Here is a 57,671-nt window from a genome sequence, read left to right as displayed (position 1 = left end):
CCTTGGTTGAGCGGGCGATTTATGACACCTGTGGTCAATACCCTAAACTGACCACTGCCGGAGGTACATCGGATGGCCGCTTTTTTGCAAATAGCCATACTCAAGTCATAGAGTGCGGGGTAGCTAATGCAACCATCCATCAAGTCAATGAGCGTATCGAAATAGCTGATTTAATTCAGGTGAAGCAAATCTATTATGCTATTTTAAAAGATTATTTTAACTGCAAATAGTCGTTGTGCTCTGTTGCATTTGTTTACAACTCTTTTTGGTTATGTGCTGTTCATGATTTGGGAAAGTGAGTAATATTGTAAGTACATCATTTTCATATTGTTGGACACCATAAGCTTACGTTATCATGCAAGGAAGAATGACAATAAATACAGCTTTAATAAAAACAATGAAAAAAATAACAACTCTGTTGCTATGTTGTTTTTGCTTCTTTTCTAATTTAAGCCACGCAGATGAACATCTTGAAAAAGACGAATTGCTATGGCAATTCAGCTTAGGCACGTTTTGGGTCGATTCAACCATGACGCAACTCGTGGGGGCCAACTCCCACTTTAGTGCACCTGGCTTATTGATTGATGCAAAAATCGAATATAAAAACTTTTACTTGAACACCCACTCAGGCGATTTCTACGGAGGCTCAGATCTGGGGTACCAATTAGTCATTGAAGATGGTTGGGGCATTGATGCCATTTTAGGCAGCTACCAGCAACCGTTTAATGAAAGTGGCTATTATGAAAATGAAGACCAAGTGCCTGAGCTTGCTGGTATCAAAGAAAGAGAGCATGATCTGTCTCTTGGTTTTGCTTATTACTTTAATCACGGAGAATTTCAAACCGTCACAGAGCTTGTATTTGATGTGTTTGGAGACAGTGATGGCTGGCTATTTCATTTTGATACAACTCGTAACTTCGAGCTACGTAACTGGGATGTTTGGTTAAATATAGGCGCAAACTATTATTCATCTGCTTTTATTGATTATTATTATGGCATTGATGCAGATGAAGCGACTGCATTCAGACCTGAATATGTAGTAAGTAATACTTCATCACTTTATTTACAGTTACAGGCAGATTATCCAATAGCTCAAAATTGGGTATTCAGTGCTGGTGCGTCAGGTTTTATTTATTCATCGCACATTGTAGAAAGCCCAATTGTTCACTCCAGACACGCTCGTGTCTTTTTTGCAGGAGTGAAGTATGTATTTTAAAATGATCTCATTTTGTTCGTTGCTTGTGACTTCGATGAGTTATGCACAAACAAAAGATGAAGGACCAACCGAGATCTTAAACGTCATGCCTAGCAAGTGCGTGGCGTTGAATGAAGGGCGAACCTGCTATACCGATGTGAAGTTTGCTGTCACAGCGCCTGATATTGGTGACTACTGTTTAAGAGTAAGTGGAACGAAGAAGATCCTTCAGTGTTGGGCAAATACTAAAACATTTATTTATACGCTGAATTTTGGCTCAACTGAAAGTATTAGCTATGAGCTTATCTCTAAGCAAAAGAGGGATACCTTGGCTGTCACCACCATCGAAGTGAACTGGGTACATAAGATTAAGTCTAAAAAACGTCGTTGGAGAATATTTTAAGGAAGACAAACAGTCTTCCTTTAAATTTGGATGCCCAATAGAGGAGGGCTAAAGCATTGAAAAAGCTTTAACGTAGGAACTATTGACACTGCTCAATCAGTTCACGTAAATGCTGACCGACATCCTGAGTTTTATTTTGGCCCTGTTCAAGTAAGTTTGTTAATTGAGTTTGTAATTCTGATAGCTCGTATTCACCGAGTAAAGTTTTGAGGTAATCAACGGTTTCAGCTCCATGCTGAAGAAGTTGACCGATTGTTTCTAAGCTGAGCTCTTGTTCGGTTAAGTTATTGATTGTATCAACTAACCCAGCCAAGTCAGCACTATCTTGAAGCGCGCCCTCAACTTCTACCAAAGCGCCCATAGGATCTGCATCTAAGCTAGTAGCAACACAGGCTGCGACACTGCCTTTTTCAGCTGATGCTGCAACAGCTTGTAAGCCTTGCTCACGAATAGCTTCGATTGCAGCCTTTAATTCTTGATTTTCAGATAAGTATTGCTGTTCAATCTGTGCTTTCGAACTTTCGAAAACATCACAGCCAGTCAAAGACACGGTAAAAATACCTGCAAAAAATAATGCTTTTTTCATTTATGTTCCTAATAAGCGAATTTCTTACAGTTTACGGATCTGAACGCAATTTTCCATTCAATTGAGTCGTCATACTTCGCTTATTTCGATAATACTGCATAGATACTACATTACTAACTCCATGAACTTGCGTTTGTACCATATTAGTGAAGACAAACAGTATACTTTGCCAAGCTTTGCGCACTGCGAGTGTAAACTTAGATTTTAATGTGGTACTTAATGCCATAAGGAAAACTTCTCGAAAGACATTTACTTGGTGCTTATCTTGAAAAAGCCGGCTTAAATAAGCTCGATTTTTCTCTATATATAGCCAAATGCTCTGTTGAGAAGTTAAGTGTTCAGTAAGAGAGCAAATGTATTGTTTTTGATCAAAAAGATTAGAGCAAGAAATATAAGTGGGCAGTTTCTTTTTAACTAATAAATTAAAGTAAGTGAAGAAATGCTCAAAATCATTGCAAATATCTTTACTCGAAGTGGTTAACAACTGAAATTGGTAAGGTGATAAACTCATAGTGAGTGCCTCATAATATTAGGCACGTCCATTTGCATTAATCTTTATACCATCTAACTTGATGATATAGGCCTTTATAAGCGCTTAATAAAAAGTATAGAGGGCTTTAAAGTTTTTGAACTAAAAATTCAGGAGTTTCTGCTTTTTACTCATAAATAAATAAATCAAGGCGTATTTATTTGCTTTATGGTTGCTTATTTATGGAACACTCCCTATAATACAGCCTGTTTTTGCAGTAGTAGTGCTGCACGTTGGCGCGGGATGGAGCAGCCTGGTAGCTCGTCGGGCTCATAACCCGAAGGTCGTCGGTTCAAATCCGGCTCCCGCAACCAATTTTAGAAAACATTGTTTATGTTTTCTTACTCTGGTAGCGCGCATTCATTGTAATGCGCGTTTTGCGTTTATAGCGTTCGTATTTAGCGCTGGCGTGACCAAGCTAGGCCTCAGGCCGCACAGTTTTGTATATAGTGTGACGCCCCGCTTGGTCCGGGGCGTTGTTGTATCTAAAGCTTGCTAAAGGTACATGATTACTCTGGGCATTTTGCCCTTTTTTTGTTTGTATGGAGGATATTTGTGTCAAAAATCGAGCTAGAATTAACAGCTATGCTAGAGCCTGCTGTTGAAGCATTGGGATTCGAACTTTTGGGTCTAGAGTTTGTGCAAGCCGGTAGACACTCAACTCTACGTGTTTATATCGAACATGAAAATGGCATCACGGTTGATAACTGTGCTGATGTGAGTCGCCAAGTAAGCGCGATTTTAGACGTTGAAGATCCGATTACAAATGAATACGACCTTGAAGTGTCTTCACCAGGTGTTGATAGACCGCTTTTCAAGCCTGCTCATTATGAGCAAGCACAAGGTGAAGAATTAAGAGTTCGTACCAAGCTTCCTCAAGATGGAAGAAGAAATTTTAAAGGTGATTTAGTTGCTGTATCTGGTGACATGATCACTCTCCAAATCGATGGGCAAGATCATATGATCATGCTTAGCAATATTGAACGTGCCAACATCATCGCAAAATTTTAATAATTAGAGCGAAGGACAAGGGCAAGCGAGGCATTATTATGGCAAAAGAAATACTTTTAGTAGCAGAAGCCGTTTCAAATGAAAAAGCGGTTCCTAGAGAAAAAATCTTTGAGGCGTTAGAATTTGCATTAGCAACGGCAACAAAGAAAAAGCATGAAGGTGAAATTGAAGTACGCGTTTCAATTGACCGTAAAACGGGTGAATACGATACTTTCCGACGTTGGATGGTAGTAAACCCACAAGAAGATGGTTCATTAGAAAATCCATTTTCTGAAATCACTTTAGAAGCTGCACGTTATGATGATGATAGCGTTGAGCTAGGTGATTTTGTTGAAGAGCAAATTGAGTCAATTAAATTTGACCGTATTACTACGCAAATGGCGAAGCAAGTAATCGTACAAAAAGTCCGTGAAGCAGAGCGTGCACTGGTAGTTGAAGCTTATAAAGACCAGCAAGGTGAGCTAGTAACCGGTGTGGTTAAGAAAGCAACGCGCGATGCAATTGTCATTGATTTAGGTAACAATGCTGAAGCCGTGATTTATCGTGAAGATATGTTACCACGCGAAAGCTTCCGCCCAGGTGACCGTGTTCGTGGTTTATTATATGAAGTTAAACCAGAAGCACGTGGCGCGCAATTATTTGTAACGCGTTCTAAGCCTGAGATGCTAATGGAATTATTCCGTATTGAAGTGCCTGAAATTGGTGAGGAAATGATTGAGCTTCGCGGCGCTGCTCGTGATCCTGGTTCACGTGCTAAAATTGCAGTGAAGTCAAATGATAAGCGCATTGACCCTGTGGGTGCATGCGTGGGTATGCGTGGTGCGCGTGTACAAGCGGTTTCGACAGAACTTGGTGGCGAGCGTGTTGACATTGTGCTTTATGATGATAACCCAGCTCAGTTTGTTATCAACGCAATGGCGCCAGCAGAAGTTGCATCAATTGTAATGGATGAAGATTCTCGTTCAATGGATATCGCTGTAGAAGCTGATAACCTTGCACAAGCAATTGGTCGTAATGGTCAAAACATCCGCTTAGCTAGTCAGTTAACGGGCTGGGAACTAAATGTGATGACAGTAGAAGATATGGAAGCGAAGAACGCGGCTGAATCTGATAAACTGATCAACTTATTTACTGAAAACCTAGACATCGATGATGACTTTGCAACTTTGCTTATTAATGAAGGTTTCTCTTCACTTGAAGAAGTTGCTTACGTGCCTGCGGCTGAGTTCTTAGAAATCGATGGTCTTGATGAAGATACAGTTGAAGAGCTACGCAATCGTGCAAAAGATGCACTAACAACAAGTGCTCTGAAAACTGAAGAAAGTCTTGAAGGCGCAGAGCCTGCTGAAGATTTACTTGCTTTAGAAGGGTTAGAGCGTCATCTTGCATTTGTAATGGCAAGTAAAGGCGTTGTAACACTTGAAGATTTAGCAGAGCAAGGTATTGACGAATTAGTAGAGATTACTGAACTTTCAGAAGAACAAGCGGGTGAGCTTATCATGGCTGCTCGTAATATCTGTTGGTTTGGTGAAGACGCATAAATTTATTAACGGAGGTAACACACACTATGGCAGAAGTAAGTATTGAAAAACTGGCCGAAACTATTGATACATCTGTTGATAAACTGTTGCAGCAATTAAGTGATGCTGGGATCAGCAAAAGCAATGGTGATATGGTCACTGAAGCTGAAAAAGCACAATTACTTGATCATTTGAGCAAGCAGCACGGTGGTAAAGGTGCTGAAGGCCCAGAGCGTATGACATTGCAGCGTAAAAGCAAAAGCACTTTAAGCGTGAAAGGTTCGACAGGTAAAGAGAAATCTGTACAAGTTGAAGTTCGTAAAAAGCGCACTTATGTCAAGAAGAGCGCCGTTGAACAGCAAAAAGAGCAAGAGCGTTTAGCGCAAGAGGAAGCTGCTCGTAAAGAAGCTGAGTTGAAAGCTCAGCAAGAAGCTGAACAAAAGGCGAAAGAAGAAGCAGAGCGTAAAGCAAAAGAGGATGCTGAACGTAAAGCTAAAGAAGAGGCAAAGCGTAAAGCTGATGCTGAACGTAAAGCCAAAGAACAGCAGAGCAAGCAAGTGGATACAGAACAGCAAGAGAAAGATCGTTTAGAGGCTGAAAGATTGCAGAAAGAAGCAGAAGAAGCAGCATTGAAAAAAGCTGAAGAAGAAGCAAAACGTCAAGCAGAAGAAGCACGTCGTTTAGCTGAAGAAAACGAAGCACGCTGGAAAAAGGAAGAAGAAGAGCGCAAGAAGCGCGAAGAAACAGCAGATCACCATATGACTACATCAACATATGCTCGTGAAGCCGAAGATGAGTCAGATGCGCGTGAAGAAAAGAGTGCACGTCGTAAGAAGAAGAAGAAAGGTCCAGCTAAAGCTGAAGCACCAGCGAGAGGCCGTAAAGGTAAGCTGAAAGCACCTACTTCTTTACAACATGGTTTCCAAAAGCCAGTTGCTGACGTAAAACAAGAAGTTCGCATCAGTGAAACAATCACAGTTGCTGAGCTTGCATCTCGCATGGCGGTTAAGGGCGTTGAAGTCGTTAAAACCATGATGAAGATGGGTGAAATGGTTACTATTAACCAAGTACTTGACCAAGAAACAGCACAGGTTGTTGCTGAAGAAATGGGCCACAAGGTTGTTCTTGTTAAAGAGAACGAGCTAGAAGAAAAAGTACTAAATGACCGTTGTGAAGGTTCAGCTGAGCTGAAATCTCGTGCACCAGTTGTAACGGTTATGGGTCACGTTGACCACGGTAAAACGTCAACACTTGATTACATTCGTTCTAAGAACGTGGTATCAGGTGAAGCGGGTGGTATTACCCAGCACATCGGTGCTTACCACGTTGAAACTGAAAACGGCATGGTTACTTTCCTGGATACTCCGGGTCACGCAGCGTTTACTTCAATGCGTGCTCGTGGTGCGAAAGCAACTGATATCGTAATCCTAGTTGTTGCTGCAGATGATGGCGTAATGCCACAAACAATCGAAGCGGTACAGCACGCTAAAGCGGCTGAAGTACCACTGATTGTTGCTGTAAATAAAATTGATAAAGAAACAGCTGATCCAGATCGTGTTAAGAATGAACTTTCTCAGCATGATGTAATTCCTGAAGATTGGGGCGGTGACGTACAGTTTGTTCACATCTCAGCGAAAACAGGTCAAGGTGTTGACGACCTTCTTGAAGCGGTGTTAATGCAAGCAGAGTTACTTGAACTTACGGCAGTGCATGACGGTATGGCATCAGGTGTAGTCATTGAATCTCGTCTTGATAAAGGTCGAGGTCCTGTTGCTTCTGTACTCGTTCAGTCAGGTACGCTTAAGCAAGGTGATATTGTACTTTGTGGTCTTGAGTACGGCCGTGTTCGTGCAATGAAAGACGAAGATGGTAAAGACATCAAAGAAGCAGGCCCTTCAATTCCAGTAGAGATTCTAGGTCTTTCTGGTGTGCCAGCTGCAGGCGATGAAGCGACTGTTGTTAAAGATGAGCGTAAAGCCCGTGAAGTAGCACTTTATCGTCAAGGTAAATTCCGTGATGTTAAACTTGCTCGTCAGCAGAAAGCGAAGCTTGAGAATATGTTCACTAACATGACTGAGGGCGATGTGTCTGAAGTTAATGTGGTACTTAAAGCGGACGTTCAAGGTTCAGTTGAAGCGATTTCAGATGCACTAGTGAAGCTATCAACAGATGAAGTTAAAGTGAAGATTGTTGGTACTGGTGTTGGTGGTATCACCGAAACTGATGCAACACTTGCTGCAGCATCTAACGCGATTGTTGTAGGCTTTAACGTTCGTGCTGATGCTTCTGCTCGTAAAGTAATTGAAGCTGAAAGCCTAGACTTACGTTATTACAGTGTAATCTACCACTTAATCGACGAAGTTAAGCAAGCGATGTCTGGTATGCTTGCACCTGAATTCAAGCAAGAAATCATTGGTCTTGCTGAAGTGCGCGATGTGTTTAAGTCTCCTAAAATTGGCGCAATTGCCGGTTGTATGGTTACTGAAGGTGTTGTTAAACGTAACAATCCAATCCGTGTACTTCGTGATAACGTTGTTATCTACGAAGGTGAGCTTGAATCACTACGTCGCTTCAAAGATGACGTAAATGACGTTCGTAACGGCATGGAATGTGGTATCGGTGTTAAGAATTACAACGATGTACGCGTAGGCGACCAAATCGAAGTATTTGAGATTGTAGAGATCCAGCGTAGCCTGTAATCAACTGCTATACTGATTTACAAAAATGGGGGCATTTATATGCCCCCATTCGTCTATTAGATATATGAATAAAACTATTACTAAAATCAATGGTTTAAATTACAAGTAGGTGATAATGAGAGAATTTTCTCGTACTGACAGAGTTGCACAGCAAATTCAAAAAGAAATCGCTGTGATCTTACAAAGAGAAATTAAAGATCCACGTTTAGGTTTTGTGACGGTTTCTGCCGTTGAAGTTTCAAGAGACCTTTCATACGCGAAAATCTTCGTGACTGTGTTAAATACCAGTGATGAAGATAAAACCAAACAGAGCGTTCAAATACTGAATGATGCAACGGGTTATATTCGTTCTATTTTAGGTAAACGTATTCGCGCTCGAATTATGCCTGAGCTGAAATTTGTGGTTGATACATCTCTTCTGGAAGGTATGCGTATTTCTAACTTAGTTGACTCTGTGATCCGTGAAGACAATGCGAAGCGCGGCCCAGAGGAAGAAAGCGAAGAGTAATTAGCATGGCGAGACGCTCTAAAGGTCGCCCGGTTGATGGCATTTTACTTCTTCATAAACCAGAAGGCATTTCTTCAAATAAAGCACTTCAACGCGCGAAAGGTATTTATTTCGCGCAAAAAGCAGGTCACACAGGGGCACTAGACCCACTTGCAACAGGTATGCTACCAATTTGTTTTGGTGAAGCGACTAAGTTCAGCCAGTTTTTACTTGATACTGATAAAACGTACGTTGTTAGAGCGAAGCTAGGCGAACGTACCACCACCTCAGACTCTGACGGTGAAGTAGTCGAAACACGTCCAGTTGCAGTGACGCGAGAAATGCTTGAAGAGCAAGTTGCTAGCTTTTTAGGTGAATCAGATCAGTACCCTTCGATGTACTCGGCGTTGAAATACGAAGGCAAGCCTTTGTATTTTTATGCAAGGCAAGGTATCGAAGTGCCACGCAAATGTCGCAAGATCAATGTGTTCAGTTTAACACTTGACGAATATGACGCAGAAAATGAAGAAATTCAAATGACGGCGCATGTGTCTAAAGGCACTTATATTCGCACGATTGTTGACGACTTAGGCGAAAAACTTGGTTGTGGCGCTCATGTGATTATGCTTCATCGCTCGAAAGTGGGCCATTATCCAAGTGATAAAATGCTGACACTCGAGCAACTTGAAGAAAAACTTAATCAGGCGAAAGCAGAAGATTTACCTGCAAGTACGTATCTTGACGAATTTCTATTACCAATGGATACCGCACTCGTTGATTTACCTTGTATTGAAATTGATAAAGCACAAGGCATTGCATTTGGCCACGGTCAAACGGTAAGTTGTGGTGAGTTGCCAGAAGGTCCGATTAAAGTTGTTGCCAATGGGCAATTTGCCGGTGTGGGTGAACGTAATGATCAAGGCCTACTAAAAGCAAAACGCGCACTTTCAAGTCAACAAGATTAAATACTAGAGTTTAGGTGTGAATGTTGATAAACTACGCGCCGCTTCCCGCTTTGGCTGAATTAGTGATCGGCTAAAGCACAATTTAAATTTATTTTGGAGTTATTATGTCACTAAGCAACCAAGAAAAAGCAGAAATCGTAGCAAAATTCGCACGTGCAGAAGGCGACACTGGTTCACCAGAAGTACAAGTTGCACTTCTAACTGCTGACATCAACAAGCTACAAGGTCACTTCGCTAACCACAAGCATGATTTCCACTCACGTCGTGGTCTTCTTCGTAAAGTTAGCCAACGTCGTAACCTTCTAGACTACCTAAAAGGTAAAAGTGTTGAGCGTTATTCTGCACTAATCAAAGAGCTTGGCCTACGTCGCTAATCTTTTTGTTTATGTTGGCTTTTTAGTCAATGATAAAAAAGGGGCCTAATCGCCCCTTTTTTTGTGGGTATTCTACAAGTATACTTACTCGCACTTGGCAATTTTGCCGAGTGAACGCCGACGCGTTAGCCAATTGTAGTACTTAAGCAGATTTATTGAGTCTGCTTAAGACTGTAATTGGTGATTGTTGGCGTTTTATTTTGTTTTAAATAAGGAAAATATTGTGCAAGCAATTATTAAAGAATTTCAACTAGGTCAACATACAGTGACCCTAGAAACAGGTGCAATTGCACGTCAAGCAGACGGTGCGGTTCTAGCTAGTATCGGTGACACTTCAGTATTAGTGTCTGTTGTTGGTAAGCGTGAAGCAGCACCAGGTCAAGACTTCTTCCCACTAACAGTAAACTACCAAGAGCGTATGTACGCTGCTGGTCGTATTCCTGGTGGTTTCTTAAAGCGTGAAGGTCGTCCAAACGACGGTGAAACATTAATCGCACGTCTTATCGACCGTCCAATTCGTCCACTTTTTCCAGACGGTTTCGTAAACGAAGTACAAGTAATTGCAACAGTTGTATCTGTAAACCCTGACATCCAGCCTGATATGGTTGCGATGATTGGTACGTCAGCAGCACTTGCTATTTCTGGTATCCCATTCAACGGTCCACTAGGTGCGGTTCGTGTAGGTTACACTGATGGTCAATACGTACTTAACCCAACACTGACTGAGCTTGAATCAAGCAAGCTAGACCTAGTTGTTGCAGGTACTGAAAACGCAGTATTAATGGTTGAGTCAGAAGCTGAAGTACTGACAGAAGAAGAAATGCTAGGTGCAGTTGTTTATGGTCATGAACAAGCACAAGCTATCATAAAAGCTGTTGAAGAATTCAAGGCAGAAGCTGGCAAACCAGTTTGGGATTGGGCTGCGCCTGAAAAGAACGTAACACTTTCTGATAAAATCGCTGCAATCGCAGAAGAGAAAATTGGCGCTGCTTACCTGATCACTGACAAAGTGGCTCGTAAAGAAGCGCTTTCTGCTGCTAAAGCAGAAGTTGTTGAAAAGCTCACTGCAGAGCTTGCTGAAGATGAGTCTTTAGATGAGCAAGAAGTTGGTAAGCTATTTGGTTCTTTAGAGAAGAAGACAGTACGTGGTCGTATCATCGCGGGTGAAAAGCGTATCGATGGTCGTGAACCAGACATGGTTCGTGCACTAGACGTAATGACAGGTGTTCTACCTCGTACGCACGGCTCTGCTATCTTCACACGTGGTGAAACTCAGGCGTTGGTTACTGCAACATTAGGTACTGAGCGTGATTCACAGCTAATTGACGACTTAACTGGTACTCAAAAGAACCACTTCATGTTGCACTACAACTTCCCTCCATTCTGTGTAGGTGAAACTGGTTTTGTAGGTTCTCCTAAGCGTCGTGAAATCGGTCACGGTAACCTAGCTAAGCGTGGTGTAGCTGCAGTGCTTCCTACACTTGAAGAATTCCCATACTCAATCCGTGTAGTATCAGAAATCACTGAATCAAATGGTTCATCTTCAATGGCTTCTGTATGTGGTACGTCACTAGCGCTTATGAACGCGGGTGTACCAGTTAAAGCTTCTGTTGCGGGTATTGCAATGGGTCTAGTTAAAGAAGGCGAAGATTTTGTTGTTCTTTCTGACATCTTAGGTGATGAAGATCACTTAGGTGACATGGACTTTAAAGTAGCTGGTACTAACGCGGGTGTAACTGCACTTCAGATGGATATCAAGATTGAAGGTATCACTAAAGAAATCATGCAGATCGCACTTAAGCAAGCAAAAGCGGCGCGTTTACACATCCTAGGTGTAATGGACCAAGCGATTGCGGCACCTTCAGAAGAGCTTTCTGAATTTGCACCGCGTATCTACACAATGAACATTCCACCGAAGAAGATTGCAGATGTGATCGGTAAAGGTGGCGCAACAATTCGTCAGCTTACTGAAGAGACAGGTACAACAATCGAAATCGAAGATGACGGTACAGTTAAAATTGCTGCAACAGATGGTTTAAGTGCAAAAGATGCTATCGCACGTATCGAAGCGCTTACTGCAGAACTTGAAGTTGGTACGCTTTACAATGGTAAAGTTGTACGTATCGTTGACTTTGGTGCATTCGTTAACGTACTTCCTGGTAAAGATGGTCTTGTACACATTTCTCAGATCAGTGAAGAGCGTGTAAACAACGTGTCTGATCACCTATCTGTAGGTCAAGAAGTTAAAGTTAAAGTACTTGAAGTTGACCGTCAGGGCCGTGTTCGTCTGAGCATAAAAGAAGCGGTAGAGAAAAAAGCAGACGCTGAACAAGAAAAGCCAGCTGAATAATCTGTTTTCTCTCAAGTAACAATGAAAAGGGGCTGTTAGGCCCCTTTTTTTATGTTTTAATGGCACTTATCGCTATTTCGAGTGTCAGCATATAAAGACGGTTCAGTTTGCTGATATCATATAAAGGAAGCCAATGAAGTTAAAATCATTTCTACTCGCATCAGTGGTTGCGATGACCTTAGCGGGTTGTCAAACAACCTCAGATAAACAAACGGCTAAGTCGGTGGCTAATGTACCTTTAGGAGTCCCATTAGCGCCAAATTATAGAAATGAAATTGAAATTGCTCGTTATTCGGAGCTGTTGCTCTCTCCTGAAATTAATAATGACCAAAAAGCAGAGTTGTTTCTGAGACGAGGTCGACTCTATGACAGCGTTGGTTTATCAACCTTGGCGCGTATTGACTTTAATCGTTCAGTCCAGCTAAAGCCTGATCTAGCTTCTGTGTATAATTTTTTAGGCATCCACCATACACTTGCGCAGGATTTCGGTAAGGCTTATGAAATGTTTGATGCGGTGTTAGAGTTAGACGAAGACCATCAATATGCGTATCTTAATCGTGGTATAGCCCTTTACTATGGTGGTAGACCAGAGCTTTCTAGCCAAGATTTAGAGGCATTTTTAGCACGCTCTCCAGCTGATGCTTATCGTGTTATGTGGGTATATTTAGCGCAAGCAAAAGTAGATGCCAGTGCCGCTTATGAACAACTGAAAGCAAATAGCCAAGCACTTAACCCAGATGAGTGGTCTACTCAGCTTGTACAGCTATACTTAGGTCAACTAACCGAAACTCAGTTTTTAGCACAGATCACAGAGGGTGTAGCAGGGCAGCAGCAATATGCAGAGCGACTCTGTGAAGCATATTTTTACTTAGCAAAGCTTTATCAAGCAAGAGGCAAAGAGGCTGTTGCGGTTGACTTCTTTAAACTTGCGCTGGCTACAAATGTATTCGAATTTGTCGAGCATAAATATGCTCGATTAGAACTAGAGCTTTTTGCCGGTGTTAAAGCTGGCTAAGTATTTTTGGTCTTGCATCTTTCTTGTGGTGGTTAACAGCAGTGTTGATCACCCGAGACTTGTGGATAAACTTTCACAATCTGATTTTTTAGAGCGCTTTCCTCAAGCGTATTATTTTGTTGATCTAAACCCATTCGACTTACCCACCACTACTCTAGAAAAACTTCGTTTCTTAGATGAGCCTGAAGTGAATTTAGCTTGGTTATTCCATTTGGTTCGAGAGGGTGAGTTTCATAGGGCAAGGTTTCTTTGGCAGGCTTTACCTGCCAACATTCCCGAAACAAGATTGAATGAATTGGTTGATCTACTCGTTTTAAATCAGCGAAGGGAAGAATTAACGACGTTGTCAAAGCACCTCAAGCCAACAGAGCGCTTAGAAACAGTATTGGGTGTTCAGCAAGGCATCGCACCTGATAAATTGAACGGGACGCAATTAGACAAGCTATCTATCGCATTGTTACCTGAACAAATCACTTTTAATGCTGAGTGTAAAAATAATGTATTGTTATTAGCCGATCGCTTTTCTGCATATCAACATTTAAATGCTCTGCGAGAACAGTATTTGCTAAAGCCAGAGCCAGAGCAAAATAGCTTTTGTTTGAGTGAAGTTTATTATGTCGGCAATGCAATTGTGTGCGAAGAGGGCTTTATGGGCTTTGCAATTTGTAACATGATGCGAGATTTGCCTAAATCTGACTTCTTAATCATCATGACAACAAATGGGCTAGCAAATGTTAGAGGGACACAGATGACGCTCACACTTAGAAGTGATTACGACGTTCTGGTTCATGAATTAATGCACTTCAGTGGCTTTGAGGATGAATACGCCATCTATGGGCAAAAAGCACATTGGTTGTGTAATTCGAAAGGATTAAAAGCGCCAAACTTGTTTGTTGGTTTAGCTGAAAATGCACCTCAGGGATGGGTAGCATCAGAGACCTGTCAAAATGGTAAACTTGACGCCTTTAAACCTGCTCTCAAATGGAGCAAGATGCAATTTCAAGAACTGCCACTTTCGGAACAATATAGACAGCTTTGGCAAAAAAAAGTACAACAAGATTGGTTGATTGAGCAGCAAAAGCTGGCAAACAATGCTCAAACTATTATTAATTAAGCTGTCTGCTTATATCTAATTTTATAATTTAATCTGAATTGTTTGTTAATTTCGTCTAGTATTTAACCAGCTAGAACCTAAAACTATAGACAACTCAAACACTAATAAAGTATAAATTGTAACAGTTTTGCATGGAGAAAATGCGCAATTAGATGCATAACTATCCATGACTATCAGTGTTTAGTTGCACTGTTTATCTCTGTGACAGCACAATAAAAAAGGTTAATTATATGACTTTGCTTTGGATACCTTTGCTATCCTTCTTTGGCAGTATTATTTCATCTTTAACAGGCAAGTTAACGCGTAACCAAACTACCGCTTTAACACTCGTAATGCCTGCTATTGCCTTAATACTGGTCATTAACTCTGCTGCAGATGTCTTTGCGGGTGAAGTACTGCGTGAAAGCATCAATTGGGTGCCTGCACTTGGCCTAGAGTTATCATTCCGACTTGACGGGCTCTCACTGTTATTTATTTTTATGATCTTAGGTATTGGCATGTTGGTTATCTTCTATGCCCGTTATTACCTAAGTGAAAAAGATTCTATGCCGAAATTATTTGCTTACCTGATGCTGTTCATGACGGCGATGTTAGGTATTGTAACGGCGAATAATGTGCTTCAACTATGGCTATTCTGGGAGCTTACCAGTATTAGCTCATTCTTATTAATTAGCTATTGGTGGGATAAGTCAGAAGCACGTAAAGGTGCACGCATGGCTTTAACTATCACCGGCGGTGGTGGTCTTGCCTTACTTGCCGGTTTGTTAATGTTAGGTCATATTGTTGGTAGTTATGATATCGATGTCATCTTAGCAAGCCGTGAGCTTATTCAAGCCCACGACTTATATGAAGCAACGCTAGTATTGGTATTATTAGGCGCATTTACCAAGTCTGCACAGTTTCCATTCCACTTCTGGTTGCCACATGCGATGGCAGCACCAACGCCTGTAAGTGCTTACTTACACAGTGCAACTATGGTAAAAGCGGGTATTTTCTTACTAGCACGTTTTTACCCAGCGCTAGCGGGTACTGAGCTTTGGTTTATTTTAGTTGGTCTAACAGGCCTAGCTACTTTGCTATTTGCTGCTTATGTTGCGCTGTTCAAACATGATCTAAAAGGCCTGTTAGCTTACTCTACAATCAGCCACCTAGGTTTGATTACCTTATTGTTTGGTTTAGATACTGAGCTTGCAACCGTGGCGGCAATTTTCCACATCATTAACCATGCGACTTTTAAAGCGTCATTATTCATGGCCGCAGGTATTATCGATCATGAATCGGGTACGCGAGATATGCGTAAACTCAATGGTATGTGGCGATTTATGCCTTACACCGCAACACTAGCTATGGTTGCTGCCGCTTCTATGGCAGGTGTACCGTTACTGAATGGTTTCCTATCAAAAGAAATGTTCTTTGCAGAAACCCTTCATCAACAATTATTAGGTTCAATGTCTTGGTTAGTCCCTGTTCTTGCAACCATCGCTGCTGCTTTCTCAGTGGCTTATTCAGCGCGATTTATTCATGATGTTTTCTTCAACGGCGATCCAATTGATTTACCTAAAGAGCCACATGAAGCACCAAGATACATGCGTATTCCAATCGAAATACTAGTTGCCTTGTGTTTAATTGTGGGTATGTTCCCGAACTTTATCGTTCATGACATCATTTATACGGCTGCAGATGCGGTACTTGCAGGGCAGGTACCAGAGTATAAGATTTCTTTATGGCATGGTTTTAATTTACCATTGCTTATGAGTGCGCTGGCCGTTGCCGGTGGTATTTTAATTTATACTCAGCGCAAGTATTTATTCCAATTCCAAGCATCACTACCACCAATGACAGGTAAGAAGATGTTTGATGGCTCAGTGTCTAAATTAGTCAAATGGAGCCAAAATAAAATTGCCGCCGTTGAAAATGGCTCTTTGCAACGTTATTTAATGCTGATGTTTGTGATTGTTTTACTAGCAGCAGGTTGGCCGTTATTTGAAATGGCGCAATTGGCGGGCGACAATCCTCTGACACCGGTAGATGTGCACAATGGTATTGGTGCAGGCTTATTAATGATAGCAGCGATAGCGACAGTAATTTGGCATCGTCAGCGCATGATCTCTCTACTTATGCTATCAGTTGTAGGCTTAATGGTATCTATTGCCTTTACACGCTTCTCAGCCCCTGATTTAGCATTAACCCAACTAACGGTAGAAGTAGTGACCATTATATTACTTATGTTGGCGCTATTTTTCTTACCGCAAAAGTCTCCTAAAGCTTCAAGCTCCGTGCGTGTTTTACGTGATTTGGGCATTGCCTCTACAATTGGTATTGTCGTAGGTAGTATTTGCTATGCGTTAATTACTCGTCCACTGACCAGTATTTCTGATTTCTTCTTAGCGAACGCGAAAACAGGTGGTGGCGGTACTAACGTGGTTAACGTGATATTGGTTGATTTCCGTGGTTTTGACACGCTAGGTGAGATTTGTGTACTGGGTATTGCTGCTTTGGGTATCTACAAGCTATTGGTAAACTTACCGCTGTTTATGCCAGGCTCTGATAGTGAAGGACGTCCTTGGGCGAAAGAGCGCTATCCGCTGTTGCTTGCAAGTATCTCACAGAGTCTACTGCCTCTGGCGTTGTTAGTGTCTTTCTATATTTTCCTTCGCGGTCATAACTTACCGGGTGGCGGCTTCATTGCAGGTCTTATTACTGCGATTGCCTTTATTTTGCAGTACATCGCGCATGGTTCGAACTGGATAGCAGAGCGTTTAACCATCAACTACCGTAAAATTATTGCATCGGGTATCGCAATTGCCCTAGCAACCGGTGTAGGCAGTTGGCTATTTGGCCGTCCGTTCTTGAAAACATGGTTTGATTACTTTGACCTCCCAGTGATTGGTCAGATTGAGCTTGCCAGTGCCCTCATATTCGATTTAGGGGTATATATCACTGTTGTTGGTGCAACGCTGATGATTTTAGCAAGTCTAGGCAAATTAACTGCCAATGCGCCGAAAGAAGAGGTAAACATCTAATGGAAATATTATATGCATCTTGCGTGGGCCTGTTGGTCGCGTGTGGCGTGTTCTTGATTTTGCGCTCAAGAACTTTTCCTGTGGTATTAGGCCTAACTATGTTGTCTTACGCGGTGAATTTATTTTTATTCGCATCAGGTCGTTTAACGTTAAATAAAGCTGCTGTACTTGGATATAGTTCAGATTACGCAGATCCTTTACCACAAGCTTTAGTGTTAACTGCGATTGTAATTGGCTTCGCGATGACCGCATTTGTGGTGATTTTAGCAATCCGAGGCCGTGCAGATTTAGGTAATGACCATGTTAATGGTCAAGTTCCGACTAATAATAACAAGGGCAAAGCATGATCCAACATTTAACTTCTCTGCCTGTATTACTTCCTATGTTGGCAGGGGTTATTTTATTAATGCCACCTTGTGGTAAGAATAAGCAGATCCGTCGCTTTTCTTCAGTGGCACTCAGTTTTATCACCTTGCTAGCATCGGTGCTGCTGCTGTTACAAGTAAAAGAAATGGGTAGCACAACTTATGCGATAGGTGATTGGCAGGCTCCGTTCGGTATTGTGTTGTTTGCTGATCCGCTTTCGACTTTACTGGTTTCTCTCACTTCTTTGCTTGGACTAACTTGTGCATTGTATGCGTGTGCAGGCGATGACGAGAAGGGCAGCTTTTATCATCCTTTATTGCATTTCTTAGTGTTGGGTGTAAATGGCGCATTCTTAACGGGCGATGCGTTTAACCTTTTTGTTTTCTTTGAAGTACTACTGATTGCATCTTATTCATTGTTAATGCATGGCGGCGATAAGCATAATACTCGAGCAGCGTTACAATACGTGATCATGAATTTGGTGGGCTCTGCCATTTTCTTAATTGCGCTAGGCATTTTATATGGTGTACTTGGCACATTAAACATGGCTGATATGGCAAACAAGATCACAGACTTACAGGGTGATGATGTTTACCTTGCTAAAATTGGTGGCTTGTTACTACTTGTTGTATTTGCTCTAAAAGGCGCGCTTTTACCGCTTCATTTATGGTTGCCTAACACATATGCGACGGCCATGCCGGTCGTTGCAGCGCTGTTTGCAATTATGACTAAGGTGGGTGTTTATTCAATGATGCGAGTATACACACTGATTTTTGGTGATGAAGCTGGTGAGTTAAGCCATATGGCCCAGAGTTGGCTGTGGTGGTTAGCCTTGGCAACTATTGTGATGGGCGCCATTGGAGTTTTGGCGAGTAAAGACATGCGCAAGCTTGTTGCTAACTTAGTGATAGTATCTGTGGGTACGCTGGTTGCGCTTGTTGCTGTGCAAACAGAAGAGGCCAGTGCTGCAGCTATTTTTTATCTAGTTCATTCAACACTGGTTACGGCGGCATTATTCTTACTTGCCGATATGATAGGGATTCAACGTGGTAAAGTCGCTGATCGTATCACTATTGGTCGACCTGTCACCCAACCTATATTACTTGGCGGGGCGTTTGCTATCGCTGCTATTACGGTTATTGGTATGCCGCCGCTCTCAGGTTTTATTGGCAAAGTTTGGCTACTAAGAGCGACATTCGAGAGTGAATATGGTGCTATATTCTGGGGACTTTATTTATTGGCTAGCTTGGCTTTATTAGTCGGTATTTCAAAGGCGGGCAGTACAGTGTTTTGGCATCACCAAAACAAAGGACAAGACAATGCAGAGCCAGTTAAGGCACATAAGTATCAGATATCTGCGCTGTTAATTGTATTACTTGGCTCACCATTAATGGTTATCTTTGCTGGTAATATGTCTGAGTATGCCATTGAAGCCGCAAAACAACTGCATGACTTCTCAGCGAATATCTCTGTGGTACTTGGGGAGGCGAAATAATGCGTACAGAAGCAAGATTTAAGTGGCTACCAACGCCATTTAGAAGTTTATTATTATTTAGTGTTTGGCTGTTACTCAATAACAGTGTTTCGCCTGGTCATCTGATCTTAGGTGCAATTCTAGCGATAGTGATCCCATTGGCGACTAATCCATTTAGGACGAAACAGCCACTGATCTTACATCCTGGGCTGGCATTAAAACACCTATTGTTAGTGTTGTACGATATCATTACCGCAAATATTCAAGTTGCGCTTTTGATATTAGGGCCGACGAAGAAGCTTAACCCTGGTTTTGTTAAGGTGCCTCTTGATCTTGACCAAGCCATGCCGATTACGATTCTAGCCAGCACAGTATCACTGACGCCTGGTACGGTTAGTGCTGAGGTTTACCCTTGGAAAGAGATATTAAAAGAAGGTGAAGAGCCTGAGCAGCGTTATTTACTCATTCATGTGCTCAACCTAAAAGATGAGCAAGAGTTGATTAATACGATAAAACAACGTTACGAAGCACCGTTAAAGGAGATCTTTGAATGTTAGAGACAGTTATCCTGATTGTATTTGCGATGATTGGCGTTTCGTTACTGTTGAATCTGTGGCGATTAGTGAAAGGCCCGTCTGTGCCAGATAGGATCTTGGCTTTAGATACCATGTACATTAATAGTATTGCTCTGATTATTTTATATGGTTTGAGCATGGGCACTGAGCTTTACTTTGAAGCAGCGCTGTTAATTGCAATGTTAGGTTTTGTAAGTACTGTTGCTGTATGTAAGTATTTACTACGTGGCGATATAATAGAGTAGGTGAACGATGGCTGAGTGGATTATTTCTATATTACTTTTGATTGGCGGCTCATTCGTATTGGTGGGGTCAATTGGCCTTGTGAAAATGCCAGACTTCTTCATGCGTCTACATGGTCCGACAAAAGCAACAACACTGGGTATGGCTTGTTTGCTAACTGCGGCAATGGTGTTTTTTAGTCAATCTGAAGCGGGGATCAGCGTTAAAGAGATCTTGATTTCGATTTTCTTACTATTAACAGCACCAATTAGTGGTTATATGCTCATTAAGTCGGCAATACACCACAAGCTTGATAGTATCGAGCGAACAAAAGGTAAAGATAACATTGAGGACGATGTTTGATTTATCTGACTGTCTAACCTTTTGAACGAGTCATTTTAAATGGCTCTTTCAGTTGGATAAAGCTTAAAAAATGAGACAAGCGCGCTAAGAAAAGACTTAGCGGCTTGCTCATTGGGCTAGTAAACGTTTCTATAATGCAGGTTGGATCTCTACTTCTTGACCTTGAGCAAGGGTTTCAGCACCCCTTATCGCAATTCTGTCACCTACTTTTAAGGCGCCTTTGTCTTTTGCTTTAATTGCAACTTGCTCGCCTTGGCCTTTACCAACAATCACTGCTACATGCTCTGCGGTATTATCCTCTTTAATTTTTACGATATGCACACCTTGTTGCCTAAGTATTAGAGCGTCTCTATTAACGATTAGTTCCTCAGTATTTGAGCTTAAAGGTACCACGACATCGACTAATTGCCCGGAAGCCCAGCTTTGTGCGTCATTTGCTAAAAGGTCTGCACGGACTTCAAAGGATTGCGCTCTTGGATCAGTTGCTGGGATCACAGAGGTTACAGTTGCAAGTGCCTGTTGTGGGTCATCTAGTTGACCCGCGCTTAACTGTAATTCATTGCCTAAACTTAAGTATTTTAAATATTTAACTGGTACATACAAACGCACTTCAAGGTTGTTTATGTCAATTAAACTGACAAGCGGCTGAGCACGGTTTATTTCGCTACCAGCACGTTCATATCTTTCACTCACTACACCGCTAAATGGCGCTTTTAGTACCGCTCGGTTTAATTGGTCTTCAATGACTTTGAGTTCAATGTCAGCCAATTTAATATCAGTGAGCGTTAAGTCATGTTGATTCTGTGCTTGGTCGACTTGTGTTGCTGCGGCGCTGTTACTTTTCGCCAATCGTTTTAAGCGAGCAAGTTCCTGCTTTTGAAAAGTAAGATTAATTTTAGCTCTCTCTAACATGACCTCTTGTTTTGCCTTAGCGAGTTGTAGTGGCAACAAGTCAATCTTAGCGAGCATTTCATTTTTGTTGACCAACTGTCCTGGTGTGGCTACAAAGGTTAATCTGCCAGCTACACCAGACGTTAGTGTGACATCTTGTTTTCCATAAAGAGTGCCGTGTACTGACAAATTACTGTGTAGTTTTGCCTGCTCTATGGTTTCAACTGCAACAGGCGAAACCGCAAAACTCGATGCAGAAAATAAGCCGATACAAGACATTATTCCTATGGCTAAACTGCTTGAAAGTATGTTCGTGCGAATCTTAGAGGGGTTAAAAATCATCATCGGTTTCCTTTATTGATTCGCAACTAAATTGAGTTGCGGTTTTTCTTTGTTCATGGGCTTCGGCGTTTTATATTTGCTTTTACCTAACAGTAATAAGCTAGGCATCAATACCAGTGTAAAAATAGCGCTGATAGCCATCCCCCCAACAATTACGGTTGCTAAACCGCGGTATATCTCTGAGCCGACACCTGGTACTAGCATCAGTGGCAGCATTCCGAATAAACTGGTTAGCGTACTTAAGTAAACTGGGCGAGCACGTAATAATACGGCTTGTTTTACTGCTTCTTCTCTTTGCATCCCGTCTCGTTCAGAGCTACGAGTTTGGTCAACTAATAAGATGGCATTATTAACGACTAATCCAAGCAAAATAATAAAGCCTATCATGGTTAAGAGGTCGAGTGATTGAAAGGTAAATAGGTTTAGTACATACAGAGCAATAACCCCACCTGCTAACGCCAATGGCATGATCAAAAGAACAAGAAAGCTATCTTTTGCTGATTTAAATAATGCAGTCATTAATAAAAATAAGATAAATAAGGCTAAGGCAAAATTGATGGTCATTTCTTCAATCGCTGAATTCATCTTCTGCGCATTACCAGCCAAGATTACACTCGTTGAAGCAGAAACCGCAGCTTGTACTTTTGGCAGCACTTGTGAATTAAGGCGTGCTTGTGCTTCTTGTAAACTCATCTGAGGCGGTGGGGTAACCATGACGGTGACTGTGCGCTTGCCATTTACACGTCTTAATTGTGTTGGCCCCACAGTTCGCTCAACACGGGCAAGTTCACCGAGTGTTTGTGTACCAGCCAGAGGTGTAATGATAGGCATCTCTTTAAGTTCTTCAGGAGATTGCCAAGGTTTTGCACGCAAGATGACGTTCATGCGCTCATTGCCATCAAAGTATTCGTTAATAAATAATCCCCCTGTGAATGCTTGCACAGCTTGTGCGACATCACTGCGTGTTAGACCCGCTTGAGTGATCCGCCTATCATCAGGGTGAAGCCTTAATTCCGGTTCGGCCATATCTAAACGCGGCATAGGCTGCGCTGAAGCGTTAGGTATAGCTTCTCGTGATGCTTGCAAAGCGACTCTTGCACCTGCGATCAAATCATCAATGTTTGGGCCAGATAAATCGATATTTATTGCGCGACCATCTCCACCATTGTTAACTCGGATCATCGAGCCTCGTGTTAGAAAAACACGAGTATCGGGCAAATCGTGGAATATCTCTTCACGTGCGACTTTCATCAGCTCTTCTACTCGGGTTGGATCGTCCGAGTAAATAAACCCACCTGCATTCGAACCGAAGACATAGAAGTTAAAGTCTTTAATTTTCGGCGACTTTTCTCCTTCGTAATATGGCATTACACGCTTTTTAACTCGTGAAGCAATTTCGGCTTCCATAAATTGGATATTTCCACCCGGAGGTGTCAGCAAAGTATAAAAGAAACCGTCGGTAGGGGCACGAGGCATAAAATCTGTTTGAGGCAATAAAGCATAGGTAATAAATATAGAGCCACCTAATAAAGAAATTATCCAACTAAGTTGCTTAACCCTGCTATTGGTTAACTTAACAACGAAATGAGTGACTTTATGCCAATAGGCTTGATATGGGTCAGATTTAATCTTTGTATCCGGCCAAAGCTTATTTGCGACAGGGATAAGCGTCATGGCACAGATAAGTGATGAGATAACAGCGATAGACAAGGTTAAAGCGAGATCTGAAAATAGTTGGCCTTCAATACCCGCCATAAACATGATGGGTAAAAATATAGCCACACTGGTTGCAGTGGAAGCAAACAAAGCCCCTCCAACTTGTGTGGCCCCTTTCAAAGTTGCTTTGCTTGCAGCCATGCCCGAGGCAGTGAGTCTAGCTATGTTTTCTTGCACGATAATTGCGGCATCAAGCACTAAGCCTACTGCAAATGCCAGACCTGCTAATGACACAACATTCAAACTTCGCTCAAACAGATTAAGTGCTAAGAATGCAACCATCAGTGAAACAGGGATGGTTGCTGCGATGATCAGAGTGGGTTTTAGGCCTCTAAAAAACAGCCAGAGAATACCGCAAGCCAGTAATACCCCTAACCCTAAATTACCTTTTACTAGCTGTAATGCATTTCTGATATGTACAGATGAATCGAAGCTGAGCTCAATGGCAAGGCCTGCTTCTTTTAAAGCGCCTTCATTTAGCTCTTTAATGGCATGGTTTATTTCGTCTAATACAGCAACAGTATTGGCGTCATTTGCTCTTGAAATCGTGATGTAATAAGCCGGCTTACCATTTCTTAATGTCATAGAGCGGCGATCTGTGACAGTGTCTTCGACACTAGCTATATCGCCTAAATAAATGGGCCGTTCACCCACATAGCCCACTCGTAGTTCAGCTAAGTTGTCGACATTGTATTTCCCGGTGAATCTTACAGTGTATTGTCGACGTCCGACATCAGCCAAGCCTCCAGAGCTATCATTGGCAGTCGATAAAGTGCGGCGAATTTCAGCAAGACTGATGCCAAATGCCGCTGCTTTTTGCGGATCGAATGTCACACGCAACTCTCGAGGACGTTCACTGTTCATATTGACACGAGAAATCCCAGGGATCCGCGCAAGCCTAGGTTCAATAATGTCTTCAATTTGCTTTTGATATTCCGCCATATCAAGTTGCTCTGAGTCAAAGCTTAAAGGTACAACTAATAGACTTGCTGCAGTTGGACCGCCTGAGCCGGGGCCACCATTTCCTCCGGCAGTAACCACAGGGTCCATCGCATCTAATGGAAGAGGGGGGGCTTGGTTTAAACTAGTCAGTACATCAAGCATAGCTTGCTGCATATCAGCGCCAACCGCAAAAGTCAGGTTTATAGCACCGCCACCTTGGTTAATATTGGTATTCACCTCCAGCGCGCCAGGTGTATGCTTTACGGCATTTTCTAAAGGCTCGATGATCATGGATTCAATTTCTTCTGGGGCTGCTTGGCGCCAACCAGAAAAAATGGTGATCTGAGGTTGTTCAATTTCAGGAGTGAGCTGGATTGGTAACTTAAAAATGCTGATGATGCCAAATAAAATGATTAAAGTAAGAATGACAAGGACCGCAGCAGGGTTCTTTAAAGAGGAACGAGTTAAGTTCATGGTAATGTCCAAAGGCACCAAAAGTAATCAGCTATAACATTGTGGCGCAGATGTGGATAGTTTAGCAAAGATAAAAAATCCTGATTACGTTGAATCTCCCTAGAAGTCAGTTAAACCGCAGGTTTGGTAATATCTTGTAACGTTTTGAAAAAACTTATTCATGAAATTTGCTTAAGAATTTTTGATTTGAAACAAGCATTCGGCTTTTCAGACTTTTAAATTTCTATGATAGAAATACAATCACGGCAAAATTTGTATAAGGAATGATTATGTTTGTTGCATTGAAATGGGACCATCAAATAGGTGCACATTTTGTCTCTTGGATTGTCGTTGAATGTTCGGGTGTGAGTGAAAAATTTGGTTTACCACAAGCATTACCTCCTCGCAGAGATATTGCCTATTTTGTAGACGAACAAACAGCAGAATATGATGCAAAAGTATTCGCTGCCTATAAAAATGGTTTGCTTGATATTACTTTAGTAGACAAGTATGAGCCTTATTTGTCTTCGCACCATGGCTTTTGTCATTATGAGTGGGATCACACTTATATGGGTGACTTGGTAAAACATGCTGTATTATATTGGGAAGATGGCAAACATCATCAAACTAAGCCTTTTAAAGACGACATTGGCTATTTTATTTGTCCAGAGCAATCAGAAGCTGACAGTCAATTTTATGTACAATATAAGCTCGGGCTTTTAGAGCTCAACTCAGAAACTTTAAAAACAGCCTAACACGTAGCAAAGTGGCATGAAGCTAGTTTGCGCTAGCTTCATTGTTTAATTTATTTTGAAAGTCTGATTTTACAATTTCAAGTGCAGCAAGTACGTCTTCGGCTGGCAGCTCATGTTGTTCAAGCAGCATAATTAAGTCGACCGCCAATTTCACATGGGTTGGTGCATTTTCTAAACTATTGCTCATTCTAAAAGTTACTCACTGACCGTTGAACCTCTTTTAGCCACTTGTGTCATGGCAACATCAATTGCAATATCGACTCTTTGCTCCATTTGAATACGCTCGTGTTGTGGTAAATAAAAGGCCATGTCTACATCATAGCGAATATATCTTGCAGGCAGTTGATTAAGTACCGTGCAGCAAAAATCAGCCATTACATCATCATCGTATTTGTCTTGCAGATTGCGCTCAACAATGCGATCTAGCATGACTTTTTCATAATAATTGTGCACATCATCATGTAGTTTCATGTCATCTTCCTAATGTTTTTATTTTTTGAGTTTATACCAAAAATCAATAGTTTTCGAACACAGCGAGTAAAAGTTGTTTATGCACTTCAATCAGTTGCTCTTCATTACGTTGGTAGCCACCGCCAAGACCAATTGATAAAGGGATATCGTTGTTTTTACAAAATGAAATTACTGTTCTATCACGTTCTAATACACCTGCTAGGCTGATTTTTAGTAAACCGAGTTCATCTTTATGGTAAATATCAGCACCGGCGTTATAGATAATAATATCAGGTCGATAGAGACGCTTAATTAAATCTAAAGCTTGCTCTAGCGTTTGCAAATAGTGTGAATCGGTACAACCTTTTTCGATTTCGAAATCAAGATCTGAGTGTGCTTTAGCCCGAGGGAAATTCTGAGCGCAGTGCAAAGAGCAAGTAATTATGTCGTCGTTGTCATATAAAATATCAGCTGTGCCATCTCCTTGGTGTACATCGCAATCGAGGATCACAACGCGTTCAACAAGGCCTAGTTGGATCATATGCTGAGCAGTTATGGCATGATCGTTAAATATACAAAAGCCAGCACCATGATCAAATTGAGCATGATGGTAGCCTCCACCTAGATTTAATCCGAGTCCATGTTTTAATGCGTATTCAGCAGCCTCGACACTCGCGCCAACAGAAAGCAAAGTTCTTTCAACTAATGTTGTTGACCATGGAAAGCCCATTTTTTTGATTGCTTTCTCAGATAAAAAGCCGTTTACAAATGCGTTGACATAATTAGCATCATGGCAAAGTTTGATCTGCGCTAAGCTAGCCGGCTTTGGTTCAAATACTCGGTCGGAAAAGCCCATAGCGTGAATTGTACTTTTAAGTTTTTGGTATTTCTTTATGGGAAAGCGGTGTCTCTCAGGCAGTTGTAGAGCACTGTATAGAGGGTGGTAGAAAATCATTAGCGGTTTTGTTGCTTTTCAACTTGTTGAATTTTGTCTTCAGTGGCGGTAATAGCTTTTCGACATCGGCCAAGTCGAGCATGCAGTGCCAATATCTCTTGATTGATTTCACTTGCTTGAGTTGAATTAGCCGAGGCAAGTTGCTGCTTACGAATATCGATCATCTCTTGTAAACGACGCTCAAACTCATGGTTTTGTGATAGCTCTTGATACAGCTCATGAGAGCTTTGCATGATTTTCTTAACTGCTTGCTTATAGACTTTCGCTTTCTTAGGCTTAGTAAACTTATTCTCTTTGGCCCAAACAGGCGTCGATTTTAATACCTTTATAACAGCTTCTATTTGAGTGCTTAATTTTTCGAGGGCAAATGCATAGGCATGGCGCTTTTCAGGGCTCGGCAACCTTGCAAATGCTTCCTTGATCTCGTCTACATAGTCACAAAGTTTTAAGCTTTTTGTTGCAAACACGCTGTGTGCAAATAAACTCGGCTGTGCTTGAATGTAGCGGTTTTTATCAAACCACTTCGCTTTATCAAATTGGTGAGCATGCTGAGCAAGTTGCTCAATTTGCTGCTGTAATTTGACAATGGCCTGACTCATATAAAATAAGCCTCATAAATAAGTTTACCGGCAAGTACGATAACGACACTATTAAACAGTGGCTTTATAAGTTTATTTCCAAACTTGATTGCAGAATGCGCACCTATCCACGCGCCTACCATTAAAAATAGCCCCATGGTAATGCCAAGTAAAAAGTTAACATGACCTAATGCAACAAAGGTGATCAGCGAAATAAAGTTCGACACAAAGTTCATTGAACGCGCGAGTCCGCAATTCAACAATAAGCTCATTTTATAAAGTAGGCTGTTTGATGCAGTCCAAAAAGTACCCGTGCCAGGGCCTGCCAAACCATCAAAAAAACCTAAACTTAGCCCTTGCGACCACTGTTTAATTTTTAACTGTAATGTCTTGGTCGGTAAATGATGACTAGTCTCAGTACTAAATTTACCGAATAAACTGTAGCAGGCAACAGCAATGATAATCACAGGTAGTAATTTGTTTAAAAACTCAATACTGAGATGATCAACCAATAGAGTACCGAGAAGTGCGCCTATTGCGGTAGCAAGAATAGACCCAGCCCAAAACTTGGGGTTGAATAAGTTCTTTTTATAATAGGTGACACTGGCAGTAATTGAGCCAAAGCTTGCTGCAAGTTTATTGGTCCCTAATGTCATGTGCGGAGGTAAGCCTGCTGTAAGGAGTGCAGGTACCGTTAACATGCCGCCACCGCCAGCTACCGCATCAATAAAACCTGCGATTAAAGCTACTAAACACAATAAGCCCCAAGTCGTGGGGTCGAGCGCAAATTCAAACATTAATAATCTATTTGTCTTTTAAATGGCGGGAGGGTATCAAGCATGGCTTTACCATACCGTTTACTGACCAAACGCCTATCAAGGAGTGTGATTTTTCCTTGATCGGTTTCTTTTCTCAGCAGTCTACCACAGCTTTGTACTAATTTCTTTGCAGCATCAGGTACAGTGATTGATAAAAATGGATTACCGCCTTTACTCGTAACAAACTCAGCTTGTGCCTCTTCTATAGGTGAGGTGGGTACTGCAAAAGGGATCTTAGTTATGACTAAATTTTCTAAATAGGCACCGGGTAAATCGAGTCCTTCAGACAAGCTTTGCGTACCAAATAAAATACTGCCATGGCCGGAATCAATACGAGATTTATGCTTTTTCAGTAGGGCGTCACGCGAAAATTCACCTTGCACAAGAATTTGCCAGTTTTTCAGGCGCATTTTTTTTGCAACATGTTCCATCTGCCAGTAAGAGGCAAATAACACCAAATTACCTTTTGTTCGGTCTAAATGTTTAGGCAAAGCATCGGCTAAAAAGTCACTGAATGCTTTATCTGTGGGCTCTTTATCTGTGGTCGGTATATGTAGCGTCGCTTGTTTAGGGTAATCAAACGGTGAATTAGCTTTGATATATTGCACGCCTTCTTCACCTTTTAATCCACTTTCTTTGGCGAAATGGTCAAATGTACCGAGTGCACTCAGTGTGGCTGAACATAAAACGGCACCTGCACATTCGCGCCATAGTTTGTCTTTTAAGTAGTAACCCACTTCAATGGGACAGTCGCATAGTAAATGGTCGTGATGGTTTTTGTATTCAAGTCGCTTTATCCAGCGGGCATGCGGAATACTGTCACCTTTACTGGCGTAGCTGAACCACAGTTTTTGTAATTGCTCAAGACGGTTGATGTACTGACCACTTTCGGCTAAAAGGGGATCGGCCAAGAATGCTGTTACATCCCCATCACTGACATCTAAAGTAAGCGCATCATGCATTTTATTTAGTGCTCTTAAGGCATCGAGTGTTGCATCGCTGATGTCTTTGGCCTTAATGGTTAATTGCTCGGGCACAATGCCGTGTTCAAATCGGTAAGTGTCATCATCGTTATAATTAAAATCAGCTTGATCTAGCAAGTCTCTGACAGACCTTAAATCTTTAGCCGCATCATTCGCAGCGTCATTGAGTTTAAAGTTTTGACCAATGGCTTTTTGCGACACAATGGCATTGGCCATTTTCTGACTGAACTTTAGAAGCTTTTCAATCCAATCTAATGTGCCTTTAATGGTTGCCGCTGCGGATGAAAAGTCTCGAGTGATATGAGGCAAATGGTGCGCTTCATCTATGACATAAAAGGTCTCATCGGGCTCAGGTAAGATTTTGCCGCCACCGAGCTCTAAGTCAGCAAGTAATAGAGCATGGTTAATAACAAGTACATCCATTTGCGCCATTTTTTGTCGTGCTAAATGGAATGGGCATAAATGATGAGACTTCATCTGTCTTTGACATGCGTGTTTATCGCAGGCGATTAAGTTCCATACGCGGTCAGGAATGGTATCGGCCCAACTGTCTCTATCACCTTGCCATTGTTTGTTCTGATAGGCATTTTGAAGCGCAACTAAGCAATTTTTCTCTTGCTCAGATAGCGGCGAGCTTAATGTAGGCACAAGTGACATTTGCATCATGTCTTCGTCTAGTGCTGAATTTAATTTGTGCACACAGATATATCTGTGCCTACCTTTTACCAAATCAAATTTAAAATCGAGTCCTGAGTGCTCTTTAAAAAAAGGTAACTCTTTTTCAATGAGCTGCTCTTGTAAGGCGACGGTTGCAGTAGAAATGACGAGTTTTTTCTTTTTAGCCAATGCCAAAGGCAGGGCGCCTAAACAATAGGCGAGAGACTTACCTGTACCAGTTCCGGCTTCTATTACACAGATTTTTTGTGATCTATGGTATTCGCCCGCTAAGACTTTGGCGATTTCTGCGACTAGATAGTTTTGGCTTTTTCTGGGTCTATAACCGTCTAAGCTTTCAGCAATGCTGGTGTGTGTTGTTCGAATTGTTTTTTTTAATGCATCTGAAAGCATGAAGGTCGCCTAAAAAGTACAGTATGTATATAATTACAGTGTTTGATATTTTAGATGGGGTTTTATCTTGGCACAAGCTGTATACGAAGGCTTTATACTATCACGCCAGCAATTTAATCAGCAGGGGAAGTTGTGTCTTTGTTATTGGCTTATGACACCACAAGGTCCAGCCAAGGTAATTATACCCGATCAACAATCTGTTTTTTTCATTCGCCAGTCAGATGTAGCGCAAGCTAAAAGCTTAATCCATGAACATGGACTGCAATGTGACATAAAATTACTTTCACTAAAGCACTTCGACGGTGAGCCCGTTGCAGCCTGTTATTTTTCTTCCAATCAGCATCTATTTCAAGTTAAGCAACGTTTTTCTCAGCATATGCGTTTGTATGAGGATGATATTCGTCATTGCGATCGTTATTTAATGGAACGATTCATAAATGGCGGTGTTTGGGTAAGTGGAAAAGTGAAGCAACGTAATGGTTATATCGAGATCACGGATGCAAAGTTAAAAGAAAACACAGGTTACAAGCCAAACCTTTCTATGCTGTCACTTGATATTGAGTGTGATGGACAAGGGGTACTTTTTTCGGTTGGCCTTGTCAGCGAGCACTATAAAAGTGTCATCATGATTGGTGCACCTCAGCAAACAGAGCAAAGTATTATTTGGGTAGAGGACGAAATTGAACTGCTGCAAGTTTTAATGCAGCAAGTGAAGGCCATAGATCCAGATGCAATTATTGGTTGGAATGTCATTGAGTTTGATTTTGTGGTTTTGGCAGAGCGGGCTGAAGCACTCGGTATTGAACTTTGTTTAGGGCGTGATAACGCCTCTATAGATATTTATAAAGGCAACTATGTTCGAGTTTTGATTTCAGGCCGCGTGGTCATTGATGGTATTGATACCATGAAAAATGCCACGTATCACTTTCCGAGTTTTAGCCTTGCTAATGTGGCGAGTGAAATTTTAGGTGAGCAAAAGCTTATCCAACAAGATAACCGCTTGTCTGAAATTATCAGACAATTTAATGAAGACAAACTCGCTTTAGCGGCTTATAACCTGCAAGATTGCATGCTTGTGATGTCGATTTTCAACAAACTAAACTTGCTAGAATTTGCTATTGTCCGAACCCAAATGACAGGGTTAGAGCTTGAAAAAATGGGCGGCTCAGTGGCTGCTTTTATTAATTTATACTTACCTTTATTACATCGAAGTGGCTACATTGCTCCAAATTTAGCCGAGCATGGTGTGTCTTTTGAAAGCCCTGGTGGCTATGTTATGGAGTCCAAACCTGGCCTTTATAAAAATGTGCTCGTACTTGATTTTAAAAGCTTGTATCCATCCATCATTAGAACTTTCTTTATCGATCCGTTGGGGCTTATTAAAGGGTTAGAGAGCCAAGATAATGCATTAGAGGGCTTCAACGGCGGATATTTTTCTAAAACTGCGCACCATTTGCCTAAATTGGTCGAGCAATTGTCAGAGAAACGACAAAACGCCAAAGAGCAGGGCGATGCCATGTTATCGCAAGCTATCAAAATCATAATGAATAGTTTGTATGGTGTATTAGGCTCGAAAGGGTGTCGTTTTTATGACCCAAGACTGTCTAGCTCTATTACCTTACGTGGTCATCAAATTATGCAAACAACGCGTAAATGGCTAGAAAGTTGGGGGTATGAAGTTATCTACGGTGATACAGATTCTACTTTTGTTGCCTTACCCGAAGAGCTAACAGGTGAACAAAGCCACGAAATAGGCAAAGCGTTACAAAGAAAAATCAACCAAACTTGGTCTTTAGAATGCGAAGAACGTTTTGGCATTCAAAGTCATTTAGAAATTGAATTCGAAACGCATTACAGCCCATTTTTTATGCCGACTATCCGTGGGCAAGAAACCGGTTCAAAAAAACGTTATGTGGGCAGAGTAGAAAAGGATGGTCACTCTGAGCTGGTATTCAAGGGTATGGAGACAGTAAGAAGTGATTGGACTGATATAGCAAAATTATTCCAAAAAGAGTTAGTTGAAACTTTATTTTCAAAGGGAGATCTTGAATCTGTCGCCCAAAAATATATCGAACAGATCCTCAGTGGAGAAAATGACCATCTACTCATTTATAAAAAGCGTTTAGGTAAGCCACTTGAGCAGTATGTTAAGAATATCCCTCCCCATGTGAGAGCCGCAAAAACGCTACCAAATTCAGCTGATATTACCTTTCATAAAGGCACTATTATTAAATATTTCATCTCTAAATCAGGTCCTACTGCAGTATTGAATGCTCATGATGTTCAGCAAGTTGATTACGAGCATTACATTCAAAAACAAATTATGCCCATTCTTAACATGTTTCAAGTTCATTTTAACGCGTTCAATTTCACGAGTAAGCAACATACCCTTTTTGACAATTAACGAATTATTAAAAATATCTTTTTAATGCATTTTGATGTAAATCAAATGTACCCATTATTTACTTTTCTGCATTTGAATTTCTCTTGTTTGTTCTTTTTTTAGCAACTAAGAGTGTTTTTACGGTCGAATTATTTAAAAAAGGTACGCTTATGTGTATTTAGTGTTGCAAATTGGTCATATTTTTAATTGACATGAATAATCTCTGTTGTTTAGTATGCAACTAGTTTATTGCATATGTTGCAATTACCTATAAGAGGGATAACCCTCAAAAAATTATAAAAGCTACTAACAAGTGGTCCCAGGGAGATAACATGTTAAATAATAAAGTTTCAAAAGCAGTTCGCTTAGCGATCGCTTTTGGCGCAGCTTCTACAGCTGCATTTTCAGCGAATACTTTTGCTGCAGACGAAGATGGTGCAGAAAAAGTTGAACGTATCGAAGTAACTGGTTCTCGTATCAAGCGTACTGACCTAGAAGGTGCTTCTCCAGTTGTATCTATTACGGCTGCAGACATTAAAATGGAAGGTGATTTCACTGTTGCTGATGCCTTACGTTCAAGTTCATTAAACTCTTTCGGTTCGTTCTCAGAGCGTTCAGGTAGTTCTGCACAGTCTCAAGCAACAATTAACCTTCGCGGTGCTGGTTCTCGCCGTACTCTAGTTCTTCTTAACGGTCGCCGCTTTCCAGGTTCACCAACTCTAGGTGGTGCTTCTGCTAACCTTAATGCGATCCCAATGGCAGCCGTTGAACGTATCGATATCATGACTGAAGGTGCATCTTCAATCTATGGTTCGGATGCAATGGCTGGTGTTGTTAACGTAATTCTTAAAGACAACTTTGAAGGTTTAAACATCAACGCAGGTGTTGGTAAGCGTGACCAGGATGAAGGTACAACGTCATCTGAATTCTCTATTGTAGGCGGTGTATCAAACGATAAAGGTAACATCACTTTCGGTTTCGACTTCCAAAAACGTGAAGGTATCAGCGATGGTGCTCGTGAGTACACGAAAGCAAAAATCGGTGACTTAGACGGTGATGGTGACATCGAAGCGTATACAGCTGATACTGTTGGTTGGTCAATCTATGGCGCAACTGTTGCAGCTCCTGACTTCTCTATTGCAAAAGCTTCACCGCTTTGTGACCAACTAATTGCACAGTATGGTGAAGAAACATTCCGTCGTGTTGATGCGAATGAAGACTGGGCGCCAGGTTCTGACTACTGTATGTATGCTTATGCAAATGTTTCGTATAACACAGCATCAATTGACAGAAATACTATCTACGTTAGCTCAAACTATGAACTAACTGATAGCACTCAATGGTTCGGTCAGGCGATGTTCGTTCAGAACTCTTCATTTGGTCGTTATGCTCCTCCAGCAGCTCCATGGAGAAATATGGCAGCTGATAACCCACATAACCCGTTTGGCGAAGAGACGACTGGTTATTTCAGATGGGTAGGTATCGGTACTCGTGATGGTAATGTAGATGATTACAACATCGACCTTACGACAGGTCTTCGTGGTGACTTAGATTGGAACAACGCTACTTGGGAAGTTTACTATCACCGCAACAAGGCCGATAACAAGTCTGTTGGTCAATACTATCTATCATATTCTGGTTTAGCGTATAACCAACAAAATGATATCGACCTTGGTTCAGATGCTGGCATTGCAAACATGAAAGCAACGACGCTTCAAGAATCTTCTTCAACATTTGACCAGTACTTCGCAGGTATCGGTTTCGATATGTTTGAACTAGGTGGTGGTACTGTAGCACACTACTTTGGTATGGAGTATTTCGAGCAAACATACGCGGATATTTACGATGGTCAATCTGAAGCTGGTCGTATTGGTGGTTCTGCAGGTAACTCATCTATGGGTGAGCGTGATGTAACTGCGTTCTTCTTCGAATCAGTTCTTCCTATTACTGACACAGTAGAAGTAAACTTAAAAGCTCGTTACGATGATTACTCTGATTTCGGTGACAACGTAGCTCCTGCAGTTTCTGCTCGCTGGCAAGTTACTGACAGCGTAGTTGTTCGTGGTTCTTATTCTGAGTCTTTCCGTGCTCCTGGTCTTGACCTGTTAAATGCTGCGCGTACTTTCTCTGCTGAATCAGCGATTGACTACAGTAACGGCGCTACAACATCTAGACAATATGATACTTACTATACGCAAAACTCTGAGCTAGATGCTGAAACATCTGACTACACTAACTTAGGTGTGGCTTGGGATGTTAACGATAACTTAAGTTTCAAAGTTGATTACTTCCAACTATCAATTGATAATGTAATTCAGTCTAAATCACTTCAAGCACTATTATCTGATGAAGCTGCAGGCTTAATCACAGCTGTGTCTCCTGATACTGATACATCAAATGAAACTTTCTACCTTAAGCGTGCTGCAGCAGGTACTCTTCTAGAAGCGGGTACTTCTTACTTCAACGGCACAGGCTTTGAAATTGAAGGTATCGACTTCACTATCAACGCAAATATTGATACTGAATTCGGTGACTTCCGTTTCAACAATGTAAATAGTTTTGTTCTTTCTTATGAGAGCGAAGTTGGTGGTTTAGTACAAGACAGTGCTGGTTGGTCTGGTCAGCCTGACTTCAAGTCAGTAGCTACAATTGCTTGGTCTTATGGAGATCACTCTTTAGCTTGGAACGCTACTTACACAGCAAGTACAACAGAGACTGAAGTAGCACCTCAAGATGCTGATGGTAACAACATTCCTAATGCACCATATGTTACTGAAGGCAAGCTAGATAGCTGGTTAATCCACAACTTAACTTACACTTATTTTGCAGGTGAAATGGGTTCTGTTACGTTTACAGTTAACAACTTAACAGACGAAGATCCTGTATTATCTTCTAACGGTACATGGGATAACCAAGACCTATACAACAACTTTGGTCGTGATTATCGTTTAACGTACTCAATTAGCTTCTAATTGTAACTAAATAGAAAAAGGCTGAATTTATTTCAGCCTTTTTTTTTGAGGGAGAAAAATTAATGAATAATCACTGGTCAGAATACTGGAGGCAAGGGCATATAACTTCATTTGGTGATGCTTTTAAAATGAATTACCAAGGTGAGATTAAAGCTTTTTGGCAGAACTTTTCTAGAAGTTTAGATGAACATTCAAAAGTACTCGATATTGGCACAGGTAATGGTGCAGTTATAGAGTTAATTCAAGCTGTTTCTCAGCATGAATGCGTAGGGATCGATCTGGCAAAAATAAATGATGAAGTAACAAAAAATATAAAAGGGCATTTTATTTCTCATGTTTCAGCAGAGAAAATGCCTTTTAAAGATGCCGAGTTCGATACGGTAATATCTCAATTTGCTCTTGAATATTCAGATATCGATTTGAGTTTAATTGAAATAAATAGAGTATTAAAATCAAAAGGTAAATTGCACCTTGTTTGCCACCATGAAAGTTCAATCATAGTTAAGCCTAACAGGCAGATCCTTGAAGCGGGTTTAGCGGTTAAAGAGAATATGCTTAAAGATTTAAAAGGCTTAGTGAATGCATTAATTAATAATAAACCTATCAGCTTATATAAGGAAAAAATTGAGCGGTTTATATCTTTATTTCAGTCATTAGAAAAAGCCAGTCTTGATGCAACAAATTTTCCAGATTTTTATCAATTTATAACTGAAAATAAAAGCATAGACTTTGAACAAGCATATAAACTATTCGAATCAGAGCTTGAGTTACTATTATTAAGGTTGAATGAACTTAAACTGGCAGCAGAAAATACCGAGAAATTGTTACATAAAATTAAAAATACTCAATGTTACTCGGATGTAGTGGTTAGAGAGCTAAGAGACACATCTAATGGTTTAATCGCGGTTGTTATTTCTGCAGAAAAGAGTTCTGGAATTCTTAATTGAATTTATTTAGCTTAGAACAACAAAGTATTTGGTAATTTCTGATTTGGAGATGTTTACTATTTAAATGCTCTAAATATTTACTTCGTTAATCAAAATCTTTTTTACTATCGCCGTGAGTTCACATTTCTCTTGACACATCAAGTATTTATTTTTCGTTAACCTAGGTTGTTCACAAACACGATTGTTGAAGAAAGTGTAAATTTTTATCTCCAATTGGTTGACCTTTTGTTGTTCCTGCTATTAGTATGTTGCCGGAGTATTGCATTAGGTACATTTGTTAAATTTGCAATACTTCAATAAAAACATTAAAAAACAAAATCTTACAAAGTGAGATCAGGGAGAAATAAATGTTAAACAATAAAGTTTCAAAAGCAGTTCGCTTAGCGATTGCTTTTGGTGCGGCTTCTACAGCTGCGTTTTCAGCAAATACTTTTGCTGCTGAAGAGACAGAAGCAAAAGAAGAAAAAGTAGAGCGCATCCAGGTTACTGGTTCTCGTATCAAACGTTATTCTGAAGTAGCGCCTACTCCAGTTACAGTTTTCTCAGGTGCAGACCTAAGTGATGCTGGTATTACAAACGTTGGTGATCTTTTAGATTCAACACCATCTGCTGATATCGGCACTTCTTTAACTACTAGCCAAGGTATTTTCGGTGCTGGTATTCGTACTACTAACCTTCGTGGTTTAGGCACAGGTCGTACCCTAGTATTAGTAAATGGCAAACGTTTTGTATCATCAAGTGTTACAAACTCAGCGGTTGACCTTAACATGATCCCAACTGCGGTAATCAAGCGTGTAGAAATTACTCACGGTGGTGCTTCAGCTGTATACGGTTCTGATGCAATGGCTGGTGTTGTTAACATCATCCTAGAAGATTCTTATGACGGTTTTAGCCTTGACGCTTTAACTTCAAGACCGCAACAAGATAAAGGTGAAGAAGACGTATTCTCACTAACATTTGGTAGTGAAAATGAAGATAATAGCTTCATTTTCAATGCAACATATTCAAAGATTGGCCAATTAGATGGTCGTGACAGAGATTTCATCCGTGACACGATTGTTACAATGCGTAACCCTGAGAATACAGGTGAAGAAGATGGTATTCCGCAGTTCGTTTTAGCACCGCAAAAATTCCAAGGTTTACCTCAAGTATTAGGCGCTTACGACCGTAAGGGCATGGTAACTCTTGGTGGTCAAAGCTACACATTTGGTCCTAATGGTGAATTGAATCCTGCAAATACAGGTATCGGTCCTCGTCCAGCTCCAAATGCACAAAACCGTTTTTACGGTGAAGATGCTGACGGTTATAAATTCCTAGATCATACATACATTGCAGTGCCGCTTGAGCGTCTAAATACGTTCACGGCAATTAACAAAGATATTAATGACGATCATAGTGTTAGCTTTGAAATGGCTTATGGTAAAACGTCATCTGTATCTGATTCAAGCCCAGTATTCCTTGCAAAGCCTATTCGTGTTGATAACCCTTTCTGGGGTCAAGATGCAAGAGATATCTTCAATGAGCAAGGTGCAAACCCAGAAGATGTTGCTTGGATTACTAAGTTAGGTGTAGGTGGCGGTAAGCGTCAATTCTACAATGACCAGGCATACTTCAGCGGTACTCTATCTGTGAAAGGCGTTATCATGGATGAGTATGACTACGAAGTGTATTACAACTACGGTAGAAATACAGAAGACGCGCATTGGGGCGGTGAGCTTTTAGAAGCACACTTAGATAACGCGCTTGATGCAACACTTCTTGACGGCTCTATTGTTTGTGCAGACAGAAATGATGCTGGCGAAGTTGTTGGTGCTATTGCAGGTTGTGCTCCGTTAAATTTACTTGGCGAAAATGCACCGTCAGAAGAAGCATTAAACTATGTAAATACTGATGGTACACAGCATAGTGTTAAGAGCCAGAAAGTTTTAGGTGCGTCTATCTCAGGTGCTGTTTTTGAGCTACCAGCAGGTGCCATTTCGTTTGCTTTAAGCGGTGAATACCGTGAAGAGCGTGGTGAAAGAACGCCAGGTGCAGCAATGCAGAACAACCTACTTTTCAACAACTTTGTTCGTGCATGGGACGGTGAGTTTGACGTAACTGAGCTTGGTTTAGAAGTATCTATCCCACTATTAGCTGATACTTTCTTAGCTGAAGAGTTAACATTAGATATTGCATATCGTGCGATGGATTACTCTACAGTAGGTCGTAACAGTGCATACAAGGTTGGTTTTGCATGGCAGCCAATTGACGATATCCGTGTTCGAGCTACACGTTCGAAATCAGTTCGCGCACCTGAGCTAGACGATTTATACAACACAGGTACACAGTCATTCTCATCTTACAGCGATCCATGTGATGCTGTTGAAATTGAAGCTGAGGAAGATCAATTTAAAGCAGCAATTCGTGCTAACTGTGCGGCAGATGGTATTCCAGTTGCAGATGAGTGGAGACCAAGTGAGGCATGGCGTGACATTACACCACAAAGTGTAAATGGTGGTAACCCTAACCTTCAGGAAGAGACTTCGGAAGATACATTATTCGGTATTATATATACTCCGACTGATAATCTTGGCCTAATTGTTGATTACTGGAATTATAAGATTGAAGATGCACTAACTTTTGTTGGCCCTCAAACAGTCGTTAACAACTGTTACCGCTCTTCTAACTTTGCAACAAACGAGTATTGTCAGTTATTTGACCGTCGTGCAAACTTAGACATAATCGAAGTTAAAGCTGCTTCAGCTAACCTTGCATACATCGAGATGAAGGGTGTTGACATTGAAGCTAACTACAAGCTTGATACGTCTTTCGGTGAGTTCAAGTTCCGCGCTATCGCAAACTACCTAGCTGAAAATGAGCGTATTGATGATGTGAACGATGATCAATACACGTTCAACCCTACAGTGGGTGAAGAGCGTTACCCTCGTTGGAAAGCGACTCTAAGCATCGGTTATACACTTGATGACTTATATGTTGGTCTATTCACTAAGTACCGTCACTCAACTGTTCGTGACCGTGTTTGGACAATTGAAAACAACAACTACAACGATATCCGTTCTCATACTGAGTTTGATTTAAATGCTCGTTACAATATTTCTGAGCAATTAACAGTGAGAGCAGGCATCAATAACCTATTTGACGTAACACCACCTCGTGTACCAGGTATATACGATTCAGATCAAGGTTACTATGATATGTACGGACGCACATTCACTGCTGGTGTTAACTTTAAGTTCTAATTTGAGTTAGCCAGATGAAATAAAAACCCTCGACATTTTCGAGGGTTTTTTTATTTCACATCAACCACTTTACTCGCCTTTTTATATTGAATTTTAAATCCCAGCCAAGCTGGCAATTCCCATCTTTTAGGTGCATCTTTGCGCGCACCGCTTGCATAATGCAAGGTTAAACGCTTTGCTTTAAAGAAATACTCAACCGATAGTTTTAACCCAGGTAAATTGACTTTTAGCGGGTACTTTTCTTTAAATGGATCGATTAACCAAGACTCGATACCTTGATAAAATAAGTCTTCGGGTTCGATTAAAGCTAAATCATCTTGCTCACGAATCCCTAAATCAGTCAAAGTTTCTAGCAAGTATTGCTCGGCTGTTGGTAGTGCCTCTGTGATATTTTCTGATTGGTTATATAGATTATGAAAATCAATCGTCTCAATCACTTGCTCGGCAACACCTGGCATTAATTGATTATTGAGAATGAGCTCGACACAGGCTGGAATAAGTATCTCTGAGGTGATAGGCTCAAGTTTTGTCGAAAGTTCTACCCCAGCAAAAACATGGCTGATATTCACCATGATCTCATGATCTACAATTTCAGCTTTGTTGAGTGTGGTTTCGTACTGTGCAAATTCACTAACAAGGCTCAGTGGCACTGGTGCGGCGCAGGTTGCCAATGTCATGGCTTGTTTTGTGCCCTTGCCGGCCATGGCATATGTATCTAGCACTATCATTGCTTGCGCCTTGTCGTTAATACGCGACTCCTTGGCTGGGATCACTTCGTTGTAGCCATTTCCAAAGGCGCCGCGTCGATTATTTCTTTTTATATAGAGTAAATCAGGTCGAGCTTGAGCAATATGATGTAAGAGTGAACTTCTATCGAAATTCGCAGCTTTACTCAGCTCTGGTAATGAAAAGGCCTCTCGTAGCTGTGCACTAAATTGTTTGGCTTCTTCAAACGCGTTTTGTTCGACATTTATATGAGGGGCTTTACCTCTAAGTAAATTAATAGCCAGCTCTAGATCGCAATGATTGGGTAGGGCCTTGTTCAATTCTTCGAGTTGCTCAGAATTATTGGGCAGCTGATAAACCCGCGCTGGCACACTTAAAACTGCAATGACATCAATCATGGCTTGTTTTAGTGCTCCGCTTGGCATTTTTGTAATTAAGTATGCATATTCTGCGTCAATGGGTAGCGGATATAATACTTTGCCAAGCTCAGTGGCGTTTAAATCGCCATCAAGGGCGGCGACTTTTTGTAATTGCGCAATAGCTGCATTCAATGAACTACTAGGCAATGGCTCCAAAAATTGTAACTCATGTATATTGAACCCCGCACAGGCGCTGGCCAATACCAGCTCAGACAAGGCTTCCCTGTGAATTTCTGGCGGTGTGGTTTTTATTAGTGGTGCATATTGACCGTATAAGCGAATGCAGCGCCCTGCTTGCGTACGACCTGCGCGACCAAGTCGCTGTTTAGCAGAGTCAGCAGCTATGGCTTCTAGTGCGAGTACCGTTTTACCGCCTCGCAAATGGGTACGACGTTCAAGACCTGAATCAATCACATAGGTAATATTGGGTATGGTCAGTGAGGTTTCAGCAACATTGGTTGCTAAGATAATACGCTGCTTTGATTGTTGTTTAAGCGCTAAATCTTGTTGAGATTTATGACAACCACTATACAAACCAATGACAATGGCATCTAAATCCTTGAGCCCACTTGCGGCACTTTGAATTTCGCCTTTGCCTGGTAAAAACACCAAAATATCGCCTTGGGTTTCATTCAATGCTTGAGCGCAAGCTTGATATACCCTTGGGACTAAGTCATGTTTGCTTGGCATCGCCCTCATATCATCTGCAATAAAAGTCTCTTCGACGGGGAACATTTTGCCTTCGCTGTGCAGGTGCGTTGCGTGTAAATAATCACATAAAGGCTGCGTATCTAGTGTCGCAGAGGTGACAATTAGTTTATGGGCTTGGTAACTTTTAATAAGAGCAAGCAGCAGATCCATGTCCCAACGGCGCTCGTGAAACTCATCGAGCATGACCACATCAAACTCTTTTAATTTAGACTCAAAAAACCACCGCAGTGCGACACCGGGTGTGGCAAATACCACTTGGGTGTTTTCATCAAAGTGGCTTTCAAAACGAATGGCGTAGCCAATTTCTTTTCCGAGCGGTTGCTGGCTTTGCTCTGCTAAATATTCCGCAAGTGACGTACAGGCAATACGTCTTGGTTGTACTACTAATACTCGACCAATTTTTTTTGCCCAAACGGGTAAACAAGTTGATTTACCTGAACCAGTACTTGCGCTGATCACAAGCGGAGAAGAGTCAATATGAGCGTGAAAATCAGCTTCTATTTGGGCTATGGGTAAAGTCATGGCAGAGTGTTCTATCTTATAATCTTTAAGTTTCTTGGATTTTATCAAAGCTATATTGAAATCGCTGCAATTCGCACCAACTAACTCATTAATAGAGTAAAGAGAATTCACATGATAAATATTTTCTTGATGTTGGCACTCGTGGCCTTTGTGGTGATTTATTGGCGTTGGCACGATGTGATGAGGCAATATTGGCAGCATAAATATGCTGAGCAAACCCTGTCAGAGCAAGATAAGCAAACCTTACTTAAATATATGCCTATCTATCGTAATATGACCGATAAAGATCGCAAAAAGCTCGAAAATCACATTGTTTGGTTTTTAGGTGAAAAGCGTGTATTAGGTCGTGATGGTTTAGAAGTGAATCGTGCTATGGCCTTACTGATTGCTGCCGATGCTTGTTTATTGGTGCTGAACAGCCAGTGGCCTTTATATCCAAATGTGAAAGAAGTGCTGTTATATCCCAGTAGCTACTATGCTCCACAGCAAAGTCGCGATGCGGCAGGGCTGGTTAATTACCATACTTCAGTTAGGCAAGGGGAGTCTTGGCCCGGCGGTACTTTGGTTTTAAGTTGGGATAACGTCATTGAAGGGCATAGGTTACCTGAAGATGGCCATAACCTGGTATTTCACGAATTTGCCCACCAGCTCGATCAGCAAACAGGGCAAACCAATGGTACACCTCAGTTGCACTCGCAGGCCATGTACCAACAATGGGGGAAAGTATTTACTCGTGCCTATTCAAACTTGAAAAGTCATGTGGCTTACGGCATGCATCATGTTATGCATAGTTATGGGGCAACCAATGAAGCGGAATTTTTTGCGGTGCTGACCGAGACATTCATGGAAAAACCGTTTGAGCTAAAGCAATACGACCCGGAGTTATTCTCGTTACTGATGGATTATTACCAGTTTGACCCCCGTAACTGGTACCGTCGATAAAATCTGCAATTGGTGGCTTTTTCTGGCATATCATTCGAAATTTTGTTGCAATCAGTTGTAATCATTCGTGATGATAACTGAGAGACAACAAGATGAAAAAACAGTTTTATAGTGCGCTCGCACTTTCTGTGTCATTAGCACTTGGCTGTGCACAGGCCGCAGAAAAATCAGAAAAATGGCAAGTTGATGCGCCGCAAGGTGAGTTCTTTGATGCGAAAGTATCTGTAGAGCAAGGTACTTGGATGAATGTCGATGTCAGCCCAGACGGTAAAACCATCGTATTTGATTTACTTGGCGACATTTACACTATGCCGATGAAAGGCGGTAAAGCCACACAGTTAACTTCAGACATTGGTTGGCAAATGCAGCCACGTTTTAGCCCTGATGGTCAGTATATTGCGTTTACTTCAGATCAAGGTGGTGGCGACAATATTTGGGTGATGAAGACCGACGGATCAGAGCAAACCGTCGTCACTAAAGAAACTTTTCGCTTATTGAACAGTCCTGCTTGGAGTCCAGATGGTAACTTTATCGTGGCGCGTAAGCATTTTACCGGTACTCGCTCTTTAGGAGCGGGTGAAGTTTGGATGTACCACAAAAGCGGTGGTAATGGTGTTCAACTAACGAAGCGTCCAAATGAGCAAAAAGACTTAGGTGAGCCTGCGTTCTCGCCAGATGGTCGTTATGTGTATTTCTCACAAGATGCCACACCGGGAAAAACCTTTCATTATTCAAAAGATTCAGTGGCAGGCATTTATAAAATTAAGCGTCTAGACAGAGAAACAGGTGAGATCGAGGTGATCTTATCGGGTATGGGTGGTGCCATTCGTCCAACCCCATCACCAGATGGTAAAACACTGGCATATATTAAACGTGACGATTTTCAATCAAGCCTCTATTTATATGATTTAGAGTCAGGTGAGCATACTAAGCTTTATGGTGAGCTTGAGCGTGATATGCAAGAGACTTGGGCCATTCACGGTGTATATCCAACCATTGCTTGGACGCCTGATCAAAAACATTTGGTATTCTGGGCGGGTGGTAAAATTCATAAACTGGCAGTGAAAGACAAGTCAGTTGAAGAGATTGCCTTCAAAGTAGAAACCACCAAAAAGCTGCAAAAGGCATTACGTTTTGCACAAGATATTGATGAGCCTGAATTCGATGTGAAAATGCTTCGTAACGTACAAGTCTCTCCTGACGGTGAAACGGCCATTTTTGAAGCCATGGGTCACATTTATAAAAGAGACCTTGAGTCGGGCAAAATTAAGCGTTTGACTAAACAAAAAGATCATTTTGAATTCTTCCCGCAATTTTCTCGTGATGGCAAAAAGATTGTTTATGTCACTTGGGATGACAAAGAGCAGGGCTCGGTACGTGTTGTATCAGCGCGCTCAGGTCGAGGTAAGGCCGTTACTAAGCAGCCAGGCAAATATGTAGAGCCAACATTTAGTCCTGATGGCGACACAGTGGTGTACCGTAAAACTTCAGGCAGTTCGATTTTAACGCCTGAGTGGTCTTTAAAGTCGGGGATTTACAAAGTTTCAAGTAAAGGCGGTGAATCAGAACTCATCACAGAGTCAGGTTTTCAACCTCAGTTTGCTGACAGAAACGACCGTATTTTTGTAATGGCGGGGTGGCCTAAACCGCAATTGCGCACAGTAAACTTAGAGACGAAGAAAACACAGGTTTTATACGAATCAAAACATGCGACTGAATACCGCGTATCTCCGGATGGTAAATATCTCGCATTTGCTGAACGTTTTAAAGTATTTGTGACGCCATTTGTTGAAAGTGGCAAAACCATTAATATCTCTCCAAGCGATAAGCAGTTCCCTGTTGAGCAGTTATCGGTCAGAGCGGGTGAGGGCATTTCATGGAGTGCTAAAGGCGATAAACTATATTGGAGTCTTGGACCTGAGTTTTATCATGCGTCACTTGCAGGCATGTTTGATATTAATAAAGCTGAAGATGCTGACTTTAAAGTGGCCAGTGGCACAAACATTGGTTTCAAGCAGAAAATGGCCGAGCCTAAAGGCATGATAGCGTTAACTGGCGCAACCATTGTTACCATGAAAGGCGAGCAAGTTATCGAAAATGGTGTGGTGCTGACTGATGGCAAACACATCAAAGCCGTGGGTTCACAAGCTGATGTGCGTATTCCAAAAGGCGCAAAAGTGATTGATGTAACAGGTAAGACTATTTTACCTGGGCTGGTGGATGTTCACGCGCACGGTGCGCAAGGCAGCAACGAGATCATTCCAGAGCAAAACTGGAAGAACTTTGCGGGCTTATCTTTAGGTGTAACAACCATTCACGATCCATCTAACGATACCACAGAGATCTTTGCAGCCAGCGAAATGCAAAAGGCAGGCAAAATTGTTGGCCCACGTATTTTCTCAACCGGTACGATTTTGTACGGTGCGAATATGCCGGGTTATACATCACATGTCGATTCATTAGACGATGCTAAGTTCCACTTAGAGCGTTTACAAAAAGTCGGTGCCTTTAGTGTGAAGTCTTATAACCAACCGCGTCGTGAACAGCGTCAGCAAGTGGTTGAAGCGGGTCGTCAGCTAGGCATGATGGTCGTGCCTGAGGGTGGCTCATTGTTACAACACAACCTCACTATGGTCGTTGATGGTCATACTGGTATTGAGCACTCTTTACCTGTCTCGCATATCTATGACGACATTAAGCAGTTATGGTCGCAGACTGATGTAGGTTATACACCAACGCTAGGTGTGGCTTATGGCGGTATTTGGGGTGAAAACTACTGGTACGATAAAACCGATGTGTGGGCACACCCAAGATTAAGTAAGTTTGTGCCTAAGAACCAATTACTACCGCGTTCAATGCGTCGTATTAAATCACCAGATCACCACTATAATCACTTCAACAACGCGCGTGTGTCTGCTGAATTACAAGACTTAGGTGCTCTAGTGAATCTAGGTGCGCACGGTCAGCGTGAAGGCCTAGCGGCACACTGGGAAATCTGGATGTTTGCACAAGGTGGCATGACGCCACATGAAGCATTGCGTGCAGCTACGATTGATCCGGCTAAGCATATCGGTCTTGATGAACACATTGGTTCAATTGAGGCGGGTAAATTGGCTGACTTAATCGTGCTTGATAAAAACCCGCTAGATAACATCAGAGATACGGACAAGATCAGTCATACTATGATCAATGGCCGTTTATTTGATGCGTCAACGATGCAAGAAGTCGGTGCGAAAAAACGTGAGAAGTTATTCTTCGAAGAGTAACTTTCACTGTTGAGTGAGGCTTAGGTCTCACTCCTGTTGGATTTTAATCTTTCAATATTAAAACCAGACATAAAAAAACCGCGGTAAACGCGGTTTTTTTATGTCTAACTGTGAGTGGGGATTAAACCACACCACGTGGAAGGCGACAGTCATGCTCTTTTTCAGCAAGACGGATAATCCAGAACTCTTCTGGTGTGTAACCTTCTTCATTAGCTTTAACAACAGTAAATGCTGCTTTTTTAGTTTTCGCAGGCGCTGCTGGTTTTTTTGCTTCTTTTTTAGCAGGAGCCGCTTCTTGGCTAGGAGCCGCAGAACCAGAAGTAAGCTCTTCTGTTAGTGCTGCTACATCTGCAAGACGCATGTTTTTGCCACCGTCAATGCTGTACCAGCCAGGTTTAGTTGTGATCTCTGGCTTTTTACCATGGGCAGCTTCATATGCAGCTTCAAAAGCGCTTAATACTTCAGTTTTATCAAGTTTACTCATCGTAGATCCTAGTCGTTAATACGCGGATACGCGGGTTTAATTTAAAGGCGCATTTATACCGAAAATTGGGCTAATTTTCAATTTTTTGCGCCATTTCTCTACTTTTAGCCTTCTAAATTGCGATAAAGCGCTGTAAAAGTAAGCATTTTAACGTATTTTTAAGCACTGATTCATAAAGCTTCAGGGTTAATGAATCGTCTTAACGCTATCCAGGCTTTACCTATGACTTCATGCCAGTGGCTCGTAACCGCTCTTAATACTCCCGAATCTGGAATAAAAAGCTTATGCGTCGGGGTATTTGTATAAGTGTAAAATTGCACCGGTGCTTTGATCACATCAACCCCCTGCACATAAAATAAATCACTGGCTCTGGCCATGTGACTTGCTGAGGTGACGAGTGCAACCTGTCTATCGACTAATTTTGGTGCAAGTAGTTTTGCTTCATCGGCTGTGTCTTTAGCTGTTGGGTTGGTCGACACTCGGTGCTTGGCAATACCTAAACTTGTAGCAGTCTCTGCCATTAAATCAGCGCCTGTGGTTTTACCAAAGCCATACCCTGAGACAATCATTTTGGCTTGTGGGTATATGTTTGCCAGACGAAGCCCTTCAACTAGGCGTGATAACGCGCAACCACCAAGTTGGCCATTTGCTGGCAAACGGCTGTTGGCATAGACATCACAGCCAAGTACAACAATATAGTCGAGCTTTTTGTGTTTTTTAATATTGAAAGGCGCTTGGGTCTTTTCGACAGGTTCAATCAATAAGTTTGCGCCGTAAGGTGTGCTTATAAACCAAGTGGCAAGAACACAAAGCCAAGCAATAAGGTATGACTTTTTATTTTGCTTGGCGATAAATAATAAACACAGTGACAAGATAATTAAGGTGAGTGGCAAGGGCATCAAGAGGCCGCCGATGATCTTTTTGATTTCAAACATAAAAAAGCCCAAAGAGAATTTGGGCTAGTTTAAAATAGAATCAGTAAGACAACCAGATGATTTCTGTGGTTATCGTCCGTTACTTTGCTTACACGTATTTAAGAAGTGACGATAGACAGGGTTGTCTTTCATGTTTTTCTTCATGGCTAAATACATCGGACGATTTAAACCCAGTGCGCCCAGCGGAATGGACTTAATTAACCCTTGGCTTTCATAAGGTGTTACTAACCAATCAGGTAGAGCGGCAACACCCATACCGGCACTGACTAACTGGAAAATAAGTAATCCTTGATCCACTGTTTTTAATGTGCCGTCAAAGCGTGCATTTTGAATAAAATGCTTAAAAATATCTTGGCGTTCTTTTGGAATAGGGTACGAAATAATAGTTTCGTCTTTTAAGTCGAGGGCCGTGACGTAGGCTTTTTTAGCCAGTTCATGATCGGGTGATACAATCAGTTTCAACTTAAAATCAAAAAGGTGCGCGTATTCAAGCTTGTCGGCTTCACGAATATCAGAAGTTAACACTAGGTCTAAGTCATCGTTGAGTAGCTCTGGAATGGCGTCGTAGCTAAACCCGCGCTCGTAATCTACATGGATGTCAGGCCAGAAATTGTTAAATTCTTTGATTGTCGGCAATAGCCAATGGAAACATGCGTGGCATTCAACACTTAAGCGCAGTTGAGAAATTGGTTGATTGAGGCTTTCTTTTAATCGACACTTGGTTGCTTCTACTCTTGGTAACACTTCGTTGGCCAATTCTAGTAGTAGCATACCTTGTGGGGTAAATCGCACGGGTTGTGTTTTTCTTTCGAACAGCTGACAGTCTAATTTGTTCTCTAAGTCTTTAATTTGATGAGATAAAGCTGATTGAGTTAAAAACAGTTCACGGGCTGTATTAACGAGCGAGCCGGTTTCTTTAAGCGTTGAAATGGTTTTTAAATGTTTAATATCTATCATCTTCAATAAATCTCATTCTTAGAGTGAGCAAAATTCAGAGTTCACCTATTCCTGAACTGCATAACTTTAATTTCCGTGTTTGCTAGTTTATAAAAACAGCATAAAACTGTGTTTAATTAGCAAAATCACTATAACACTATTTTTGACAGCGTTGTCATGTTTTGATCATATTTTTTACAAATTTATTCGATTAATTTTGTTCATGTTAAAACTGAAAAACCATCAATTGTCTTCATCCTATCTCATGTTAATACTTTTAGCCATCTAAACATCCGTATAATTTTAAGGAAAGAGCATGGCGCATATTCATAATTTAGGTTTTCCTCGAGTTGGCAAAAAACGTGAACTCAAATTTGCAGTCGAAGCGTATTGGCGAGGCGAGCTAACTCAGGCCGAGTTACTAGAGAAAGGCAGAGTTATCAGAGCCGAGAATTGGGCGATACAGGCTGAAGCTGGAATTGAATTACTTCCGGTTGGCGATTTTGCATGGTATGACCATGTACTCAATACCAGCTTATTGCTAGGCGCTATACCAAAGCGCCATGTAAATACCGATGGCAATGTTGATCTAGATACATTATTCAGAATAGGCCGAGGTAAAGCGCCAAGTGGTTGTGCTTGTGCAGCGAGTGAAATGACTAAGTGGTTTAATACCAACTACCACTATATAGTGCCCGAGCTTTCTAAAGAGCAAACCTTTGAACTTACCTGGCAAGCACTGTTTGAGGAAGTCGCTGAAGCACACAGTCTGGGTTATAAAGTTAAACCTGTTTTGGTCGGGCCTGTTACTTATTTGCATTTAGCCAAATGTGCAGATAAGTCGTTTAATAAATTTTCGCTTCTGGAGAGATTGTTACCGGTTTATCAGCAAGTGTTACAAAAGCTGGCTGAACTTGGCGTTGAATGGGTACAGATTGATGAGCCAATACTCGCCCTAGAGCTATCAGATGAGTATCGCAGTGCTTTGCGCACTTCTTTTGCTACATTAAATGGGCAAGGTGTGAAGGTTTTACTGGCCAGCTACTTTGAGTCAGTAAAAGATTATTATGAAGATATTCAGCAATATCCTGTCGCAGGTGTGCATTTTGACTGTGTCGCTGGTGAGCAAGATTTTACAAAGCTAAACCAGCTTTTAAATGATGACCAAGTTTTATCTTTAGGGGTTATTAACGGTCGTAATATTTGGCGAGCAGATCTGTCTGCTATTTATAATCAGATTGAGCCCATAGCACTAAGTCGCGGTGATAATTTATGGTTAGCACCATCATGCTCATTACTCCATACCCCGGTAGATTTAGATCAAGAAGAAAAGCTTGATGCTGAATTACGTTCTTGGTTGGCGTTCGCAAAACAAAAGGCACAAGAGCTTAAGCTACTTAAAACAGCCATTGAGAATAAAGCACTAGCAACTTTAGACCTATATTCAGCGCCTGTAAAAGCCAGAGCGAGTTCTAAGCGCGTAAATAACCTTGTGGTTCAAGAAAAAGTGGCATCACTTACTGCCGAACACGCAAAGCGACAAAGTGAATTTTCCGAACGAGCTAAAAAGCAGCAAGCCGCATTAGGATTACCTTTATTACCGACCACAACCATAGGATCTTTTCCACAGACACAAACCATTCGCCAAGCACGAAAAGAGTTTAAAGCCGGTGTTATTTCAGTCGCAGAGTACGAAAACCAAATGCAAGTGGAGATCCGATATGCGGTTGAAGAGCAAGAAGCGCTTGATATTGATGTGCTAGTGCACGGTGAGGCTGAGCGTAATGATATGGTTGAATATTTTGGTGAGCAACTCGAAGGATTTGCATTTACGCAATTTGGTTGGGTGCAAAGCTATGGCTCTCGCTGTGTTAAACCGCCTATTATCTGGGGCGATGTATCTCGAGAAAAGCCTATGACTGTGAACTGGACGCAATATGCGCAAGCGCAAACCGTTAAGAAAATGAAAGGTATGCTCACAGGTCCTGTCACCATTTTATTTTGGTCATTTGTTAGAGATGATCTCGATAAGCCAAGCATTGCAAATCAAATCGCATTAGCACTTCGAGATGAAGTCGTCGATCTACAAAACGCGGGAATTGATATCATACAAATTGACGAACCGGCATTTAGAGAAGGCATGCCATTAAAGGCAAGTGAATGGCAAAGTTATCTTGATTGGGCGGCTTATGCGTTTAGAGTGTCGGCGTCGGGGGTTAAAGATGAAACACAAATTCATACGCATATGTGCTATGCAGAGTTCAACGACATTATTGGTGCAATCGCCGATATGGATGCTGATGTGATTACCATAGAAACATCTCGCTCGAATATGGAACTACTAAATGCTTTTGAAGATTTTGCTTATCCAAATGAGATTGGCCCAGGTGTGTATGATATTCATAGCCCGAATGTGCCAGACATTGCGTGGATCAAATCGCTTATCCATAAAGCCGCCAAAAAGATCCCCGTGGAGCGTTTATGGGTGAATCCTGATTGCGGTTTAAAAACTCGTGGATGGGAAGAAACTAGAGCTGCGCTTGATAACATGGTGAAAGCGACCAAAGAGCTCAGAAAGGAACTTGGATAAAATTAACTTTAACTAAAAGTAAATTAGCTAGAAGATAAAACAAAACCTGCGTAATGCAGGTTTTGTTTTATTAATTTAAGTGGAAAGTCACTTTTAAATTGGTAGCACCATCTCTGTATGTTTGAGTAATAATTCCATGGCTTTATCTGCTGGCAGTGGCTTTGACACAATATAGCCTTGACCAAATTGGCAACCTTTACGTTTTAGTAGCGCCCATTGTTTTGGGTTCTCAATACCTTCAGCAACCACAGTTAACTTTAAAGAGTGAGCGAGAGATAAAATAGCATCTACCAAGGGGTTCTCTTTTTGTGTTAATTGATCCACAAAGCTCTTATCTATTTTCAGTACATGGATCGGTAATTGATGAAGATAACCAAGCGCCGAATAGCCGGTACCAAAATCATCTAAATAAAGTTTTACACCGAGTGGCTCTAATCCTTCAATAATTCGCGTTGCAAGGCTGAGGTTTTCAATTAAACCTGACTCAGTTATTTCTAAACACAATGTCCCATTGGGTAACTGGTATTTGGTGTAGATCTCTTTCATAAAGTCTACAAACTCAAGACTGGCAAAATGACGAGACGAGACATTGACGGTTACTCGAATTGTCGGCATACCCGCGCGACGCCATTTTTGTAACTGTGCGCCTGCAAGTTCTAATAGGTGCAGGTCTAGGTCGATGATCTGGCCTGTTTGTTCAGCAATAGGTATAAAGTCATTAGGCGGCACTAAGCCAGTTTTTGGGTGATGCCACCTTACCAGCGCTTCAAAGCTGACAATATGAGGGTCTTGCAATGCAAAAATTGGCTGAAAGAAAAGCTCGAACTCATTGTTTTTGATGCCATGTTGCAAGTCGTTTTCAATATCTGCTTGGCGCTTTAGCTTTCGGCGCATGGCGTTATTGAAGTAACATACTTGGCCTCGACCACGAGACTTGGCTTCATACATGGCAGCGTCTGCCTGTTGTAGCAACGAAATCGCATTGTCTTTGGCACTTTCTGTAAAGGCTACACCGATACTACTGGATGCTTGTAAAACATGACCATCAATGTGTAAAGGCTTTGCGATTGCATTGGTGATCCGTTCAAGCGCCAATTCTACTTGGTGCTTGTCCTGGACATTTTCCATGAAGATCGCAAACTCATCACCGCCGAGTCGTGCAAAAGTATCGGTTTTACGAATACAGCTTTTTACCATATTAACAATTGCGATAAGAAAGTGGTCACCTACATCGTGACCGAGTGAATCATTAATACTTTTAAACCTATCCAAGTCTAAATAGAGTAGACAGTGTAGGTTTTTTTGCTTGGCACGCCCTAAAGCCAAAATTGCGTGTTTCACACGCTCAAACAATAAGTAACGGTTTGCTAATCCGGTTAGCTCATCGTGTAATGCTCTATGCTCTAGTGCTTGACGAGAGATTTGACGATCTATAGCCATACTTACTTGGCGGCTTATATATGTAAGGATCTCAAGATCATGTGCTTCAAAGCTTTTATGTTTTTGATAACTTTGCAGCACAATAACGCCCTGATATTGTTCGTTAACTGTAAACGGCACACCTAACCAAGAAAGTGGCGAACGACCGAGCATTTTAAAATGCCCGTCTTCAATGTGCTGTTTAAACTGTACTTGATCACATAGCAGAGGTTTATTACTTTTCAGCAAATAATACGACGCAGAATCTTTTAATTGGTCTTTTGAAATTTTTGGCGTTGCTAAACACTTTAATTCACTTTCGATAAGGTATTTTATTTCTAAGACATCTGACTTGCGGTTATAAAGCGCAATAAAAAAGTTTTCCGCGGGTAATTGTGTATTAATGATCTGGTAAAGGTCATCATAAAATGCATTTAAGTCAGCAGATTTATACGCGATGTTAGCAATTTTAAGTAAGCACTGTTCGAGTTGCTGGGCTTGGTTTAACTGATTTACTGTTGTAGTTAAATTATCAAGTGTACGAACTTGATATATTTTTGCGCTTAATAAATGAGCAACGGTGGACAATATTTGTAAATGCGCATCGGTAAAATAATTTAATTCAGGGTGCTCACAATCAATTACCCCGAGTAGGGTATTTTCATAAACTAAAGGCACACAGATTTCTGAGAGGGCAGGGCGTGAGTCGGCAATATACATCGCTTCTTTTCGCACATCTCCTGTGACAAAAGGTACTTGAGTACGAGCAACGTGTCCGGTGATACCTTGATCTATCGGTATACGCGTTTGCGCTACTTGATAATCGATACTTTGATGCGCGATCCCCATTGACGCAACTTCGTCTAAGAATTCAGCTTGTTCATCAGCTAAATATATAACACAGTCGACAAAGCCTAAGCGACTTACTACTTGAGAAGTTACATAATCAAATAATTCATCTAGCTGGGTGATTTGTAAAAGCGAAGATGAAAATTGATTAATAATGCTGAGCTGTTCGGTTTTTGATTCTAATTTGTTGTTATTCGAAAGCATGCACAATATTCATTCTGGTCCATGACTATACGTTAACCTACTTGTCACTAAAACTACATAATAAAATAGGTTCATTAACGAATTTGATTGTAAATGGTTGTATAGAAATCGGGAGTATTTCGTCCTAAAAACTTTACTAGATAAGCCTAAGTGCCTATGATCGAGCAAATTCAGCAGCGGAAATAAGCAATGACAAGTAAAGTAACCACTTTAACTATTACTCGACCTGATGATTGGCACATTCATTTACGAGATGGTGTGCAGCTAAAAGATACGGTTCGAGATGTGAGCCGTTATATGGGTCGCGCCATTATCATGCCAAACCTTGTGCCACCTGCGACTTGTACAGATACAGCATTATCTTATCGTGATCGCATTATGGCTGCAGAGCCGCAAGGCAATTTTGAACCTCTCATGGTTTTATATCTAACAGATAAAACAACCCCGGAAGAAATCAGAAAAGCAAAGGCTACAGGTAAAATTTTCGCTGCAAAACTTTATCCTGCTGGTGCAACAACTAATTCAGATTCAGGCGTTACTGACATTGAAAATGTATTTCCTGCATTAGAAGCAATGCAAGAAGTAGGTATGCTGCTATTAGTACATGGTGAAGTAACCGATTCTTCAATCGATATCTTCGACAGAGAAAGGGTGTTTTTAGAAACAAAATTATCAAAAGTTGTTGATGCTTTCCCTGGTCTAAAAATTGTTCTAGAGCACATCACTACAAAAGATGCGGTTGAGTTTGTTGAGGCAGCCTCTGACAATGTAGCCGCAACTATTACTGCCCACCACTTACTTTATAACCGTAATCATATGTTAGCTGGTGGTATTCGTCCTCATTATTACTGTTTACCAATTCTTAAACGTAATACACATCAACAGGCACTAATAAAAGCTGCAACAAGCGGTAACCCTAAGTTTTTCTTAGGTACTGATTCTGCGCCTCATGCCAAAGATAAGAAAGAAGCAGCATGCGGTTGTGCGGGTGCTTATACTGCTCACGCAGCAATTGAGTTATATGCTGAAGCATTTGAAGAAGTAGATGCATTAGATAAACTAGAGGGCTTTGCTAGCCACTTTGGTCCTGACTTTTATGGCTTACCAAGAAACAACGATACCATCACGCTAGAGAAGACACCTTGGCAGGTGCCTGATAGTTACCCGTTGGGCGATGCAGATGTCGTACCTATTAAAGCGGGTGCAGAAATCGACTGGAAAGTAGTCTAAATATAACTTAACTATTTTTTGTAATTTTTAAAACGCGCATCAAGCGCGTTTTTTTGTGCAATTATATTTCGTAACAAATATAATATTTGCAAGTTTTTAATATATTTATACTATTAATATGAGTGTGTAATTAATTTAAAATACACAACTAAGCTAAATAGAAATTAAATATTTGAGAGAAGGCAATGAAAGAAATAAAATCATTTATTAAGTCTGCAAGTGTTAGTGAGTTAGAAAAAGCACTTGGATTAATAAACGACGCAATTGCCTCACAAAAAGCGCAGGAAGCTGCAAAAGCAGAAGTATTAGCTTTAATTAAAGATAAAGGACTGACTGTTGAGGATTTGCTTGAAAGTGCTCCGACTGACAAACGCAGTAAAGTAGCCATTAAATATCGCATGGAGAAAGACGGTGAGATATTTGAATGGAGTGGTCGTGGAAAACGTCCTAAAGTATTTGTTGATGTTGACCTGCAACAATACGCAGTAATTTAAGTTTAGTCTTTAGGTGAGCAGGTTTATAGCCTGCTCATTTGTTTTAGAGGTTAGTTATTTACACGCTCAGACCTTATCAGCAAGAAGCTGTTCAAAATACCATTTCTCATTTTAAAAAAACGAATGATCCAGCAGTAATCGTTTTACCAACAGGTGCAGGCAAAAGCCTTGTGATTGCAGAGTTGGCTAGACTTGCACGAAAAAAAATTCTTGTTTTAGCTCATGTAAAAGAGTTGGTAGAGCAAAATAGCGAAAAATATAAAAGCTTTGGTTTACAAGCGAGTATTTTCTCTGCAGGTTTAAAACAAAAGTCACTTATTCATCAAGTCACCTTTGCCAGTGTTCAATCGCTTTCCAGAAATATCGACCAATTAAATGAAGAATACTCCTTGGTCATTATAGATGAATGCCACCGCGTAAATGGGGACGATAAAAGTCAGTACGGCAAAGTTATTTCAGCTTTGAAAGAACATAACGCTAATTTAAAGGTGCTAGGTTTAACCGCGACACCATATCGTTTAGGCATGGGTTGGATCTATCAAAATCATTATCATGGCTTTGCTAGAGGGAACAGCGACTCCCCATTTAAGAAGTGTATTTTCGAGCTGCCTCTACGATACATGATAAGCAATAAATACCTTACGCCGCCTAAACAAGTTGATCCGGCGATAAAACATTATGATTTCTCCAGTCTGACAACCGATAACTTTGGCAGGTTTAGTGAAACACAAATGAATAGTTTGCTAGATAGCCAAACCAGAGCAACAAAAAGCATCATTGACCATGTGCTAGAGCAAAGTACTTCTAGAAAAGGCGTGATGATCTTCGCTGCCACGGTTATGCATGCTAAAGAAATCTTCTCGTACTTACCGCAAAGTGAAGCTGCACTGGTGATAGGTGATACCCATCAGGCTGAGCGTGATGCCATTATTAAGAATTTCAAAAACAAACAAATAAAGTACCTTATAAATGTATCCGTTCTTACGACAGGTTTTGATGCCCCCCATGTTGACTTCATCGCAATATTGAGACCAACAGAATCCGTCAGTTTGTATCAACAGATAGTTGGACGAGGTTTAAGACTTGCAGATGACAAAAAAGATTGCCTCGTTATGGACTTTGCAGGCAACCAGTTCGATTTGTTTCAACCTGAAGTGGGTGCTAAAAAACCTAATTCAGATAATGAACCGGTTCAAGTGCTTTGTCCTGGTTGTGGCTTTGCCAATATATTCTGGGGCAAAACAGATGAGCAAGGCAAAGTCATAGAGCATTTTGGCCGCCGTTGTCAGGGATTACTGGATAATGGCGAACAGGAGCAACAATGTGACTACCGCTTTAAATTTAAAGAATGTGATGAATGTGGGGCTGAAAATGACATAGCAGCTAGGCAATGTCATCAATGTCTTGCTGTTATGGCTGATCCGGATGATAAATTGAGAGCGGCACTGAATCTCAAAAACGCCATGGTTTTACGTTGTAGTGGTTTGTCTATTACAACTTTGGCCGATGAAAAGATAAAAGTAACTTACTTTGATGAAGACGGCGCATCTTGTAGTGAGGTGTACGATTTTGATAATAGTAAAAGTGTGTACGTTTTTAATAAGCAATACGCAAAACGTGTGTCTGGTGTTTCTTCTCCAATTAACTTTAAGCAGGCTTCGGTAGTTCAACAATATGCCTACCAATTAAAAGCGCCTGACTTTGTGATTGCAAACCAACATAAGAAGTACGGTTGGCAAGTAAAGGAAAAGCTATTTGATTATGAAGGCAGCTATAGAGTCGCGGATAAATCATAAACCTTCAAGTAGAACGCTACATTTGTACGTTTTATAGCCTAAAAATATATAAAAACACACGTTTCGTTCAAAAATTGCGCGAACAGTCAGTTTTTTGCATTTTTCTTTAAAAAAGGGCTTGCGTAATTTTCTGGTCTCCCTATAATGCGACCCCACTGACACGGGGCGAGACGCTGAAAAGCAAATCAAAACGATGTCGAGTCAAATAAAACTTAACTTTAAAAACTTTTTAAAATTAAGTGTTGACATAAAAAGTGAAGTCGTTATTATGGCGCTCCACTTCGCAGCAAGGCTGCGGTAACTCATCGAGTTACACTGTTCTTTAAAAATATGAAGCAATCATCTGTGTGGGCACTCGTACAGGTTGAGTTCTAACAGCTCTTGA

44 protein-coding genes and 1 tRNA gene (1 of these 45 running past the window's edge) are annotated in these 57,671 nt (G+C 41.2%); 30 read left to right on the top strand and 15 right to left on the bottom strand.

The genetic code is table 11. The features are described 5' to 3' along the window. The 3 genes from dapE to AC1HJP_RS08430 all read left to right on the top strand — a co-directional run. Positions 1–230: the 3' end of a succinyl-diaminopimelate desuccinylase gene (gene dapE, locus AC1HJP_RS08440; protein WP_480361433.1), read on the top strand. It extends 940 nt beyond the left edge of the window; only the last 230 of its 1,170 coding nucleotides appear in the window; the start codon falls outside the window, past its left edge; the stop codon is at positions 228–230. Between the two features lie 167 nt (positions 231–397). After that, a complete protein-coding gene (locus AC1HJP_RS08435) occupies positions 398–1,216 on the top strand; it encodes a MipA/OmpV family protein (protein ID WP_480361432.1) in 819 nt (272 codons plus the stop codon). Continuing rightward, entirely contained in the window at positions 1,206–1,598 is a 393-nt protein-coding gene (locus AC1HJP_RS08430; RefSeq protein ID WP_480361431.1) for a DUF3019 domain-containing protein, read from the top strand. The genes AC1HJP_RS08435 and AC1HJP_RS08430 overlap by 11 nt, the downstream gene beginning before the upstream one ends. A 79-nt stretch (positions 1,599–1,677) precedes the next feature. Here the strand turns inward: AC1HJP_RS08430 and AC1HJP_RS08425 are convergent, their stop codons facing one another. Both AC1HJP_RS08425 and AC1HJP_RS08420 read right to left on the bottom strand, forming a co-directional pair. Beyond that, the gene (locus AC1HJP_RS08425; protein WP_421965132.1) at positions 1,678–2,184 is read right to left on the bottom strand and encodes a hypothetical protein; all 507 of its coding nucleotides are present in this window, start codon (positions 2,182–2,184) and stop codon (positions 1,678–1,680) included. Positions 2,185–2,215: 31 nt separating this feature from the next. Continuing rightward, positions 2,216–2,695: a hypothetical protein gene (locus AC1HJP_RS08420; RefSeq protein WP_480361430.1), complete on the bottom strand. Its 480-nt coding sequence runs from the start codon at positions 2,693–2,695 to the stop codon at positions 2,216–2,218. Between the two features lie 255 nt (positions 2,696–2,950). Between AC1HJP_RS08420 and AC1HJP_RS08415 the strand changes: the two genes are divergently transcribed. The 16 genes from AC1HJP_RS08415 (at position 2,951) to AC1HJP_RS08340 (ending at position 20,271) form a co-directional block, all read left to right on the top strand. Next, positions 2,951–3,027, top strand: a tRNA-Met gene (locus AC1HJP_RS08415). Between the two features lie 241 nt (positions 3,028–3,268). Then, positions 3,269–3,724 (top strand): ribosome maturation factor RimP, encoded by a 456-nt coding sequence (gene rimP, locus AC1HJP_RS08410; protein ID WP_390447777.1) that lies wholly within the window; start codon positions 3,269–3,271, stop codon positions 3,722–3,724. A 38-nt stretch (positions 3,725–3,762) separates the two neighbouring features. Next, the gene (nusA, locus tag AC1HJP_RS08405) at positions 3,763–5,265 is read left to right on the top strand and encodes a transcription termination factor NusA (protein WP_480361429.1); all 1,503 of its coding nucleotides are present in this window, start codon (positions 3,763–3,765) and stop codon (positions 5,263–5,265) included. Between the two features lie 26 nt (positions 5,266–5,291). Next, a complete protein-coding gene (gene infB, locus AC1HJP_RS08400) occupies positions 5,292–7,943 on the top strand; it encodes a translation initiation factor IF-2 (protein ID WP_480361428.1) in 2,652 nt (883 codons plus the stop codon). Between the two features lie 115 nt (positions 7,944–8,058). Then, a complete protein-coding gene (gene rbfA, locus AC1HJP_RS08395; RefSeq protein WP_480361427.1) occupies positions 8,059–8,451 on the top strand; it encodes a 30S ribosome-binding factor RbfA in 393 nt (130 codons plus the stop codon). A 5-nt stretch (positions 8,452–8,456) separates the two neighbouring features. Continuing rightward, positions 8,457–9,395, top strand: a complete 939-nt coding sequence (gene truB, locus AC1HJP_RS08390; RefSeq protein WP_480361426.1) for a tRNA pseudouridine(55) synthase TruB — start codon at positions 8,457–8,459, stop codon at positions 9,393–9,395. A 104-nt stretch (positions 9,396–9,499) separates the two neighbouring features. Continuing rightward, the gene (rpsO, locus tag AC1HJP_RS08385; RefSeq protein WP_010385052.1) at positions 9,500–9,769 is read left to right on the top strand and encodes a 30S ribosomal protein S15; all 270 of its coding nucleotides are present in this window, start codon (positions 9,500–9,502) and stop codon (positions 9,767–9,769) included. A gap of 223 nt (positions 9,770–9,992) precedes the next feature. After that, the gene (pnp, locus tag AC1HJP_RS08380) at positions 9,993–12,119 is read left to right on the top strand and encodes a polyribonucleotide nucleotidyltransferase (RefSeq protein WP_480361425.1); all 2,127 of its coding nucleotides are present in this window, start codon (positions 9,993–9,995) and stop codon (positions 12,117–12,119) included. A 133-nt stretch (positions 12,120–12,252) separates the two neighbouring features. Further along, a complete protein-coding gene (gene nlpI, locus AC1HJP_RS08375; protein WP_480361424.1) occupies positions 12,253–13,134 on the top strand; it encodes a lipoprotein NlpI in 882 nt (293 codons plus the stop codon). Positions 13,135–13,195: 61 nt separating this feature from the next. Next, the gene (locus tag AC1HJP_RS08370) at positions 13,196–14,248 is read left to right on the top strand and encodes a hypothetical protein (protein WP_480361423.1); all 1,053 of its coding nucleotides are present in this window, start codon (positions 13,196–13,198) and stop codon (positions 14,246–14,248) included. A gap of 230 nt (positions 14,249–14,478) precedes the next feature. Continuing rightward, a complete protein-coding gene (locus tag AC1HJP_RS08365; RefSeq protein ID WP_480361422.1) occupies positions 14,479–17,271 on the top strand; it encodes a monovalent cation/H+ antiporter subunit A in 2,793 nt (930 codons plus the stop codon). Beyond that, positions 17,271–17,618: a Na+/H+ antiporter subunit C gene (locus tag AC1HJP_RS08360; RefSeq protein ID WP_058029285.1), complete on the top strand. Its 348-nt coding sequence runs from the start codon at positions 17,271–17,273 to the stop codon at positions 17,616–17,618. The genes AC1HJP_RS08365 and AC1HJP_RS08360 overlap by 1 nt, the downstream gene beginning before the upstream one ends. Beyond that, on the top strand, positions 17,615–19,132 hold the full coding sequence (locus tag AC1HJP_RS08355; RefSeq protein ID WP_480361421.1) for a monovalent cation/H+ antiporter subunit D: 1,518 nt from the start codon (positions 17,615–17,617) through the stop codon (positions 19,130–19,132). The genes AC1HJP_RS08360 and AC1HJP_RS08355 overlap by 4 nt, the downstream gene beginning before the upstream one ends. After that, the gene (locus AC1HJP_RS08350) at positions 19,132–19,668 is read left to right on the top strand and encodes a Na+/H+ antiporter subunit E (RefSeq protein WP_480361420.1); all 537 of its coding nucleotides are present in this window, start codon (positions 19,132–19,134) and stop codon (positions 19,666–19,668) included. Before AC1HJP_RS08355 ends, AC1HJP_RS08350 begins: the two co-directional genes overlap by 1 nt. Next, positions 19,662–19,931: a K+/H+ antiporter subunit F gene (locus AC1HJP_RS08345; protein WP_058029288.1), complete on the top strand. Its 270-nt coding sequence runs from the start codon at positions 19,662–19,664 to the stop codon at positions 19,929–19,931. Before AC1HJP_RS08350 ends, AC1HJP_RS08345 begins: the two co-directional genes overlap by 7 nt. A gap of 7 nt (positions 19,932–19,938) precedes the next feature. After that, positions 19,939–20,271 carry a Na+/H+ antiporter subunit G gene (locus tag AC1HJP_RS08340; protein WP_058029289.1) on the top strand — a complete coding sequence of 111 codons (333 nt, stop codon included), beginning with the start codon at positions 19,939–19,941 and terminating at the stop codon, positions 20,269–20,271. A 129-nt stretch (positions 20,272–20,400) separates the two neighbouring features. On the opposite strand, the gene AC1HJP_RS08335 is transcribed toward AC1HJP_RS08340, so the two are convergent. Further along, a complete protein-coding gene (locus AC1HJP_RS08335; protein ID WP_480361419.1) occupies positions 20,401–21,507 on the bottom strand; it encodes an efflux RND transporter periplasmic adaptor subunit in 1,107 nt (368 codons plus the stop codon). A 9-nt stretch (positions 21,508–21,516) separates the two neighbouring features. Next, positions 21,517–24,636 (bottom strand): efflux RND transporter permease subunit, encoded by a 3,120-nt coding sequence (locus tag AC1HJP_RS08330; protein ID WP_480361418.1) that lies wholly within the window; start codon positions 24,634–24,636, stop codon positions 21,517–21,519. Between the two features lie 269 nt (positions 24,637–24,905). Here AC1HJP_RS08330 and AC1HJP_RS08325 point away from each other — a divergent pair, with 269 nt between their 5' ends. Next, a complete protein-coding gene (locus AC1HJP_RS08325; protein ID WP_480361417.1) occupies positions 24,906–25,370 on the top strand; it encodes a hypothetical protein in 465 nt (154 codons plus the stop codon). Positions 25,371–25,392: 22 nt separating this feature from the next. Here AC1HJP_RS08325 and rsmS read toward each other — a convergent pair whose 3' ends face one another. The 6 genes from rsmS to dinG are packed head-to-tail and all read right to left on the bottom strand — an operon-like array spanning position 25,393 to position 30,222. Further along, complete coding sequence (gene rsmS, locus AC1HJP_RS08320; RefSeq protein ID WP_480361416.1) at positions 25,393–25,557, bottom strand: pleiotropic regulatory protein RsmS; 165 nt, start codon at positions 25,555–25,557, stop codon at positions 25,393–25,395. Positions 25,558–25,565: 8 nt separating this feature from the next. Beyond that, on the bottom strand, positions 25,566–25,841 hold the full coding sequence (locus AC1HJP_RS08315) for a late competence development ComFB family protein (RefSeq protein ID WP_138483806.1): 276 nt from the start codon (positions 25,839–25,841) through the stop codon (positions 25,566–25,568). Positions 25,842–25,884: 43 nt separating this feature from the next. Further along, positions 25,885–26,775: a histone deacetylase family protein gene (locus AC1HJP_RS08310; protein ID WP_480361415.1), complete on the bottom strand. Its 891-nt coding sequence runs from the start codon at positions 26,773–26,775 to the stop codon at positions 25,885–25,887. Beyond that, complete coding sequence (locus tag AC1HJP_RS08305) at positions 26,775–27,374, bottom strand: primosomal replication protein (RefSeq protein WP_480361414.1); 600 nt, start codon at positions 27,372–27,374, stop codon at positions 26,775–26,777. The genes AC1HJP_RS08310 and AC1HJP_RS08305 overlap by 1 nt, the downstream gene beginning before the upstream one ends. Then, positions 27,371–28,150: a TSUP family transporter gene (locus tag AC1HJP_RS08300; RefSeq protein WP_480361413.1), complete on the bottom strand. Its 780-nt coding sequence runs from the start codon at positions 28,148–28,150 to the stop codon at positions 27,371–27,373. Before AC1HJP_RS08300 ends, AC1HJP_RS08305 begins: the two co-directional genes overlap by 4 nt. Then, entirely contained in the window at positions 28,150–30,222 is a 2,073-nt protein-coding gene (dinG, locus tag AC1HJP_RS08295) for an ATP-dependent DNA helicase DinG (RefSeq protein ID WP_480361412.1), read from the bottom strand. Before dinG ends, AC1HJP_RS08300 begins: the two co-directional genes overlap by 1 nt. Before the next feature lie 67 nt (positions 30,223–30,289). Here dinG and AC1HJP_RS08290 point away from each other — a divergent pair, with 67 nt between their 5' ends. The 4 genes from AC1HJP_RS08290 (at position 30,290) to AC1HJP_RS08275 (ending at position 39,763) form a co-directional block, all read left to right on the top strand. Continuing rightward, entirely contained in the window at positions 30,290–32,626 is a 2,337-nt protein-coding gene (locus AC1HJP_RS08290) for a DNA polymerase II (protein ID WP_480361411.1), read from the top strand. 311 nt (positions 32,627–32,937) lie between these two features. Further along, the gene (locus AC1HJP_RS08285) at positions 32,938–35,577 is read left to right on the top strand and encodes a TonB-dependent receptor domain-containing protein (protein WP_480361410.1); all 2,640 of its coding nucleotides are present in this window, start codon (positions 32,938–32,940) and stop codon (positions 35,575–35,577) included. 62 nt (positions 35,578–35,639) lie between these two features. Further along, on the top strand, positions 35,640–36,524 hold the full coding sequence (locus AC1HJP_RS08280) for a class I SAM-dependent methyltransferase (protein WP_480361409.1): 885 nt from the start codon (positions 35,640–35,642) through the stop codon (positions 36,522–36,524). Between the two features lie 347 nt (positions 36,525–36,871). Beyond that, entirely contained in the window at positions 36,872–39,763 is a 2,892-nt protein-coding gene (locus AC1HJP_RS08275) for a TonB-dependent receptor domain-containing protein (RefSeq protein WP_480361408.1), read from the top strand. Between the two features lie 50 nt (positions 39,764–39,813). On the opposite strand, the gene AC1HJP_RS08270 is transcribed toward AC1HJP_RS08275, so the two are convergent. Next, positions 39,814–42,141: a helicase-related protein gene (locus AC1HJP_RS08270; protein WP_480361407.1), complete on the bottom strand. Its 2,328-nt coding sequence runs from the start codon at positions 42,139–42,141 to the stop codon at positions 39,814–39,816. 111 nt (positions 42,142–42,252) lie between these two features. Here AC1HJP_RS08270 and AC1HJP_RS08265 point away from each other — a divergent pair, with 111 nt between their 5' ends. Together AC1HJP_RS08265 and AC1HJP_RS08260 are read left to right on the top strand one after the other, a co-directional pair. Then, positions 42,253–43,083, top strand: a complete 831-nt coding sequence (locus AC1HJP_RS08265; RefSeq protein ID WP_480361406.1) for a M90 family metallopeptidase — start codon at positions 42,253–42,255, stop codon at positions 43,081–43,083. Positions 43,084–43,175: 92 nt separating this feature from the next. After that, a complete protein-coding gene (locus tag AC1HJP_RS08260; RefSeq protein WP_480361405.1) occupies positions 43,176–46,349 on the top strand; it encodes an amidohydrolase family protein in 3,174 nt (1,057 codons plus the stop codon). A 121-nt stretch (positions 46,350–46,470) separates the two neighbouring features. Here the strand turns inward: AC1HJP_RS08260 and AC1HJP_RS08255 are convergent, their stop codons facing one another. The 3 genes from AC1HJP_RS08255 to AC1HJP_RS08245 form a co-directional block, all read right to left on the bottom strand. Beyond that, positions 46,471–46,833 carry a hypothetical protein gene (locus AC1HJP_RS08255; RefSeq protein ID WP_058029303.1) on the bottom strand — a complete coding sequence of 121 codons (363 nt, stop codon included), beginning with the start codon at positions 46,831–46,833 and terminating at the stop codon, positions 46,471–46,473. 170 nt (positions 46,834–47,003) lie between these two features. Then, on the bottom strand, positions 47,004–47,768 hold the full coding sequence (locus AC1HJP_RS08250) for a YdcF family protein (RefSeq protein ID WP_480361404.1): 765 nt from the start codon (positions 47,766–47,768) through the stop codon (positions 47,004–47,006). 69 nt (positions 47,769–47,837) lie between these two features. Next, the gene (locus AC1HJP_RS08245) at positions 47,838–48,725 is read right to left on the bottom strand and encodes a LysR substrate-binding domain-containing protein (protein WP_058029305.1); all 888 of its coding nucleotides are present in this window, start codon (positions 48,723–48,725) and stop codon (positions 47,838–47,840) included. A gap of 295 nt (positions 48,726–49,020) precedes the next feature. Here AC1HJP_RS08245 and metE point away from each other — a divergent pair, with 295 nt between their 5' ends. Then, positions 49,021–51,294, top strand: a complete 2,274-nt coding sequence (metE, locus tag AC1HJP_RS08240; protein ID WP_480361403.1) for a 5-methyltetrahydropteroyltriglutamate--homocysteine S-methyltransferase — start codon at positions 49,021–49,023, stop codon at positions 51,292–51,294. 93 nt (positions 51,295–51,387) lie between these two features. On the opposite strand, the gene AC1HJP_RS08235 is transcribed toward metE, so the two are convergent. Beyond that, entirely contained in the window at positions 51,388–53,766 is a 2,379-nt protein-coding gene (locus AC1HJP_RS08235; RefSeq protein WP_480361402.1) for a bifunctional diguanylate cyclase/phosphodiesterase, read from the bottom strand. Between the two features lie 189 nt (positions 53,767–53,955). Here AC1HJP_RS08235 and pyrC point away from each other — a divergent pair, with 189 nt between their 5' ends. The 3 genes from pyrC to radD all read left to right on the top strand — a co-directional run bounded on the left by pyrC (position 53,956) and on the right by radD (position 57,286). Beyond that, positions 53,956–54,996 (top strand): dihydroorotase, encoded by a 1,041-nt coding sequence (gene pyrC, locus AC1HJP_RS08230; RefSeq protein WP_480361401.1) that lies wholly within the window; start codon positions 53,956–53,958, stop codon positions 54,994–54,996. A 185-nt stretch (positions 54,997–55,181) separates the two neighbouring features. Then, on the top strand, positions 55,182–55,490 hold the full coding sequence (locus tag AC1HJP_RS08225; protein WP_130255726.1) for an H-NS histone family protein: 309 nt from the start codon (positions 55,182–55,184) through the stop codon (positions 55,488–55,490). A gap of 56 nt (positions 55,491–55,546) precedes the next feature. Continuing rightward, entirely contained in the window at positions 55,547–57,286 is a 1,740-nt protein-coding gene (gene radD / locus AC1HJP_RS08220) for a DNA repair helicase RadD (protein ID WP_480361538.1), read from the top strand. Positions 57,287–57,671: the final 385 nt, after the last annotated feature.

It is taken from the genome of Pseudoalteromonas sp. NFXS53, from assembly GCF_056629255.1.
The sequence above is the reverse complement of the archived record's forward strand: the minus strand, read 5'-3'. Positions and strand labels throughout refer to the sequence as shown.

Coding starts and splice junctions, on each gene's coding strand:
- AC1HJP_RS08435 (WP_480361432.1), top strand. CDS start 398: ATGAAAAAAATAACAACTCTGTTGCTATGTTGTTTTTGCTTCTTTTCT.
- AC1HJP_RS08430 (WP_480361431.1), top strand. CDS start 1,206: ATGTATTTTAAAATGATCTCATTTTGTTCGTTGCTTGTGACTTCGATG.
- AC1HJP_RS08425 (WP_421965132.1), bottom strand. CDS start 2,184: ATGAAAAAAGCATTATTTTTTGCAGGTATTTTTACCGTGTCTTTGACT.
- AC1HJP_RS08420 (WP_480361430.1), bottom strand. CDS start 2,695: ATGAGTTTATCACCTTACCAATTTCAGTTGTTAACCACTTCGAGTAAA.
- nusA (WP_480361429.1), top strand. CDS start 3,763: ATGGCAAAAGAAATACTTTTAGTAGCAGAAGCCGTTTCAAATGAAAAA.
- infB (WP_480361428.1), top strand. CDS start 5,292: ATGGCAGAAGTAAGTATTGAAAAACTGGCCGAAACTATTGATACATCT.
- rbfA (WP_480361427.1), top strand. CDS start 8,059: ATGAGAGAATTTTCTCGTACTGACAGAGTTGCACAGCAAATTCAAAAA.
- truB (WP_480361426.1), top strand. CDS start 8,457: ATGGCGAGACGCTCTAAAGGTCGCCCGGTTGATGGCATTTTACTTCTT.
- rpsO (WP_010385052.1), top strand. CDS start 9,500: ATGTCACTAAGCAACCAAGAAAAAGCAGAAATCGTAGCAAAATTCGCA.
- nlpI (WP_480361424.1), top strand. CDS start 12,253: ATGAAGTTAAAATCATTTCTACTCGCATCAGTGGTTGCGATGACCTTA.
- AC1HJP_RS08365 (WP_480361422.1), top strand. CDS start 14,479: ATGACTTTGCTTTGGATACCTTTGCTATCCTTCTTTGGCAGTATTATT.
- AC1HJP_RS08360 (WP_058029285.1), top strand. CDS start 17,271: ATGGAAATATTATATGCATCTTGCGTGGGCCTGTTGGTCGCGTGTGGC.
- AC1HJP_RS08355 (WP_480361421.1), top strand. CDS start 17,615: ATGATCCAACATTTAACTTCTCTGCCTGTATTACTTCCTATGTTGGCA.
- AC1HJP_RS08350 (WP_480361420.1), top strand. CDS start 19,132: ATGCGTACAGAAGCAAGATTTAAGTGGCTACCAACGCCATTTAGAAGT.
- AC1HJP_RS08345 (WP_058029288.1), top strand. CDS start 19,662: ATGTTAGAGACAGTTATCCTGATTGTATTTGCGATGATTGGCGTTTCG.
- AC1HJP_RS08340 (WP_058029289.1), top strand. CDS start 19,939: ATGGCTGAGTGGATTATTTCTATATTACTTTTGATTGGCGGCTCATTC.
- AC1HJP_RS08335 (WP_480361419.1), bottom strand. CDS start 21,507: ATGATGATTTTTAACCCCTCTAAGATTCGCACGAACATACTTTCAAGC.
- AC1HJP_RS08330 (WP_480361418.1), bottom strand. CDS start 24,636: ATGAACTTAACTCGTTCCTCTTTAAAGAACCCTGCTGCGGTCCTTGTC.
- AC1HJP_RS08325 (WP_480361417.1), top strand. CDS start 24,906: ATGTTTGTTGCATTGAAATGGGACCATCAAATAGGTGCACATTTTGTC.
- rsmS (WP_480361416.1), bottom strand. CDS start 25,557: ATGAGCAATAGTTTAGAAAATGCACCAACCCATGTGAAATTGGCGGTC.
- AC1HJP_RS08315 (WP_138483806.1), bottom strand. CDS start 25,841: ATGAAACTACATGATGATGTGCACAATTATTATGAAAAAGTCATGCTA.
- AC1HJP_RS08310 (WP_480361415.1), bottom strand. CDS start 26,775: ATGATTTTCTACCACCCTCTATACAGTGCTCTACAACTGCCTGAGAGA.
- AC1HJP_RS08305 (WP_480361414.1), bottom strand. CDS start 27,374: ATGAGTCAGGCCATTGTCAAATTACAGCAGCAAATTGAGCAACTTGCT.
- AC1HJP_RS08300 (WP_480361413.1), bottom strand. CDS start 28,150: ATGTTTGAATTTGCGCTCGACCCCACGACTTGGGGCTTATTGTGTTTA.
- dinG (WP_480361412.1), bottom strand. CDS start 30,222: ATGCTTTCAGATGCATTAAAAAAAACAATTCGAACAACACACACCAGC.
- AC1HJP_RS08285 (WP_480361410.1), top strand. CDS start 32,938: ATGTTAAATAATAAAGTTTCAAAAGCAGTTCGCTTAGCGATCGCTTTT.
- AC1HJP_RS08280 (WP_480361409.1), top strand. CDS start 35,640: ATGAATAATCACTGGTCAGAATACTGGAGGCAAGGGCATATAACTTCA.
- AC1HJP_RS08275 (WP_480361408.1), top strand. CDS start 36,872: ATGTTAAACAATAAAGTTTCAAAAGCAGTTCGCTTAGCGATTGCTTTT.
- AC1HJP_RS08270 (WP_480361407.1), bottom strand. CDS start 42,141: ATGACTTTACCCATAGCCCAAATAGAAGCTGATTTTCACGCTCATATT.
- AC1HJP_RS08265 (WP_480361406.1), top strand. CDS start 42,253: ATGATAAATATTTTCTTGATGTTGGCACTCGTGGCCTTTGTGGTGATT.
- AC1HJP_RS08260 (WP_480361405.1), top strand. CDS start 43,176: ATGAAAAAACAGTTTTATAGTGCGCTCGCACTTTCTGTGTCATTAGCA.
- AC1HJP_RS08255 (WP_058029303.1), bottom strand. CDS start 46,833: ATGAGTAAACTTGATAAAACTGAAGTATTAAGCGCTTTTGAAGCTGCA.
- AC1HJP_RS08250 (WP_480361404.1), bottom strand. CDS start 47,768: ATGTTTGAAATCAAAAAGATCATCGGCGGCCTCTTGATGCCCTTGCCA.
- AC1HJP_RS08245 (WP_058029305.1), bottom strand. CDS start 48,725: ATGATAGATATTAAACATTTAAAAACCATTTCAACGCTTAAAGAAACC.
- metE (WP_480361403.1), top strand. CDS start 49,021: ATGGCGCATATTCATAATTTAGGTTTTCCTCGAGTTGGCAAAAAACGT.
- AC1HJP_RS08235 (WP_480361402.1), bottom strand. CDS start 53,766: ATGCTTTCGAATAACAACAAATTAGAATCAAAAACCGAACAGCTCAGC.
- pyrC (WP_480361401.1), top strand. CDS start 53,956: ATGACAAGTAAAGTAACCACTTTAACTATTACTCGACCTGATGATTGG.
- AC1HJP_RS08225 (WP_130255726.1), top strand. CDS start 55,182: ATGAAAGAAATAAAATCATTTATTAAGTCTGCAAGTGTTAGTGAGTTA.